The following is a 56009-nucleotide window of genomic DNA, read 5'->3' as shown; positions in this document are numbered from 1 at the left end:
CGTCGAGGCGCACCTCGAGCAGGTGCTTGTAGGCCCGCCCCACCAGGGGTCCCGGCGGGATGCCGAGGATCTCCATGATCCGCTCGCCGTCCAGTTCGGGCCGCACCGCGGCGAGTTCCTCGGCCTCGGCGAGCTCGGCGATGCGCCGCTCGATGTCGTCGTAGGCGTGCTCGAGCCGCTCCGCCTTGCGACGGTTGCGCGTCGTCACGTCGGCGCGGGTCAGGATGTGCAGCTGTTCGAGCTCGCCGCCCGCGTCGCGCACGTATCGGCGCACGGCCGAGTCGGTCCACTGCTGGTCGCTGTACCCGAAGAAGCGCAGGTGCAATTCGATGAGGCGGGCCGCCCGCTTCACCGTGTCGTTGTCGAAGCGGAGTTCGCGCAGCCGCTTCTTCGCGAGCTTCGCGCCGACGACATCGTGGTGGTGGAAGGTGACGCCGCCGCGCTCGAAGCGGCGCGTGGCCGGCTTGCCGATGTCGTGCAGCAGCGCGGCGATCCTGAGCACGATGTCGGGTGAGGGATCGTGGCCTCGCGCCGCTTCCAGCTCGATCGCCTGGCGCAGCACGGTGAGGCTGTGCTCGTAGACGTCCTTGTGCCTGCCGTGATCGTCCTGCGTGGCGACGAGGGCGGTGAGCTCGGGCAGGAAGCGGTCGGCGAGCCCGGTATCGACGAGCAGGCGGATGCCAGGCACCGGGTCGTCGGTCGTGAGCAGCTTGACGAACTCGTCGCGGATGCGCTCGGCCGAGATGATGTCGAGCCGCTCGGCGAACTCCGCCATGGCCGACCGGGTCTCGGGCGCCACCTCGAAGCCGAGCTGCGCGGCGAAGCGCGCGGCTCGCAGCATGCGGAGCGGGTCGTCGGTGAACGAAGCCTCGGGGGAGCCGGGGGTGCGGATGCGGCCCGCCAGCAGATCCTCGAGACCGCCGAAGCCGCTCTCCGAGGCGGTGCCCACGTCGACGAGGCGCAGCTCGGGCAGCATGAGGGCGAGCGCGTTGATCGTGAAGTCGCGGCGCACCAGATCGCCCTCGATCGTGTCGCCGAAGCTGACGTCCGGTTTGCGCGAGTCATCGCGGTAGATCTCGGCCCGGTAGGTCGTGATCTCGACCGTCTCGCCGTGCACCCGGGCGGCGATGGTGCCGAAGTCGCGGCCCACTTCCCACACGTTCTTCGTCAGGGAATCGAGGATCGCGCGCGTCTCGTCGGGCCGCGCCGAGGTCGTGAAGTCGAGATCGGTGACGGGCCTGCCGAGCAGCGCGTCGCGCACCGGTCCGCCGACGAGAGCGAACTCATGACCGCGTTCGGCGAACGCCGAGGCGAGCTCGGCCACGGGTGCGGAGTCGGCGATCGCGCGCAGGGCGTCCATGGATTCGGCGATGGGGCGCATCCCTCAAGAGTATCGCGGCCGGTGCGCTCCGCGGCCCGCTCCTCGCAGCGCGCTCAGGAGGCTACTGCCTAGACTGAATCCATGCCGTCCCCGCTCCGCTCCCGCCGTTCCGGGCGCGCCTGGATCTCCGCCGCGCTGACACTGGGGCTGTTCGGCGGGCTGCTCGCCGGTACCGGTGCGACCGGAGCAGCGGCCGAGACGGAGACGGAGGGAGATGCCTCCGCCCCGAGCCTGACCATCGCACCCACCGAACCGGTGCTCGACGAGACCGAAGACGGCTACGGCTTCGCCGCGCAGGTGGACAACCCCGGCGAGACCGCCTTCGCCGGGGGCCGGCTGCGCCTCGAGATCGCCCCGCAGCCCCTCGACGGCGAGGAGGCTCTCGACGAGCCCTTCCCGGAGCGAGGCGTGCTCGTCTCCGAGGCGGAGGTCGGCGAGACGGCCACCGCCTCCGCGCAGACCGTCTCCGTGACCGTGCGGCGGGACGAGCTGCCGCTCGCCGAGGCGAAGCCGGGCGTCTACAGGGTGCGGGCGACGCTGACTCCCGAGAGGTCCGACCGCAGGCAGACCATCACCCCGCTGAGCGCGGAGACGACCGTCGTCTGGAAGGGTGTCGGCGAGGCTCGCACCCGGCTCACGACGATCGTGCCGATCGTGCTGCCGACCGAGCTGCGCGCGATGCCGAGCCGCAAGCAGCTGGACGAGGCGGCGCCGCGCTTCGACGCGCTCCTCGACGCCGCGACGGCCGCTCGGGCGACACTCGCGATCGACCCCAGGATCATCGCCGCCATCCGCGGATACGGTGATGAGGCTCCTCTGCAGGCCCGCCGCTTCCTCGAGCGGCTCGAGTCGAGCCAGCTGCCCAGCTTCCTGCTCCAGTTCGCCGACGCCGACCCGGCCGCACAGGCCGCACTCGGCTACCCCAAGCTGCTGCAGCCGGTGAACCTCGACTACATCACCGCGCAGGGATCCTTCCCGTCCGAGAATATCGACGGCGTCGAGACCGAACCCGTGCCTCCCTCGCTGGAGGAGCTCCTCGCCTGGCCGCAGCAGGACGAATCCGTGGCGTGGCCCGCCGACGGACAGGTGGATCGAGCCACGCTCGACCTGCTGCAGAGCAACGGCATCTCGGAGACGGTGCTCGACTCCTCCAACGTGACGCATTCGGGAGGCCCGAGGGCGGCGCTCGGCGGCGGCCAGCGAGCCCTCGTCTCCGACGCCGCGCTCGGAGACGCCGTCCGCACGGCGCTCTCCGACGAGAGCGAGACCGTGCGTCAGGCCGGCTTCGCCGAGGCGACGGCGCGTCTCGCCCTCGCGGCTCCGAGCGGAACGCCAGGTCGTGTACTCGCACTCGACCGCGGCGCCGTGGCCGACTCCGACAACACCGCGGCGATCGTCGAACGGCTCATCTCATACGACTGGGTCGTCGCGACGCCCGCCGCCGACCAGCAGGAGGGCACCGCGTCCCTGCGAGCCGCCGCCCCCCTCGAGGAGCGTCGCGAGCAACTGCGCAGCGCCGCCGGACGCGAGGCCGACGTCGTCGAGGTCGGCGCCGTGCTCGAGCACCCCGAGCAGCTCGCCGGCTACCAGCGCGCCCGCCTGCTCGATCTCTTCGCCACCCACTACGCCGAGCCCGACTCGGGCTTCGAAGCGGCGGCCCGGCAGTTCTCGAAGCGCGACGAGGAGCTGCGCCTCGGCGTGCGCGCGCTGAGCACCGGGAGCACCCAGCTCGTCGGCGCATCGACCCAGGTGCCCGTGCAGCTGCACAACTCGCTGCCCTTCGACGCGCTGGTCGACGTGCGCGCGGATCCCTCCTCCGCGGCCCTCAGCGTCAGCAAGCGCGGCTTCCCCCGTGTCGTCGTGCCCGCCGAGGGCAACTCGCGCGTGCTCGTGCCCGTGCGCAGCCGCGTCTCGTCGGGAGAGTCCGGGCTCAACATCAAGGTCACGGACACCTCCGGCTCGCACGTCGCCTACGTCGGCACGCTCACCCTCACCATCCGCAGCGGGTTCGAGACCATCGCCCTGTCGGTACTCGGCGCCGCCGCGGCCCTGCTCCTCGTCTTCGGCACGCTGCGGAGCATCCGGGGCCGCCGCACCGCGGCCTCGGCGAACACCGGCACCCCGCCCGATGCCGACCCCGCCGCCGCGGAATAGTGCGCGCCTAGGATGGGTTGTACCGGTTGTCGCGGATCCCTCGACGACCCCGCACCCCACCATCCCGCCCGAGGAGCTTCATGCACCAGATCATCATCATCGGCTCCGGCCCCGCCGGTTTCACCGCGGCGATCTATGCCGCACGCGCGAACCTGAAGCCGGTCCTGTTCGCCAGCTCGGTGAACATCGGCGGCGAGCTCATGAACACCACCGAGGTCGAGAACTTCCCCGGCTTCCCCGAAGGGATCCAGGGACCCGAACTCATGCAGAAGATGCAGGAGCAGGCCGAGCGCTTCGGCACCGAGGTCGTGTACGACGACGTCACGGAGGTCGACTTCTCGGGCGACGTGAAGCGCGTCACAACGAGCGACGGTACCGTGCACGAGGCCCGGACGGTCATATACGCGACGGGCTCCGCCTACCGCAAGCTCGGGCTCGCCGACGAGGATCGTCTCTCGGGACACGGCGTCTCGTGGTGCGCCACCTGCGACGGCTTCTTCTTCCGCGAGAAGACGATCGCCGTCGTCGGCGGCGGCGACTCCGCCATGGAGGAGGCCACCTTCCTCACGCGCTTCGCCGACAAGGTCTACGTGATCCACCGCCGCGACGAGCTCAAGGCGTCGAAGATCATGCAGCAGCGCGCCTTCGACAACCCGAAGATCGAGTTCATCTGGAACTCGAGCATCGCCGCGATCCACGGCGAGACCGAGATCAGCGGCGTCACGCTGCGCGACACCGTGGACGCCTCGGAGCGCGAACTCGCACTCGACGGCCTCTTCATCGCGATCGGCAACGATCCGCGCACCCACCTCGTGCACGGCAAGCTCGATCTCACGGCCGAGGGCACCATCGCCGTCGAGGGCCGCTCCTCGCGCACCTCGGCACCCGGCGTCTTCGCCGCGGGAGACGTCATCGACCCCAACTACCGCCAGGCGGTCACCGCGGCCGCCTCCGGAACGGTCGCCGCCCTCGACGCCGAGCACTACATCGCCGCGCTCGAATCCGCCGAGGAGACGCCGCTGCCGGCCCACGCGTCGCAGCAGCTCGCCGCGTCCACCCGCTGAACCGCCCGTTCCCCGAGCCTGTCGAGGGGAACCCACCCGCTCATCTCGGCAGGCTCGATGCGCGGACTCGAAGGAGAAGAATCATGACCGAACCCATCATCGTCGACGAGCAGTCGTTCGACACCGCAGTGCTGCAGAGCGACGTGCCCGTGCTCGTCGACTTCTGGGCCGCCTGGTGCGGGCCCTGCCGCGCCGTCGCTCCGGTGCTCGACCAGATCGCCGCCGAGCAGGAGGGCAAGCTCGTCATCGCCAAGCTCAACGTCGACGAGAATCCGAACCTCGCCGCGCGCTACCGCATCACCTCCATCCCCGCGATGAAGGTCTTCAAGAACGGCGAAGAGGTGCGCGAGATCATCGGCGCCATGCCGAAGGCGATGCTCGAGAACGAGCTCACCGGCATCATCTGAACAGTTCGCTCCCACGGCGGGTGCGGAATCCGCACCCGCCGTTTTTCATGCTCTCGGATTGCCGAACGGGCGACTCTCAGTGGTGGGACGGTCGCAAAAGGGATCCCGGCGGAAACCGCGGCCCGCTTCGCCGTGTCAGCCCTGCCCCGTACCGACGTTTCGGCTCGGGGGCGGGGGAGAGGCCGCCTCCCGCGGATTGAGCGAGGCGCGTGGATCGCAGAGAAGAAATCGCGTCAGCGATTTCTCGCGGTCCACGCCGACGCCACCGCGTCTGCGTGGAAATCACCCGCTCCCCGGGCAGGGATCCCTCGGGTCATCGCTGTGCGCGTCGCTCAGAGCGCCTCCGCGATCACCGCGAGCCGCTCGATCGAACGGCTCAGCCCCTCCACGGTGAACGAGCGGGCCCGTTCGAAGCGCTCGGGATCGTGCAGGCCGGTCCAGTCGTAAGTGTGACGCACGAGCGTTCGCCCCTCACCCGCCGGCTCGAGCTCCCAGCGCCAGAGCTGCCCCATCGGAGGCTCGCCCTGGATCGCCGGGAGCCAGGCGATCAGCCGCCCCTCCTCGAACTCGACGACGCGATTCTCGATCACCTTGCCGCTCACGTTGTGCATCACGAATACATCGCCGACGGCCCGCACGCGCTGACCGATGTCGGCCTCCGCAAGATTGTCGTTGCCGTCCCACTCGGGCTGTCGCGCGGGGTCGGCGATCAGCTCGAAGATCGCGGCGGCGTCGGCGGCGACTTCTCGCGCGGCCGAGACGATGCGCGGTTCCTCACTCATACGCCCAGTCAATCACAGTCGCCTCACCCGCACACGACATCATGCTGACACCGCCGTGAGGGATCCCTCGCACGAGAGGCCTGCGGAACCCGCGCGGATGCGCGGATGAAACCGGCCGGCGGATCAGCTGAAGCCGGGGTCTCCGAGCTCCGAGAGGATGCGCTTGAGATCGGCGATCGTCGCGAAGTCGAGGATGATCTGCCCCTTCTTGGCGCCGAGCTTCACCGAGACCCGGGTGTCGAAGCGATCCCCGAGGCGCTCGGCGATCTCGCCGAGCTGCGCCTGCACGCCGCCCGCGCGCGGCTTCGGCAGACGTCGCTTCGGTGTCTCAGCCGCGACCGCCTCTGCGGCGCGCACCGAGAGTCCCTCGTTGACGATCTTGTCGGCGAGCTTCTGCATCGCCTCGCTGTCGCCGTCGAGCGCGAGCACGGCGCGGGCGTGACCCGCGGAGAGGACGCCCGCCGCTACCCGGGCCTGCACCGGCTCGGGTAGCTTCAGCAGTCGGATCGTGTTGGAGATCTGCGGCCGCGAGCGGCCGATGCGCTCGGCGAGCTGCTCCTGCGTGATCCCGAAGTCGGAGAGCAGCTGCTGATAGGCCGAGGCCTCTTCGAGCGGGTTGAGCTGCGCGCGGTGCAGGTTCTCGAGCAGCGCGTCGCGCAGCATGTGCTCGTCGGCGGTGGAGCGGACGATCGCGGGGATCGTGTCGAGGCCGGCGCGCTTCGAGGCGCGGAGACGGCGCTCGCCCATGATCAGCTCGTAGTGCGGGCCCTCGACAGGGGCGTTCTCGATCTCGCGCACCACGATGGGCTGGAAGACGCCGAACTCGCGCACGCTGTGAGTGAGCTCTTCGAGAGCCTCCTCGTCGAACTCGGTACGCGGCTGCGAGCGGTTCGGCACGATGTCGGCGACCTCGAGCCGGGTGAGACGAGCGCCGGGCACCTCCTGGAGCGACTGCTCGGCATCCGCCGGGGAGTCTACGGCAGCGCTGCCGTCCGCGTCCTTCGCCTCGACCGCCGCCGCGGCCGCACCGGCCGCCGGGAAGAACACGTCGACCGGCCGCTCGCCGGTGACGGGAGCCTGGGGGATCAGCGCGCCGATACCGCGGCCGAGCCCGCTTCGCTTCTTCGTCGCCATCGTTCCTATGCTCCTTCGTTCTTCTGAGTCTCGCTCGCGGCCCCGCGCTCCGCGATCTCCGCGGCGGCCTCGAGGTAGGCGATCGCACCGATCGAGCCCCCGTCGTAGGCGTGCACGGTCTGGCCGTAGCTGGGCGCCTCCGAGATCCGCACCGAACGGGGGATCACGGCGTTCAGCACCTCCGACGGGAAATGCGAGCGCACCTCGCCCGCCACCTCCTGCGCCAGGTTGGTACGCGCGTCGTACATGGTCAGCACGATGGTCGAGACCCGCAGCACGGGGTTCAGGTGCTTCTGGATGAGCTGGATGTTGCCGAGCAGCTGGCTCAGTCCCTCGAGTGCGTAGTACTCGCACTGGATGGGGATGAGCACCTCGCTCGCCGCGACGAAGGCGTTGACGGTGAGCAGCCCCAGCGACGGCGGGCAATCGATGAAGATGTAGTGGAAGCGCTCTTCCGATTCGCTCAGGAAGGCCTCGATGGCGGTGCGCAGGCGCTGCTCGCGCGCGACGAGCGAGACCAGTTCGATCTCGGCCCCCGCGAGGTTGATCGTCGAGGGAACGCAGCTGAGGTTCTCGTGATCGGTCGTCGGCTGCAGCGCGTCATGCAGGCTGCTGTCTCCGAGCAGCACGTCGTAGACACTGGTGACCTCCGGTCGGTGGGGCACGCCGAGGGCTGTCGAGGCGTTGCCCTGCGGGTCGAGGTCGATGACGAGCACGCGGGCTCCCCGTCGAGCGAGGGCTGAGGCGAGGTTCACCGTCGTGGTGGTCTTGCCGACGCCGCCCTTCTGATTCGAGACGGTGATGATGCGGGTCTCGGAGGGCAGCGGAGAGACCAGTTCGGCGAGCCGCCGTCGGCGCCGCACCTTGTCGACGAGGTGGTCGCCTACGAGGGAGCTTTCCACTTCAGCCATGGCTCCCTACCCTAGCCCGAAATACGCGCGTGGTCTCGGCCAGCAGTCCGGCTCCGAGCTCCTCGACCGCGACGTCGCGCACGCGATGCTTGCGCAGCGCCTTCTCGGCGGTGCGGATCTCCTCCTCGACCGAGGTGCCCTTGAGGAAGAGCATCTCCCCGCCGTCGCGCAGCAGGGGAGCGGTGAGCGGTACGAGCTTGCGCAGCGCGGTCACCGCGCGCGCCGTGACCTGGTCGACCTCGAACGCCCCGTGGAACTCCTCGGCTCTGCCGCGGCGCACCTCGACGTTCTCGAGGCCGAGTCGTTCGATCTGAGAATTCAGCCAGGCGCACCTGCGCTCCATCGGCTCGATGAGCAGGAATCGGGCATCGGGTCGCACGATGGCGAGCACCAGACCGGGCATGCCGCCTCCGGTGCCGATGTCGGCGACCCGAGCGCCGCTCTCGACCAGCGGGGCGAGCACCGCGGAGTTCAGCAGGTGCCGCGTCCAGAGCCGGGGCGGTTCGAGGGGCCCGATGAGACCGAGTTCCTCGCCGCGCTCGCCGAGATCCCTCGCGAAATCGCGCAGCACCCCGATGCGATCGCCGGCCAGCTCGGCCGCGGCGACAGGCTCGGCCTCGATCAGCGCTTGCTGCTCCACAGGGATCCTCCTCACGGCCGCCGAACGGCGACGCGTTGCGCGGGGGTCGTTTCACGTGAAACGACCACGACGGCATCAGCCTCGGCTGATGATGAGACGACGGCTGCGGCCCTCGCCCCTCGACTCCGAGAAGTAGCCGCGCTCGGCGACCTCGTCGTGCACCAGCTTGCGCTCGTACGACGACATCGGCTCGAGCTCGACCTCCTCGCGGCCGGCCGCGATCTGCGCGACGGCGGCGTCGACCATGCTGCTGAGCTCCGCCGCACGGGCATCGCGCGAGCCGCCGATGTCGATCACGAGGCGGGTGAAGCGGCCCGTCTTCGCCTGCACGGCGAGGCGGGTGAGGTCTTGCAGCGCCTGCACGGTGTCGGGGGTCGCGATGCGGTCGAGCTCCTCATCGCCGCCGGTCACCGAGACGTAGGCGCGGCCGCCCGCGACGTCGATGTCGATGTCGCCGTCGAGGTCGGCGATGTCGAGCAGTGCCTCGATGTAGTCGGCCGCGAGGTCGCCATCGGCCTCGAGATCCTGCAGGCTCAGCTCGGTCGGCTCGGCAGCGGCTGCGCGATCAGTGCTCACAGTGCTCTCACTTCTTCTTCTTGGCGCGCTTCGCGCTCATCGGCTGCTGGCGCTGCCCCTGCGGCGAGGTGGATCCCTTGCCCGCATCGTCGGCCTGCTTCTCGTCATCGCTCAGCTTACCCTTGGCCTTCAGCCGCGCCTGGCGTGCTCGCCAGGCGTCGCTGCCCGGGGTAGGCATGTTGCGGATCACGATGTACTGCTGGCCCATGGTCCACAGGTTCGAGGTGAACCAGTAGATGTTGAGAGCGAGGGGGAATGCGACGCCCGAGAAGAGGAAGGCGAAGGGGATGATGTACAGCATGATCTTCTGCTGGCGGTACATCGACGACTGCTTCGTCTCGTCGGAGACGTTCTTCGACATGATCTGCAGCTGGGTGAAGAACTGCGAGGCGATCATCAGGACCATGATCGTGCCGAGCAGCGTCACGACCATCCAGTTGCCCGACTCCCAGCCCTGGGTGAAGGTCATCTTCAGGGGAGCGCCGAAGATGGACGCGGCGTTGAAGCTCTCGGTGAGCCGAGCATCCATGAAGCCGATGCCGGTCGTCTTCTCCGCTGCGTGCCGCAGCACGTAGAACAGGGAGAAGAACACGGGCATCTGGATGAGGATCGGCAGGCACGAGGCGAACGGGTTGGTCCCGTGCTTCTTGTACAGGGCCATCGTCTCGCGGCTCATGGCCTCGCGCGAGAACTGGTCCTTCTTGCCCTTGTACTTGTCCTGGATCTTCTTCATCTCAGGGGCCAGATCCATCATGCGCCGCTGCGACTTGATCTGGCGCACCGTCACCGGGATGAGCGCCGAGCGCACGACGACGACGAGGCCGATGATGGAGAGCACCCACGTCACGCCGGATGCGGGATCCATCCCGATCGCGGTGAACAGCCAGTGCCAAGCCCACAGCACCAGCTCGACGAGCCAGCGCAGCGGCCAGAGTATGGTCTCGAAGAATTGCACCGGGTTAGGCCTTTCGGTCTTGGGGGCGGACGAAGCCGCGGGAGTTGATGGTGAAGATCGGACGCAGCCCTGGGGGCACGTCGTCGATGCCGCCCGGAGTGAAGGGGTTGCATCGCAGCAGACGCCAGACGGTCAGGGCGAGCCCGACGAGGAATCCGCGTTGCTGGTACGCCTCAAGAGAATACCTGGAACAGGATGGATGGTATCTGCAGACCTGGCCGTAGAGCGGCGAGATCAGACGGCGGTAGAGGTGCATGATGCCGATCGCCAGGTTCCTCGGCAGCAGCCAGATCTCGAGCAGAGTCCGGCTCATACCGGTCGTCGCTCCCGGTCGGGGTCCGCGCCGTCTGCGCGGCCGACCCGCTCGATCACGCGGGTGAGGGATCGGCCCACCTCGCGCTCCAACTCCGAGAACGGGGCGTCGGCGCTCGCCGGCAGTGCGCGGATGACGACGTCATAACCAGCGAAGCCCGCGGCGAGTCGGCGTTCGACGATCGTCTTCAGCCGCCTCCTGACCAGATTGCGCACGACGGCACCGCCCACGGCCTTCGAGACGATGAAGCCGAAGCGAGCCGGTTCGCCGGGGGAACGCAAAACCGCGTGGACGATGCAGTATGCACCACCCACGCGGCTGCCGGTTCGCACTGTGCGCCGGTAATCGTCTCCCCGGGTGACCCGGTGCTGCCACGCAGGCATGACCGCGGGGAATCGGGCTTACGCCGTGAGCTTCGAACGGCCCTTGCCGCGGCGAGCGGAGACGATCGCGCGGCCGGCGCGGGTGCGCATGCGGGCGCGGAAGCCGTGGACCTTGGCGCGGCGGCGGTTGTTGGGCTGGAAAGTACGCTTGCTCATGAAAGACTCCGTGACTTATGGAACAGATCCCCGAGGCTCGTGGCGACGAGGAAGTCGGATCTGCAGGACGCTCGGGGCTCAGGAATCGCGCTGTGCGCTCGTCCGCGGCTTGCACCGGCGCAGAGCACCAGGCATATGTCGCCCATACAAGGTATTTACTCTACGCGAGATTCTCACGGTCGTCAAAGTTGTCGTGCGGCGCCGAGCGGGGGACCGTCGGCCGGGTGCGTCGCTCCGGCGATGATGTCACGACGACTTGCCTGTGGACAAATCTGTGACTAACGTGATCCGAAGCCCCTCGCGCTCGAGCCGGATCCCTTGCGAACACGGGGTTCGCGCGCCTACGAGCTGTGGATAACCCTGCGGATAGTCTGATTCGGCTCCCGCTGAGACAAGAGTGAGCGGATGACTGAGGACGAGGTACAGGAAGTCTGGGTCAAGGTGACTCAGGCCGTGATGGAAGACCCCGCCGTGGGCCGCACGCTCGGCGCGCACCTCGGCCTTGCCGTACCGCGCGGCGTCGCCGCCGGCACCCTCTACCTCGCGGTGCCGCTCGAGTTCACCCTGAAGCTTCTGGAGACCCGGCTGCGCCCCGCCATCATGACGGCGCTCGCCGGTGTTCCCGAGGCGGCGGGCATCGAGAGCTTCATCGTTCTGGTGGATGAGGACGCGCATCCGGTACTCGATGCGGAGCCCGAAACCCCGCCCGCTGCGGATATTCCTCCCGCCGCATCTGCTGCTTCGCCGTCCAGCACTGGCGGCTCCGCGCCGACGCGGGGGGAGTATCTTCGCCCGCTCGACGAGCCCCGCTCGCGTCACGGGGCCGAAGAGCGCGTGGACAGCCGACTCAACGAGAAGTACCGCTTCGACAGTTTTGTCATCGGCCAGTCGAACCGCTTCGCCCACGCGGCCGCGGTGGCCGTGGCAGAGGCGCCGGCTCGCGCCTACAATCCGCTGTTCATCTACGGCGACTCGGGTCTGGGCAAGACCCACCTGCTCCACGCGATCGGCCACTACGCCCGCGAGCTCTTCCCCGACGTGCGGGTGCGCTATGTGAGCTCCGAGGATTTCACCAACGACTTCATCAACTCGATCGCGAACAACCAGGGTGCGGCATTCCACGCCCGCTATCGCAGCGTCGACATCCTCCTCGTCGACGACATCCAGTTCCTGCAGGACAAGGTCGAGACGCAGGAGGCGTTCTTCCACACCTTCAACACGCTGCACGACCACAACAAGCAGGTCGTGATCACGAGCGACGTGCAGCCCAAGCAGCTGCGCGGCTTCGAGGAGCGCATGCTCTCCCGCTTCGAGTGGGGGCTGCTGACCGATATCCAGGTCCCCGACCTCGAGACCCGCATCGCGATCCTGCGCAAGAAGGCGCAGCGCGAGGGCCTGGAGATCGACCACAGCATCCTCGAGTTCATCGCGAGCAAGTTCACGTCGAACATCCGCGAGCTCGAGGGAACGCTGATCCGGGTCACCGCCTATGCCAGCCTCAATCAGCAGCGCATCGACATGCAGCTCGTGCACACGGTGCTGAAGGATCTCATCACGCTCGACGCCGACAACGAGGTGCAGCCCTCGGACATCATCAGCCGCACCGCCGAGTACTTCGATCTGTCGGTCGATGAGCTCTACGGCCCCTCCCGCGCACAGCAGATCGCGACGGCCAGGCAGATCGCGATGTATCTCTGCCGCGAGCTGACCCCGCTCTCGCTTCCCAAGATCGGTCAGCTCTTCGGCGGGCGCGATCACACCACGGTGATGTACGCGCACAAGAAGATCACCCAGTTGATCGCCGAGCGGCGATCCATCTACAACCAGGTCACCGAGCTCACGACGCGCATCAAGCAGGGCTCGCGCTAGGGCGTGTCTCGTAAATCGTTGCCGTTGCGAGCAGCGCCTGGGCGGGGTGCCTCGCAAGGCGGAGGAGGACGGTTTGCTGGATGTAAATCTGACGACGACAACGCAGCGAGGCGCCCCGAACGGGCGCGCGCAGCAGGCGAGGATTTGCGAGACACGCCCTAGGGCGTCTGCTCCGGGTCGGCTCTCCCGACTCGCCGACAGCGGCTCCGGACGCGCATTCGAGCACCCGGCATAAGTGCACGCGCTCTCACAACTTTCCGACCGGCGAAGTCCGGCATGATTCCGCGTCTCCGAGCCGATATCCATCCACAATCCACCGGGGCCTGTGGATAACTCGGGATAACTCGCATAAATTTGTGGATTGATCGGAGGAGCCTGTGGAGGAGGCACCCGGCTCCGACTTCCCCGTATTCACGCGGATCGCGGCTCATCCACCGCTCGCCAACAACTCACATCTTTGTAGTTCCGTTATGGTGAAACGCCTGTCGGAGGTTATCCACATTCTCCACAGCCGTTAACACTGTTAACAGAATTTCTTCTCTCTTCGGTCACTCGATAACGCGCTCCGCATCGCACCGAACCCCGTCGGTCCTCATCGACATCACAACCCCGGATGCCCCATCTCCCCGAGTATGCAAAGATTGTGAGGCCGGTACGCGGTTCATGTCGTTGCGCGTACGTATGGGAGGAACTGATGCGATTCACCGTCAACCGCGACGTATTCAGCGACGCCGTGTCCTTCGCGGTGAAGCTGCTTCCTCAGCGCCCCACGCAGCCCCTGCTCAGCGGCGCCTTGATCGTGGCTGAAGGCGACCAGCTCACGGTATCGTCGTTCGACTACGAAGTCTCGGCACGCACCTCGGTGACCGCCTCGGTCGCGGAGGAGGGTCGAGCCCTCGTTTCCGGCCGCCTGCTCAGCGAGATCGCTCAGCGGCTGCCCCACTCCGATGTCGAGGTATCGCTTGCGGAGACGCGGGTCGAGGTCCGGTGCGGATCGGCCTCCTTCAGCCTGCCCGCGATGCCCGTGGAGGAGTTCCCCCAAATCCCTCGAGTCGACACGGTGTCGGGCTCGGTTCCCGCCGACGTGTTCGCAGAAGCTATCGGGCAGGTCTCCCTCGCAGCTTCGAAGGACGACGTCACCCCGGTCATCACCGGTGTGCAGTTCGAGGTCGATGAGAACTCGCTGACGCTGACCGCGACCGACCGCTATCGCGTGGCGACGCGCGGCATCGACTGGGAGAACCAGACGGATCAGCGCGCGCTGAGCGCTCTCGTGCCTTCGAAGATCGTCACGGAGGTGGGCAAGACTTTCTCGGGTGACGGCCAGGTGCAGATCTCGATCGTCAAGGACGAGGATCGTGAGCTCGTGGCGTTCACCGGTGGATCCAAGACGGTGACCTCTCTCCTGATCAAGGGCAATTATCCGCCCGTCGGGCGCCTCTTCCCGGAAAGCGTCGACAACTACGCCGTCGTGAACACGGCGGAGCTCGTGGAAGCCGTCGGACGAGTCGGGCTCGTGCTCGAGCGCGAGGCGGCCCTGCGCTTCTCCTTCTCCGAGGGAACGGTGACGCTCGAGGCCGCCGGCACCGAGTCTGCACAGGCGGTGGAAACGGTCGATGCACATCTTGTCGGTGAGGAGATGGTGGTCTCGTTGAAGCCGCAGTTCCTGCTCGACGGACTGCGTTCGACGCATTCGGAGTTCGCGCGCATCGCCTTCACCCGCACGGACAATCCGGGCAAGCCCGGACCGGTCCTGATCACGAGCCAGCGCAGCAAGGATGAGGCGGACGAAGCGAGCTTCCGCTACCTGCTGCAGCCCAACCTGCTGTTGCGCTAGGGGCGACGATGCGGGTCGCGCATCTTTCCCTCACCGATTTCAGGAACTATCCCACCGCGGAGCTCGCGCTGTGCGAGGGGCCGAACCTGATCATCGGTCGAAATGGACAGGGCAAGACCAACCTCGTCGAGGCGATCGGCTACTTCTCGACGCTGCGTTCCCATCGTGTCAGCGGCGACGCAGCGTTGATTCGTGCCGGCGCCGATCAGGCGAGTGCTCGGATGCGTGTGGAGGCCTCGGGCCGCAGCGTGCTGCTCGAGATCCAGATCAACAGGGATCGCCAGAATCGCGCGTCTGTGAACCGAAACCCCGTACGCCCGAGAGAACTGATGCGCTGGTTCGCGTCTGTGGCCTTCGTCCCGGAAGACCTGGGCATCGTCAGAGGAGATCCTGCGGGTCGCCGCCGGTTCCTCGACGACTCGCTCATCGTTCGTCACCCGATTGCGGCAGGCACGCTGAGCGATTACGAGCGCGTGGTGCGTCAACGCACGGCTCTCCTCAAGTCGGCCCGGAAGAGCGGCGTGCGGTCGCTCGGCGCAGCGCTCGAGGTCTGGGATGACCAGTTGGTGACGCATGGCTCGCAGATCATGCTGGCGAGACGCGAACTCGTGAGAGATCTCACTCCGGCACTTCGCACGGACTATGAAGCGCTCGTGGGTCAGGATCACCGCCCTGATCTGGGAATCTCCGAGTCGGTTTATTCCGAGACGGATGTTTCACGTGAAACGGATGGCGTGTCGGAGTTGGCCGAGGTTTCACGTGAAACACTGATGGAGCACTTCAGGCGGGCGCTCGAGGAGGTTCGTTCGCGAGAGATCGATCGCGGGGTGACGCTCATCGGGCCGCATCGTGATGATCTGCTGCTCGGCCTCAACGCGCTTCCTGTGAAGGGGTATGCGAGTCACGGCGAATCGTGGTCGTTCGCCCTGTCACTCAAGATGGCACTCGCGAACATCCTGCGCGAGGAGTCTCCAGCCGGCGATCCCGTGATCGTTCTCGACGACGTGTTCGCCGAACTCGATCGGGGAAGAAGAGAGCGCTTGATGTCGGCCGTCAGTGGATTCGAGCAGGTGATCGTCACCGCCGCTGTGGAGGAAGATGTCCCCGACTCGGTCGAGTGGAATCGGACACTCATCGAGGCCGGCAGGATCATGGATGAAAGTGATTCTCTCGGCACAGATGACACTTTCGATACGGATGACATCGTCGAAGGAGCGGGGGAGGAGTGATGTCGGGAGTCGATGTCGGCTTCGCCGCGGCAGCCTATCTCCGTGCGAAGTCGACCTGGCGAGGGCGGCCCGTCCGTGCCAGGCGCATACGCGGCGAAGACGGTGAGGTCACTGCTCCCTTCGGATCCGGGAGGGATCCGAAGGCCCTCTCCGATGTCATCACGACGATGACTCGGCAGTTCGGCTGGGACAGCGAACTCGACCAGGCGCGACTCATCGTAGAGTGGCCGGACTTCGCGGGCGAGGCCACCGCCGAGCATACCCGGGTGATCGGTGTGAGCAACGGGGTGCTTCAGGTGCAGTGCGATTCCACGACTTGGGCGACCGAGCTTCGACGTCTACGCGCCGAAATGCTCACCCGGGTGCTGAAGGAGTACCCGGATTCCGGAATTCGCGATCTGCGTTTTCTGGCGCCGGGGGCGCCGAGTTGGAGGCACGGGCCCCGTTCGGTGCCAGGCCGCGGTCCTCGGGACACCTACGGCTGACGGTCCCCGATCGTCCTCAGCGTGCAGAGCGATGAAAATCGTTCTCTCAAACGCATTCTGCGGTGAACTCGCCGGTCCGCGTCCGAGCAGAGTTGTGCCTCAGCCGGGAGAATCGCCATTTCGCGCCGTGCACCTGCGTTTTTAAGTTCTCATCTGGGAAAATTCTGATCGGCAAGTTCGGCTGAGGATGCAGAGGTCTCCTCCCGCCGACTGAGGTCTCTTTTCGCTGATTGAGCGAGCGAAGCGTGTCGAAATCGAGGGGCGGAATCGAGGGAGTCGAGCGAGGGTTCCTGGTTTCGACTCGCTTCGCTCGCTCAACCGGCGGATGTGGGGTCCGTTCGCCGGGCCGCCGGAAGTGAGAAGTGAAGTGCGCTCGCAGCGCCGGCGGAGAGAGGTGCGATCGAGGTCTCCCGGAACCTCGGAAGTGCTGTTCATCTCTCGCGGGGGACGATCCCTACGCCGAAATGCTCTCCAGAGGCCCGATATCAGGCCTTTCCGGGCCTGGAATTGATAAGCTGGTGTGCGGAGTTATCCGGGGCAGAGAAACGCTCTGAGAAGCCCAGAAGGGGACCAATCACAGCATGAGTGCGGAACAGGCCACGGCCGGAGAAGACTACGGCGCCGACGCGATCCAGGTGCTCGAAGGGCTCGAGGCGGTACGCAAACGGCCTGGCATGTACATCGGCTCCACCGGCCCCCGAGGGCTTCACCACCTCGTCTACGAGATCGTCGACAACTCCGTCGACGAGGCGCTGGCCGGGTACTGCGACACGATCGACGTGACCATTCTCGAGGACGGCGGTGTGCGAGTCGTCGACAACGGGCGAGGGATCCCTGTCGCTCCGCACTCGTCCGATCCTTCGAAGTCCACCGTCGAGGTCGTGCTCACCGTGCTGCATGCCGGCGGTAAGTTCGGCGGTGGCGGGTACGCCGTCTCGGGCGGCCTCCACGGCGTAGGTTCCTCCGTCGTGAACGCGCTCTCGACTCGTTTCGAGGTCGAGGTGAAGCGCGAAGGTTTCACGTGGAACATGTCCTTCACGAACAGCGTTCCCGACGCTCCGCTCGCGCAGGGGGAGCCCACCGATGAGACCGGCACCACCATCACCTTCTGGCCGAGCGCCGACATCTTCGAGACCGTCGAATTCGACTACCAGACGCTGCGCACCCGCTTCCAGCAGATGGCCTTCCTCAACAAGGGCCTCAGGATCGCGCTCACCGACCTGCGCCCGCAGGAGCCCGTGGAGAACGAAGAGGGCGAACTCGTCGCGCCCTCGGCTCCGCACGACGAGTTCCTGTACGAGAAGGGCATCGAGGACTACGTCCACTACCTCAACTCGGCGAAGCGCGCGGAGCTGGTGCACGATGAGATCATCTCATTCGAGCTCGAGGACACCGAGCGCAAGATCTCCGCGGAGATCGCGATGCAGTGGACCACGGCCTACACAGAGAGCGTGCACACCTACGCGAACACCATCAACACGCACGAGGGCGGCACGCACGAGGAAGGCTTCCGAGCGGCGCTCACCACGCTCGTCAACCGCTACGCCCGCGAGAAGAACATCCTCCGCGACAAGGACGACAACCTCTCCGGCGACGATGTGCGCGAGGGTCTGACCGCAGTCATCTCGGTCAAGCTCGGTGAGCCCCAGTTCGAGGGGCAGACGAAGACCAAGCTCGGCAACACCGAGGCGAAGGCCTTCGTGCAGAAGGTCGTCGGCGATCAGCTGGGGGACTGGTTCGAGCGCAATCCCGCCGCCGCCAAGGACATCATCCGCAAGGCGATCCAGGCCGCGACGGCCCGACTCGCGGCTCGCAAGGCGCGCGAGACCGCGCGCCGCAAGGGCCTGCTCGAGTCGGGCGGCATGCCCGGAAAGCTCAAGGACTGCTCGTCGAAGGATCCGTCGGTCTCCGAGATCTTCATCGTGGAGGGCGACTCCGCGGGCGGATCCGCGGTGCAGGGGCGCAACCCGGAGACGCAGGCGATTCTGCCGCTGCGCGGCAAGATCCTGAACGTGGAGAAGGCCCGCCTCGATCGTGCGCTCGGCAACGCCGAGGTGCAGGCCATGATCACCGCGTTCGGTGCGGGCATCGGTGAGGAGTTCGATCCCGAGAAGGCGCGGTATCACAAGATCGTGCTCATGGCCGACGCCGATGTCGACGGTCAGCACATCACCACGCTGCTGCTCACGCTGCTCTTCCGCTACATGAGGCCGCTGATCGATCTCGGCTACGTCTACCTCGCTCAGCCGCCGCTGTACCGCATCAAGTGGGTCAACGCCGAGCACGACTACGCCTACAGCGACGCCGAGCGCGACGCCCTGCTGGCGCTCGGCGCGGAGAAGGGCCGACGCCTCCAGAAGGAGAGCGGCGTGCAGCGCTACAAGGGTCTCGGCGAGATGAACTACGAGGAGCTGTGGGAGACCACGATGAGCCCCGAGACCCGAACCCTGCGGCAGATCACGATGGACGATGCCGCAGCCGCAGACGAGATCTTCGCCACCCTGATGGGCGAGGACGTCGAGGCCCGCCGAGGCTTCATCCAGCAGAACGCGAAGGACGTGCGTTTCCTTGACATCTGAGAACACCACCCCCGAAGAGCTCGAACAGGCCGCGGAGGGCGAGACCAACCACGGCAAGATCGACCAGGTCGACCTGCAGCTGGAGATGCAGCGCTCGTACCTCGACTACGCGATGAGCGTGATCGTGGGACGTGCGCTGCCGGACGTGCGCGACGGCCTGAAGCCGGTGCACCGTCGTGTGATCTACACGATGTACGACGGCGGCTACCGCCCAGACAAGTCATTCTCGAAGTGCACGCGCGTGATCGGCGACGTGATGGGCCAGTTCCATCCGCACGGCGACGGCGCGGTCTACGATTCGCTCGTGCGCCTCGTGCAGCCGTGGGCGATGCGCTACCCGCTCGCGCTCGGGCAGGGCAACTTCGGCTCGCCGGGCAACGACGGTGCGGCCGCGCACCGATACACCGAGACGAAGATGTCGCAGCTCGCCATGGAGATGGTGCGCGACATCGACGAGGAGACCGTCGACTTCCAGGACAACTACGACGGCCGCACGCAGGAGCCGACCGTGCTCACGGCGCGGTTCCCGAACCTGCTCGTCAACGGCTCCGTCGGTATCGCCGTCGGCATGGCCACGAACATCCCCCCGCACAACCTGCGCGAGGTGTCCGAGGCCGCCATCTGGCACCTCGAGCACCCGGATGCGAGCCGGGAGGAGCTGCTCGAAGCGCTCATGGAGCGGGTGAAGGGCCCCGACTTCCCGACGGGCGCGCAGATCCTCGGCACGAAGGGGATCCGAGAGGCCTACCGCACCGGGCGCGGCTCGATCACGATGCGAGCCGTGGTGAACATCGAGGACATCCAGGGGCGCACCTGCCTCGTGGTCACCGAGCTGCCCTACCAGGTGAACCCCGACAACCTCGCCGTCAAGATCGCGGATCTGGTCAAGGACAACAAGGTCCAGGGCATCGCGGATATCCGAGACGAGACGAGCGGCCGCACCGGCCAGCGCCTCGTGATCGTGCTGAAGCGTGATGCGATCGCGAAGGTCGTGCTCAACAACCTCTACAAGCACACGCAGCTGCAGGAGAACTTCGGCGCGAACATGCTGGCGATCGTGGACGGGGTTCCCCGCACGCTCGCACTCGACGGCTTCATCACGGCCTGGTCGAAGCACCAGATCGAGGTCATCGTGCGCCGGACCGAGTTCCGCCTGAAGAAGGCGGAGGCGGAGGCCCACATCCAGCGCGGCTACCTGAAGGCGCTCGACGCGCTCGATGAGGTCATCGCGCTCATCCGTCGCTCGCCGACGGTGGAGGAGGCCCGCGAGGGCCTCATGACCCTGCTCGATGTGGATCAGATCCAGGCCGACGCGATCCTGGGACTGCAGCTGCGCCGGCTCGCAGCGCTCGAGCGGCAGAAGATCCTCGATCTCGCCGCGAAGCTCGAGGCGCAGATCAAGGAGTACGAGGGGATCCTCGCGTCTCCGACCGAGCAGCGCGCGATCGTGATCGAGGAGCTCGGCGAGCTCGTGCACAAGTACGGCGACGAGCGCCGCACCACGATCCTGCACGGCTTCGACGGAGACATGTCGATGGAGGATCTCATCCCCGAAGAGGAGATGGTGGTCACGGTGACGCGCGGCGGCTACGTCAAGCGCACCCGCATCGACAACTACCGCTCGCAGCATCGCGGTGGCAAGGGCGTCAAGGGGGCCCAGCTGCGCGCCGACGACATCGTGGAGCACTTCTTCGTGACGACGACGCACCACTGGCTGCTGTTCTTCACGAACACGGGCCGCGTCTACCGTGCGAAGACCTACGAGATCCCCGAGGGCGGCCGCGACTCGAAGGGGCAGCACCTCGCGAACCTGCTGGCGCTCGCGCCCGACGAGACGGTCACCCAGATCCTCGACGTGCGCGACTTCGCCGAGGGCTGGTTCCTGGTGCTCGCCACCCGCGACGGACTCGTGAAGAAGACCGCGCTCGCCGAGTACGACACCAACCGAACCGGCGGCATCATCGCGATCAAGCTGCGCGAGGGCGACGAGCTCGTCTCGGCGCTCATCGCCGAGGCGAGCGACGACGTGCTGCTCGTGTCGCGGCACGGCATGTCGGTGCGCTTCACAGCCTCCGATCAGGCGCTCCGGCCCATGGGTCGCTCCACGAGCGGCGTGCGCGGCATGAACTTCCGCGAGGGCGACGCTCTGCTCTCCGCCTCCCGGATCAGCGAGGAGAGCGGCTTCGTGTTCGTCGTCACGGAGGGCGGCTACGCCAAGCGCACCGCGGTCGACGAGTACCGCGTGCAGCAGCGCGGCGGCTACGGCATCAAGGTCGCGAAGCTCGACGAGAACCGCGGTGATCTGGTCGGCGGTCTCATCGTCGACGAGAGCGACGAGGTGCTCGCAGTGCTGGCGAGCGGCAAGGTGGTCCGATCCCGCGTGGCCGAGGTGCCGGCCAAGGGACGCAACACCATGGGCGTCGTGTTTGCGCGATTCCCAGAGCGGGACCGTATCATTGGCATCGCGCGAAATTCGGAACGCGGGCTCGAAGACGAGGAGTCCGAGACCGGGGAGTCCGTTCCCGCAGAGAACAAGGAAGACGTGAATGAGTAACACTGTCGCCGACAAGTTGGCAAAGAAGACCCGCAAGAAGGCGCCCGCGAAGCAGGTCCGCCTGAAGCTGGTGTACATCGACTTCTGGTCGGCGGTGAAGTTCTCCTTCCTGGTCTCGATCTGCCTCGCGATCGTCAGTGTGGTCTCGACGCTCCTCATCTACACCGTGCTGCAGACGACGGGCGTCTTCGGCCAGGTCGATGCGCTGTTCATGGACATCGTGGGCGACGAGAACAGCCTGATGAACATCATCGGCTTCCCGCAGGTGCTCGGTTTCGCGGTCGTCGTGGGCATCCTCAACATCATCATCGGCACGGCGCTGGGCGCGGTGGGGTCCCTCGTCTACAACCTGCTGGTCCGCGTGCTCGGCGGATTCCAGCTCGGGTTCACCAGCAACTAGTCGATGAACTCGCCCGATGCGCGGTGCGGATTTCAGTTTTCACCGCGCATCGGGTAGAGTCATTTTCTGGTCAAGGGGCTATAGCTCAGGCGGTTAGAGCGCTTCACTGATAATGAAGAGGTCCCAGGTTCAAGTCCTGGTAGCCCCACCACCACGAAGGCAGACGATGCGGATCGTCTGCCTTCGCTTGTTTTCAGGGATGTCCGAGGTGCGGGCCATAATTGAGCCATGGCGCACTCAGAGTCGATGCAGCATCAGGCGGACACCCTCCCCGATTGGTGGCGCAGCGCGGTGATCTACCAGATCTACCCCCGCTCCTTCGCCGACGCGAACGGAGACGGCGTGGGCGACCTGCCCGGCATCACCTCGCGCTTGCCCTATCTGCGCGACCTCGGCGTCGACGCGGTCTGGATCTCGCCGTTCTACCCGTCGCCGCAGGCCGACGCGGGTTATGACGTGGCCGACTACTGCGGCGTCGACCCGCTCTTCGGCGATCTCGATGCCGCCGACGAGCTGATCGCCCGCGCCCACGAGCTCGGCATGCGGGTCATCGTCGACGTCGTGCCGAACCACACGAGCGACGAACACGCCTGGTTCCAGCGCGCTCTCGCCGCGCCTCCCGGTTCTCCAGAGCGAGGCTGGTACGTCTTCCGCGACATCGACCCGGATGACCCGGAACGCCTGCCGAACAACTGGCCCTCCGAGTTCGGCGGCGCGGCCTGGTCGCGCACGCCCGAGACGGCGCACTCGCCGGGCGAGCAGTGGTATCTGCACCTCTTCGACTCGAGGCAGCCCGATCTCGACTGGCGCAACACAGAGGTGCGCGAGGCGTTCCTCGACATCCTGCGCTTCTGGCTCGATCGCGGGGTCGATGGCTTCCGCGTCGATGTGGCGCACGGCCTGATGAAGGCCGATGGGCTGCCCGACTCTCCGCTCTCGCGCAGCGAACTGCAGGCGGAGGGGGTGCCGACCTGCACGGCGCCCTACTGGGATCAGAACGGTGTGCACGAGATCTACCGCTCGTGGCGCGAGCTGATCGAGAGCTATCCGGGCGACCGCGCGATGGTCGCGGAGGCGTGGGTGCAGCCGCTCGAGCGGCTGGCTCGCTACGTGCGGCCCGACGAGTTCCATCAGGCGTTCAACTTCGCCTTCCTCGGCTCGCGGTGGGACGCGGCTGAGCTGCGCGCGCGCATCGCGGAGTCGCTCGAGACGGCAGCTTCGGTGGGCGCCCCGACCACCTGGGTGCTCTCGAACCACGATGTCATCCGCCACGCGACCCGCTTGGGCCTGCCGCCCGATCAGATGGAGACGCAGCTCGGCTCGGGCGACATCACCCCCGACCCCGTCGCGGGGATCCGCAGGGCGCGGGCGGCGTCCGCGCTGATGCTGGCTCTGCCTGGCAGCGCCTACCTCTACCAGGGCGAGGAGCTCGGCCTGCCCGAGGTGATCGACCTGCCGGCCGATGCGCGCCAGGATCCCACCTTCCGCCGCACGGGCGGCGAGCGGCTCGGGCGCGACGGCTGCCGCGTGCCGCTGCCGTGGCGCGCGGCAGCGCCGGCCTACGGCTTCAACGACACCGGGGAGGCGTGGCTGCCCCAACCCGACGTCTTCGGCGAGCTCGCGGTCGACCGGCAGCTGGGGGAGCGCGGCTCCACTCTCGAGCTCTACCGCGCGCTGCTGGCGCTGCGGCGCGAGCGCGGTCTGGGCGAGGGATCCCTGTCGTTCCTCGACCTCGGAGACGAACTCGTGGCTCTCGACATCACGGCCGACGCCGGGGTCACGCGGGTCGTGCTCAACCTCGGCACGAGCGAGTGGACGATCCCCGAGGGATCGCAGGTGCTTCTCATGAGCGATGAGGGGACGGAGAGCCCCGCGGACGCAGCGGGCGATGCCGGAGCGGCGGTCGATGACCGAGCGGGCGACAACACCGCGGAGCGGCGCCTGCCCGTCGACTGCGCGGCGTGGCTCGTGCCGGCGCCCTGAGCCGCGACAAAAAGCTGAATCGTTCCTGCAGCCCCTAAGATGGGGGATCTGCGGGGCGCGACCCGTTATCAGAACACCACCGGGAGTCACATGTCCGAGAGCTTCGCCGTCACCGGCATTCGCAGCGATGATCTTTCGCTTCCCGAGCCCACGCCGGAGCACTTCAGGTGGTCGCTGCTCAACCACCTGCAGTACACGGTCGGCAAGAGCCCCGAGCATGCCTCGAAGTTCGACTGGCGCATGGCGCTGTCGCACGCGATCCGCGATCGCGCGGTGAATCCCTGGTTCAACTCGACGCGCCGCACCTGGGCCGAGGATCGCAAGCGCGTCTACTACCTGTCGATGGAGTTCCTGATCGGCCGTCTGCTCGAGGACATGACGATCAACCTCGGCCTGCGCGACGTGGTCGCGGAGGTGCTCGACGGCTTCGGCCTCAGCTTCGCCGACATCGCCGAGGGGGAGCCCGACGCCGCGCTTGGCAACGGCGGCCTCGGCCGCCTGGCCGCCTGCTACCTGGAGTCGATGGCCACCGTCGGCTGCCCGGGCTACGGCTACGGTCTGCGCTACGAGCACGGGCTCTTCAAGCAGAGCTTCGATCACGGGCGCCAGGTCGAGACGCCGGAGAACTGGCTGGCCGAGGGCACGCCGTGGGACTTCACGCGCACCGAGTCGGCGTATCACGTGGGCTTCGGCGGCGAACTCGTCGAGGAGGACGGCGTGCAGCGCTGGCGTCCGGGCTCCCAGGTGCTGGCCGCCGCCCACGACACCCCGGTGGTCGGCTACGGTGGGCGCTGGGCCAACACGCTGCGCCTGTGGTCGGCGATGCCCAACGCCGATCTCTTCGATCTCGGCCGCTTCAACGCCGGCGAGTTCGCGGCGGCTTCCGAGCCCGAGGCGCTCGCGCGCAGCCTCAGCCGGGTGCTCTACCCGAACGACACGACCGAGGGCGGCAAGCAGCTGCGTCTCTCGCAGGAGTACTTCCTGACCTCCGCCTCCGTCCAGGACATCCTGCGCCGGTACCTCGCCGCCCACGACGACCTGAGCCGACTGCCCGAGTACGTCGCGATCCAGATGAACGACACGCACCCGGCGATCGCGGGCCCCGAGCTGATCCGTCTGCTCGTCGACGAGCACGGCTTCGGCTTCGACGCCGCGGTCGACGTGGCGACGCGGGTGCTCGGGTACACGAACCACACGCTGCTGCCCGAGGCGCTCGAGCGGTGGACGGTGGGTCTCATGCGTCAGGTGCTGCCGCGCCACCTCCAGATCATCGAGCGGCTCGACACGCAGTTCGTCGAGCTGCAGGGATCGCGGCCCGATCCTGTGCGGCTCATCAGCGGCGACCAGGTCAACATGGGGGATCTCGCCTTCGCTACCAGCCACCGCGTCAACGGCGTCTCCGCGCTGCACTCGGAGCTCGTGCGCAAGGAACTCTTCCCCGTGCACGACGAGCTGCACCCCGATCGCATCGTCAATATCACCAACGGCGTCACGCCGCGCAGGTGGCTGAAGCTCGCCAACCCCGAACTCGCCCGTCTGATCACCGACACCGTCGGCGAGGGCTGGGAGACCGACCTCGAGCGCCTGCGCGGCCTCGAGGCCCACGCCGACGATCCATCGTTCCTCGACGCCTTCGGCCGCGCCAAGCACCGAGCGAAGGAGGCGTTCGCCGGCTGGGTCATGGGCGAGCACGGCCTCGGCGTGCCCACGGATGCGCTCTTCGACGTGCAGGTGAAGCGCTTGCACGAGTACAAGCGCCAGCTGCTGAACATCCTCTGGACCATCGCCCGCTACCAGCGGATCAAGAGGGATCCCGGCGCCGGCTGGGTGCCCAGGGTGAAGATCTTCGGCGGCAAGGCCGCGCCCAGCTACCACACGGCGAAAGACATCATCCGTCTCATCAACGACGTGAGCCAGATCGTCAACAACGATCCGGACACGCGCGACCTGCTGCGCGTCGTCTTCCCGCCGAACTACGGCGTATCGATGGCCGAGAAGCTGATCCCGGCCGCCGATCTCTCCGAGCAGATCTCCACGGCCGGCATGGAGGCCTCTGGTACGGGCAACATGAAGTTCGCACTGAACGGCGCGCTCACGATCGGTACGCTCGACGGCGCGAACGTAGAGATCCGCGAGCACGTCGGCGCGGACAACTTCTTCCTCTTCGGCATGACCACCGAAGAGGTGGCGGCGCGCCGGGCCGAGCCGGGCCACGCCCGGGCTGCGATCGAGCGCAGTCAGGCGCTGCGGGACGTGCTGCAGGCGATTGCCGAGGGCACGTTCAGCCCCGATGAGCCGCACCGCTACGGCGGCCTCGTCGACATGCTGTGGAACAGCGACTGGTTCCTCGTCGCTTCCGACTTCGATTCCTACGACGCCGCGCAGACCGAGGTGGACCGCGCCTACGGCGATTCCGGGCGCTGGCAGCGCATGGCGGTGCTCAACATCGCGCGCATGGGCTACTTCTCGTCGGACCGCTCCGTGCGCGAGTACATGCGCGAGATCTGGGACATCGAACCCGCGCTGTAGAGCTCCGCTCACCGCGTTCTGGGGCGCTGCCGACCCCTCGCGCACCCGAAGTGGATCTCGGAGGCACCGAAGCGTGGTTGGATAGGGATCAAGCTGTTGACGAAGGAGTCGAGATGGCAGGCGGACACGCGCGACCCCAGATACTCGACGCTGCGGACGCCCGACTGCTCGCCGAGGGCGTGCACCCCGATCCCTTCGCGGCGCTCGGGCCCACGGGCGATGGCCGGCATCTCGTCGTCCACGTGCCGGGGGCCGAGCGCGTGTGGGCCGTCAACGGCACCGACGAGGTCGAGCTCGACGCGCATCCGGCGTGCTCCGGGGTCTTCACGGGGCCGCTGCTGCCCTACTACCGGCTGCGCATCGACTGGCCGGGGGGCGGCGACGAGGTGCGGGAGGATCCCTATCGCTTCGGCCCAGTGCTCGGCGAGATCGATGAGTATCTCATCGGCGAGGGCACGCACCACCGCCTGTGGCAGGCGCTCGGAGCGCACCTGATCGAGCACGAGGGCGTGGCGGGCGTGCACTTCGCAGTGTGGGCGCCCCACGCCGAGCGCGTGTCGGTCGTCGGCGATTTCAACGCCTGGAACGAGACCGCGCACCCGATGCGCGCGCGGGGGGCCACAGGCGTGTGGGAGCTCTTCGTGCCCGGGCTCGAAGAGGGGACCGTCTACAAGTACAGCGTGCTCGGCCGTCACGGCGCCAGGTTGCCGCTGAAGGCGGATCCCGTGGGTTTCGGCAGCGAGCACCCGCCGGCCAACGGCTCGGTGGTTCGCAGACTGGGCACGCACGAGTGGCGCGACGCCGCGTGGATGGACGCCAGGCGCGCGGTGAACGCGGTCGACGCGCCGATGAGCGTCTACGAGGTGCACCTCGGCTCGTGGCGTCGGGTCGCCGCGGACACCGAGACGGGCAGCCGGCCCCTGTCGTACCTCGAGCTGGCCACGGAGCTCGTCGACTACGCCGCCGATCTCGGCTTCACCCACATCGAGGTGCTGCCGATCAGCGAGCACCCTTTCGACGGTTCGTGGGGCTACCAGCCGATCGGGCTCTTCGCGCCGACGATCCGCTACGGCACGCCGGGGGAGTTCGCGGCGTTCGTCGACGCCGCGCATGCCCGCGGGCTCGGCGTCATCGCCGACTGGGTGCCCGGCCACTTCCCGACCGACGCGCACGGCCTCGGCCGATTCGACGGCACGGCCCTCTACGAGCACCGCGACCGGCGAGAGGGCTTCCACCCCGACTGGAACACGCTGATCTTCAACTACGGTCGCCCCGAGGTGCGCGGATACCTCGTCGCGAACGCCCTCTACTGGCTCGACGAGTACCACCTCGACGGTCTGCGGGTCGACGCCGTCGCCTCGATGATCCACCGCGACTACTCGCGCCGCGAGGGGGAGTGGATCCCGAACAAGGACGGCGGCCGCGAGAACTACGAGGCGATCGCGTTCCTGCGCGAGACCAATGTGGCCGCCTACGGCGAGCACCCGGGCGTGGCGATGATCGCGGAGGAGTCGACGACCTTCCCGGGGGTCACGCGCAGCGTCGACGCGCACGGCCTCGGCTTCGGCTACAAGTGGAACCTCGGCTGGATGAACGACTCGCTGAGCTACTTCGGCAAGGACCCGATCTACCGGAAGCACCACCACAACCAGCTCACCTTCGGCATCACCTACGCCTTCTCCGAGAACTTCATGCTGCCGATCAGCCACGACGAGGTCGTGCACGGCAAGGGGTCGATGTACGGCCGCATGCCGGGCAGCCACGCAGACAAGCTCGGCAACCTCAAGGCCTTCTACGGCTACATGTGGGGATATCCGGGCAAGAAGCTGCTGTTCATGGGGCAGGAGTTCGGGCAGCCCGCGGAGTGGAACTACAGCGCCGAGCTCGATTGGGCGGTGCTGAGGGATCCTGGCCACGCCGGCGTGCAGAACCTCGTGCGCGATCTCAACGCGCTCTACCGGGAACAGCCGGCCCTGCACCGGAACGACGCGCACGGCCGCGGGTTCCAGTGGCTGCTCGTCGATGCGGTCGACGACCAGGTCTTCGCCTGGATCCGCCGCGGCGATCCCGACGATCCGCACGTCGTGGTCGTGCTCAACCTCACGCCGGTCGAGCGCACGGGCTACCGCGTGGGCTTCCCGGTCGCGGGCCGGTGGATCGAGGCGCTCAACACCGACTCCGCCGCCTACGCGGGCGGCGACCGGGGCAACACGGGCGCGATCGAGACCGAGGCGATCCCCGCGGGCTCCGAAGCGCAATCGGCCATGCTCACTCTCCCCCCTCTGTCAGCCATCTATTTCGTGGAGGAACGGTCATGAACACCCGTCCTATTTCAGACCACCCCACCGGCGCCCCGCTCCGGTTGACGAGCCAGGCCATGGCGTTCGTGCTGGCCGGCGGCCGCGGCAGCCGACTCGAGGAGCTCACCGACCGCCGAGCGAAACCCGCGGTGCACTTCGGGGGAAAGTCGAGGATCATCGATTTCCCGCTCTCGAACGCGCTCAACTCGGGCATCCGCAAGATGGCCGTCGCGACGCAGTACAAGGCGCACTCGTTGATCAGGCACATGCAGCGCGGCTGGAACTTCTTCCGCGCCGAGCGCAACGAGTACCTCGACATCCTGCCCGCCAGTCAGCGCGTGGCCGAGAACAAGTGGTACCTGGGCACCGCCGACGCCGTGACGCAGAACATCGACATCGTCGACGACTACGACGTGAAGTACGTGATCATCCTCGCGGGCGACCACGTCTACAAGATGGACTACGAGATCATGCTGCGGCAGCACGTCGAGACGGACGCCGATGTCACGGTGGGCTGCCTGACCGTGCCGCGCGAGGAGGCGTCGGGCTTCGGCGTGATGGACGTCAACGAGCACGGCCGCATCGTCGACTTCCTCGAGAAGCCCGCCGACCCGCCCGGTATGCCCGACGATCCCGATATGGCGCTGGCGTCGATGGGCATCTACGTCTTCGACTGGGCGTTCCTGCGCGAGCTGCTGCTCGCCGATGCCGAGGACACGAGTTCGAGCCACGACTTCGGTCACGACCTCATCCCCGCGATCGTGAAGAAGGGCAGCGCCTACGCGCACCGCTTCAGCGAGTCGTGCGTCATGAGCGGCCTCGAGACCGAGCCCTACTGGCGCGATGTGGGCACGATCGACTCGTTCTGGCAGGCCAACATCGACCTCACCGAGTTCGTGCCGACGCTCGACATGTACGACAACGCCTGGCCGATCTGGACCTACGCAGAGCTGGTGCCGCCTGCGAAGTTCATCCACGACGACGAGGGGCGGCGCGGTCAGGCCATCCAGTCGCTCGTCGCGGGCAACTGCATCGTCAGCGGTGCCGAGGTGCACAACTCGCTGCTGTTCACAGGCGGCCGGGTTCACTCCTATGCGTCTCTGGATCACGTCGTCGCACTGCCCTACGTCGACATCGCGCGCGGCGCCGATCTGAGTCGGTGCGTGCTCGACAACCGCGTGCGCATCCCCGAGGGGCTGGTCGTGGGCCAGGACCCCGAGGAGGACGAGAAGTGGTTCCGCCGCACGGCGAACGGTATCGTGCTGATCACGCAGCCGATGCTGGATCGGCGGGCGGCCGCGCTGGAGTGAGGCGGGCCGCAGTGAGCGGTGCGGGCCATCGGGACGGTGGCTCGTACCGCGCAGGCGATCCCTCATCGCAGTGAAGAACCCAGGAAGGAACCGATCATGGCACCCCGCCAGAACCGCGTGCTGTCCGTCGCATCGGAGTGCGCCCCGCTCGTGAAGACGGGCGGGCTCGCCGACGTCGTGGGCGCGCTGCCCGCCGCGCTCGAGCCGCTGGGGTGGGGGTCGCGCGTGCTGCTGCCAGCGTATCCGGGGCTGCTCGAGCGGGTCGGCGCGTCGCGTCGGGTCTGGAGCGACCCGGATCTCTTCGGCGGGCCCGCCTCGGTGCGCTCGGGTCGGCTCGGAGACCTCGATCTGCTGCTGCTCGACGCCCCGCACCTCTTCGACAGGCCGGGCGGGCCCTACAGCGTCGACGGGCACGATCACCACGACAACCACGTCCGCTTCGCCGCGCTGTCGTGGGTCGGCGCCCGCATCGCGATCGAGGGGACGAGCGACCGCTGGCGCCCCGACGTCGTGCACGCGCACGACTGGCAGGCGGGGCTCGTGCCGTCGTATCTGAAGTACGCGGGATCGTCGGTCCCGACGGTGCTCACGATCCACAACATCGCCTTCCAGGGCGTGTTCGGCCCCGACCAGCTCGACCGGCTGCGCTTGCCGGCCTGGGATTTCCATCCCGACGCGCTCGAATACCATGGGCTCGTCAGCGCGCTGAAGGCGGGCATGGTGCACTCGACGAGGCTGTCGACGGTGAGTCCGAGCTACGCGCAGGAGCTGGGGAGGCCGGAGTTCGGCTTCGGACTCGAGGGCGTCGTCGCAGCCCGCCGCGACCGCGGGGAGCTGCTGGGCATCATCAACGGCATCGATACCGGGGTGTGGGATCCCGAGAGGGATCCGCACATCGCGCCCTACTCGGCCGCCGACCCGTCGGGTAAGGCCCGCAACCGGCGCGCCCTGTTCGAGGAGTTCTCGCTCGCGGAGTCGTCGGGGCCGCTCGCCGTGGTCGTGACACGTCTCACGCACCAGAAGGGCGTCGACCTGCTGCTCGAGGCGCTGCCCCGCTTCGTCGAGGCGGGCGGCGCCGTCGCGGTGCTGGGCTCGGGCGACCCGGGTTACGAGTACGGCCTCGGTGAGCTCGCCGCACGGTACCCGGAGTCGGTCGGCGTGCGCATCGGGTACGACGAGCCGCTCAGCCACCGCATGTACGCGGGCGGCGATCTGGTGCTCGTGCCGTCGCGCTTCGAACCGTGCGGGCTGACGCAGCTGTACGGTCTGCGTTACGGGGCGGTGCCCGTCGTCGCGGCGACCGGGGGACTGCGCGACACCGTGACCGACGCGCGGCCCGAGAACCTCGCAGACGGCACGGCGACGGGCTTCACCTTCGGCGACGCGGCCCTCGGCGGCACCATCGACGCGGGCGGGCTCGGCTTCGCCCTCGGCCGCGCGCTCGATCTCTTCCGCGACGAGGCCGCCTGGAGGCGGCTGCGCGCGCAGGCCATGCGCGCCTCCGTCGACTGGGGCACCTCGGCCGCCCGCTATGCCGATCTGTTCGCCGAGCTCGCTCGATGAGCGGCGCTGCCGAGCGCCCCGTCACGCCGGGGCGCTCCTGGCCGCTCGGCGTGACCGTATGCGGCGGGGCTGCGGGTGATGCTGCGGACGGCGCTGCCGGCGGTGATCCCGCCGGCGACGGCGTCAACGTGGCCGTGTGGGCGCCGGAGGCGACGCTCGTGGAATTCTGCCTCTTCGACGACGAGGGATCGGAGGAGCGGATCCCCCTCCCGTATCGCGACGGCGAGGTGTGGCACGCGCGCGTGCCCGGCGTCTCCGTCGGTGCCCGGTACGGGCTGCGCGCCGACGGTCCGAACGATCCGGGAACGGGCCGCCGCTTCAACCGGAGCAAGCTGCTCGTCGACCCCTACGCCCCATCCCTCGACCGCCCGCTGCGCTGGGATCCGCTCATGGCGGGATACGCGGCCGGGCCGGACGACGATCTCGCGCTCGACCGCCGCGACAGCGCATCCGTCGTGCCGAAGGGCGTCGTCACGGGTGCGGCCGACGGGCCCGATCCCTCATCGAACAGGCCCGGGCACGAGCTGGCCGATCTCGTGATCTACGAGGCGCACCTGAAGGGGCTGACGGCGACGCACCCCGATGTGCCCGATGAGCTGCGCGGCACTTACGCCGGCATGGCGCACCCGGCGATCGTCGAGCACCTCGTGTCGCTCGGGGTCACTGCGGTCGAGCTGCTGCCGCTGCAGGCCTTCTTCGACGACCAGTACCTCGTGGAGAAGGGGCTCACGAACTACTGGGGCTACCAGCCCGTGGCCTGGTTCGCGCCCGAGCCGCGCTACGCGCGTGAGGACGCCGACGCCGAACTGCGGCACCTCGTGCACACGCTGCACGCGGCGGGCATCGAAGTGATCGTCGACGTCGTCTACAACCACACGGGCGAGGGCGACGAGCTCGGGCCCACGCTCTCGCTGCGGGGCCTCCACAACACCGGCTACTACCGTCTGCTCGACGACGGGCGGCACTACGTCAACGACACGGGCACGGGCAACACGGCGGCCGTCGAACGGCCGATGGTGCTGCGCCTCGTGCTCGACAGCCTGCGGCACTGGGCCGAGCGCTACGGGATCGACGGCTTCCGCTTCGACCTCGCCGCCGCTGTGGGGCGGACTGACCGCGGCTTCGATCCGTTCGGCGCCTTCTTCCAGGCGGTGCAGCAGGATCCGGTGCTCGGCGGGCTCAAGCTCATCGCGGAGCCGTGGGATCTCGGGCCCGGAGGGTACCAGCTGGGCCGCTTCCCGCACCCGTGGTCGGAGTGGAACGACCGCTTCCGCGACGGGGTGCGCCGCGCGTGGCGCGGTCATCCGCGCTGGCAGGGCGATCTCGGCGCGCGGTTGCTCGGCTCCGCGCATCTGTTCGAGCACGCGGGGCGCAGCGCTACGGCCTCCGTGAACTTCATCACGGCGCACGACGGGTTCACGCTCGCCGATCTCGTGTCGTACTCGGAGAAGCACAACGAGGCGAATCTCGAGGACAACCGCGACGGGCACGACGACAACCTCTCGGACAACCTCGGGGTCGAGGGTCCGAGCGACGACGAGGGCGTCGTCTCGGCGAGGGCGCGACGGGCGCGCGGCATGCTCGCGACCCTCATGGTGTCGCAGGGCGTGCCGATGCTGCTCGCCGGCGACGAGATCGGCAACGGCCAGGGCGGCAACAACAACGCCTACGCGCAGGACAACAAGGTCGGCTGGGTCGACTGGTCGGCGCGCGACGACGGGCTGCGCGATTTCGTGCGGAGGCTCGTGGATGTGCGGAGGCGACTGCCCGTGCTGCGGCAGCGCACCTTCCTGCACGGCCGGGAACGTGCGGACGGGCTGCGCGATGTCGTGTGGCGGCGCGCGGACGGCGAGGAGCCCACGGCCGAGGACTGGCAGGACCCGCACGGCTGCCTCATCGCCGTCGAGCTGCGGGGGGCCGCGGGCGACCCGCGGGGCGAGGCGATCGACGGGGCCGTGTTCGTGATCGTGAACGTCGGCGGCGACGTCGACGTGGCGATGCCGGGGGAGGCCGGTGAGGGATCCGGGCTGCGCGCGCCCGTCTGGCGCCTGGAGATCGACTCCGCGAGGCCGCAGGACGAGGGCCTGGTCGAGGGCGGCTACCGCGTGCTGGCGCAGTCGGTCGTGGTGCTGTCGGCGGTGCCGTCGACGAGCGGCGCCGGCGCGGTGCGGCGTGGCGCGGCCGCACCCGGATCCCTCTGAAGCGGGATTTGCGCTCGAGGGGGTCGATCCCTAAGCTTGATGCTGTTGCGCAGCACCCTCGGGTCGCGCTCCGGGTCCTTAGCTCAGTTGGTAGAGCGCCTGCTTTGCAAGCAGGATGTCGGGAGTTCGATTCTCCCAGGATCCACAACCTCAATACGATCCCCGCTCGGTCCCACCGGACGGGGATCTTCTGTTTTCCCGAACAGCCAGTCGAACGACACGCCGAATGCGTCGGCAGTGTAAGCGATTTCCTCTAGGCTCCAGCCCCGCTCGCCGCGCAGCTTCTTGGAGAGCCCGGGCTGCGTGAGGCCGAGCTTCTTAGCGAACGTCGTCTGCGATATCTTCCCGCGCCACAACAGGGTGTGCACGCGTTCCCCGACGACCTCATCGAGCGAGGTGGCGCTGTCCTCTGCGATCCAAGCTGTACTCATGATGCCAGGCTAGCGATATCCAAGACTAAACGCAACAAACAAAACACCCTGGTCGATTCCAAACGAAATGCCATGTAGTATCTCGAACCATGGCAAAACGGAATGAACCAAACACGACGGAAGCGGAGACGCTGACGCCGGGGGAGGCGTCGGCTATCAGCGGCCTTACCCCGACGTGGCTCGCCCGTCTTGCTGATCGCGGCGAGCTGACTGTGAGCAAGCCGGGCGGCACGCATCGCCGCTACGTGCGCGCCGAGGTCGAGCGCCTGGCCGCACCCGTCGAACCCTCGGAGGCCGACCAGTGACGCGCCGACCCATCGCACGCCCGCCACCCGACCGGATCGGGGATAACTGAACACGCCGACGCTACCCAGGCCACCCATGGGAGACACGCGGGAAGCTACCGCGCACCAAGTCGCTAGAACCGACCTCGCAGGCGCTCGTTCATGGCAGGACCGACCGAGCACGCACCCAGCAGCCGCCCCCTGCGAGGGGCCCGTCACTGACGCCCGCAATGGGCGTGCCGTGCGACCGACCAACCGACCCTCTCGGCTCCGTCGAGCAGCACGCGCCCTCCAGAGCCGCATTTTCGCGGCTAGGAGGGGGCCAAACTCTCGCCCCCTGCCCTCACCCCTCCCACCATCGAGCAGCACGAAAGGAGCCGCCCCCGATGAGCACCAACAGCCGCTACGGCAGCATCGCCCGAGCGCAGAAGCTCGCCCGCGAAGCAATCCGAACCGCAAGCCCCCGCCGCTCGATCAACGAACCCCGCCGCGACCGCACCCCCACCGAGGACGCCGAAGTTGCATGGCTCGAAGCCACGCACTGTGAGCGATCCCGCCGCGACGATCACGGCCACATGATCCCCGCTCGCGCCACAGTCTGCCTCTACTGCGGCATCGACGCCATGAACGTCTAGCCCCGGTATCCCGAGCCCCGCTGCTCCTCCGAGTGCTTCCGCAGAGCCGACAGCACCGCCCCACGAATCACCGCCCACAGAATCCAGAAACTCACGATCGAGCCGAACAGACCGAACGTGATCGACAGAACCAATACCGGGGGAATGTTCTCCATCCCCACAGAGTACCGACGAAAGGCACCCCGATGACTCTCAAGCTCCACGCCCACGTGCAGCGCATCCGCGTCGCCGGCAACCTCGCGCCAGGCTGGAGCGCCGGCGTCACCGCCTACGACGACGAGGACACCTCAGCCGGCATCGGCGCCGCCGGCATCGCACCCTCACACGCCGAGGCCGTGCAGCTCGCCCGCGTGCTCTGGGCCGACCTCGACGCCGAACTCATGGCCGAGGTGCACGCGAGCCGCAGCAGCCGACACAAGGCCAAGGCCGCGAAGCTCGCCGCCGAGGAGCGCGCCACGGGTCGCTGTGGCGGGTGCCGAGACCTCGGCCCGCACCGCTACACCCCCGACTGTGAGTTCCGAGACCAGGTCAGCCCAGAGGAGGCTTACGGCCTGCTCGACCACGAGCCCGACACCATCACCGATATCTACACCCTGGGAGAACCCGCATGACCAAGCGCACTCAGGCCCGCGCCGTTGACATCATCATCGCCGTGGATCAGACCGACGCCCGAGCCTACGCCGACAAGCACGGGCACTGGCCACACGTGGCCGTCACACCGCGCTCCATGCTCGGCGCACGCGGACGCGTCGCCCCAGTGTACGCCACGCGCAAGGCGCGCTTGCACCCGCGCTACGCCGACATGCTCGCCGAGGCCAAGCCCGCAGGCGCGACCATCCCGCGCCGCGCACGCGACAGGCGCGTCGGATGAGCGCCTACGCCGCCCACGCCGACCTCTGCGCGGTGATCCACGCCCACGAGGACCCCGAGATGCTGGTGGAGATGCACGCGATGCTGGGCCGACTGGGCGAGTACCCCGTGTCGGGTGACATGATCGCGCTCATCCGACACGGCACCCGCGCAGACGTGCAGCACCGTCGCCACGCAGACGTGCAGCACCGTCGCCGCGCTGCCGCACGCGAGCAGAGGGCGACCACATGCTGACCCTGCTGACCGACACCGGGCTCGGCTCGTGCATCGTGCTCGGTGCCGGCCTGCTCGCTGTGGTCCGCATCGTGTGGGGTAGGCGTGGCTGAGTGGGGAGGGCGCCGGGCTCAGGCCTACACGGCCGAGGTGCTGGAAACCTACGGCACGATCTGTCGACTATGCGGACTCGACGGAGCCGACACCGCCGACCACATCGTGCCCCGCTCGAAGGGCGGCGACCTCTACGACATCACGAACGGCCGACCCGCTCACCTCTCGTGCAACTCGTCACGAGGTAACCGCGATGTCGAAGTCAAGATCGAGTCCGGCCTCGCGTTTTTTAAGACGACCGACACCTAGGGAGCCCCGCGCCAGCCCGTCCATTTCTCCCCAACCACACACAAAAAAAGCCAGATCAGAACCCGGAACCGAGACAAGAAACCATGTCAGAAAATACGCCGATGCTCCCCGGTTTCGAGCCACCCGCCCGAGACAACTCCGAACCCGGATATGTCGAGACGGAAACCGCGAAACAGATCGATAAGTTGCGAGAGATGGGCTATATCCAAGACCACCACGCCGGCCAAGTCGCCCTCGCGATCGTCACCGCCCGCCAGATCGACCGCCTGGAGGGCAAGGGCGCCGCATCAGGGCAGGCGAACCTCTCCCGAGCACTCAAAGAAGTGTTCGAGATGCTGCCGATGCCCGAGGCCGCGACCGGCGACACGTTCGAGGCCGCCGTGCGCGCGATCCTCGCAGAAGCCGAGGAAGAGACCACGCGGTGAGCTTCGACTACGCGCCGGCACCCCGCTACGCCCCCGAGCGCGACCACAGCTACCACAGCGAGGGCGCCGAGATAGCGCGCACCGCGAAGCTGCTCGGCTTCGAGCTGATGCCCTGGCAGCAACTCGTTGTAGACCGCGCGACCGAGTACCGCATCATCGGCCCCGGCGAGTCCGAAGGCGACCGGCACCTCGGCCGGCGCGGCTACCGGTATCACAAGGTCATCGTCACCGTGCCGAGGCAGTCGGGCAAGACGACCCTCATGTCACCGGTTCGCGTTCACCGGATGATGACCCGCCCCAACGCCAAGCTATTCGCGACCGCGCAGACCGGGCAGGATGCCGGCAAGCGAATGCGCGACATGATCGGCCGCGTGGTCGAATCGCCGATCGCGCCCCTGTTCAAGCCGCGGTTCTCTGCCGGCTCCGAGGGCCTGGCGTGCATCGGCAACGGGTCGATCCTCACCCGGTTCTCGCCCCTCCCGTCAGCGCTCCACGGCGAGACACCGCTCATGGTTGACTACGACGAGTTCTGGAAGTACGACCGCGTGCTCGGCGAAGCGCTCATGGGCGCCGTGGTGCCGGCAATGGCGACGCTCCAGGGCCTCACACAAATCTGGCTCGTCTCCACCATGGGCACCAGCGACTCGGACTTCATGAACGCCGAGGTCGAAGCCGGCCGCGCCGGCGCTCCGGGCGTCGCGTACTTCGAGTGGTCGATGCCCGACGGCGCCGACCCCTTCGACCCCGCCACCTGGTGGGAGTTTCACCCCGCGCTCGGCAACACAATTGGCGAGCAAACCATCGCCGACGCCTCGACCTCGCTGTCCTACGGCGAGTACGTGCGCGGCTACATGAACCGCCTGACCGAAACCGTCAACGCAATCGTGGAAGCCGAAGCGCTCCGAACCCTCGTCACGACGTGGGACGATCCGCCCGCATGGAAAGACATTGCCGTCGGCTACGAGGTCGCCGCCGGCGGCACCGCCGCAACCGTCTACGGCGTCTGGCGCGACGCCGCCGGCAACCCACAGGCCCACATCATCCACTCCGCACCGGGCACCGTCTGGCTGGTGCCGCTGCTCAAGCAGATCGCCGAGCTGGAGCCCGCCGTGATCGCCGCCGACGACGGCGGCGAAACCCGCGCGATCACCGATCAACTCGTTCGAGACGGCATCGACGTATACACGACGGGCGCCCGCGACTTCGGCACCGCCTGTATCGCGCTCCTCACCGCCATGCGCGACGACCAGACGTTCCGCTACGACGGATCGGACGCCTTCACCCAGGCAGTCATGCACGCCGTTCTGCGACCGTCTGGCGACTCGTGGCGATTCTCCCGCGCGCACTCGACCGGGCCAATCGCCGCGCTCATCGCCGTCGCGGTCGCGCTCTGGGCATACGACCACCGCGACGACCCGCTCGGAACCCCTTACATCTACCTCGGAGAGGACTAGGCCCGTGGCCCGAATCACCATCGACCAGAGCGCAAGCTCGATCATTCTGTTCTGCCAGGACTGCGCCGTCTGGCACGCGTTCGCCGACGACCTCGCCGCCGCTCACGACAGCGCCGTCGCGCACGAGAACCGCACTCACCCCGGCACCCAAGAGGCCGCGCACGCCCGCCGGGAATGGCGCCGACGCGCCCGGAACGCCGCCGCGACGCGCCGCTGATTCGCCGACCGTGGGGGGCCTGCCCTGAGCCTTGCAGTCATGGGAATCATGCAGCGCATCGGGCAGGCCCTCGGCTTCTCGTCCGATATCCGATCGCCGTGGGCTGAGGACGGAATCCTCGAAGAGGTCACCGCGGCGGCACTCTACGGCGACGTGTCCATGATCCCTGTATCGGCCTCGCGCGCGCTCCGCCTCGCCGTCCTCGCGAAAGGCCGGCGCCAGCTCGTCGGACCGCTCGCCCGTCTCCCGCTCGTCGCGTTCGACAGCAGCGGCGCCCGACACAAGAACCAGCCCAACATCATCGTGCAGCCCGACCCCTCGGTGCCGAGGTCGAACACGATCGGATGGATCGCAACCGAGCTGTACCTCTACCCCTGCGCCTACACCCTCGTGACCGAGCGCAACAGCTACGGTTTCCCGCACCGACTCACGCCCGTACCGCACGGCGACGCCGAAACGGACGACAAGGGCCAGCTCATCGCCGTCAAGGGTAAGCCCGTCAACCCCGCCGACACGCTCCGCTTCGACGGCCTCGACGGCGGCCTGCTCGCCGAGGCGTCCGACACCATTCGCCGCGCTCTCGTCCTCAACCGCGTCGCCGCCCTCGCCGAGGAGAACCCGGTCCCGGCCGTCGAGCTTCACAACGAGGGAACCACGATCACCGACGAACAGATCGACAAGCTCATCGAGCGCTACCGCGCCGCCCGTCGCAAGCACGGCGTCGCGTACACCTCGAAAGAGGTGAAGCTCCAGGTGCACGGCACCCAGCCCGAGAACCTTCTCATCGACGGCCGTAAGCGCATCGACCTGGAACTCGCCCGACATGCGAACCTCCCCGCCTGGGCAGCCGACATCCCGCTCGAGGGCGCCAGCCTCACCTACCAGAACCGGCACTCCAAGAATCAGGAGCTGATCGACCAGTTCCTATCGTCCTACACGACCGTGATCGAGGAGCGCCTCTCGATGGACGACGTCACCCCACACGGGACGACCGTCAAGTTCCAGTTTGACGAGCTGACCAAGCCCGACATGAAGACCCGGTTCGACACGTATGCGCTCGGCAAGCAGCACGGCTTCGTCACGAACCAGCAAATCGCCGACTGGGAAGGCTGGGAAACCGCCGCCCCCGAGACACCCACCCAGCAGAAGGAGCAGCAGCAGTGAAGCTCACCGCCCACGGAACCGTCACCCTCGCCGCAGGCGACGACCGGACCCTCCGCGGCACGATCGTAGAGTTCGACCGGCCCACCGACGACCGCCGAGGCCTGATCATCGCCGCCGGCTCCCTCAACCCGCGCGAGCCGCTGAAGCGAACCAAGCTGCTCCGCGACCACGACGACCACGACCCCGTCGGCTTCCTCACCGCCGTGTCCGACGACCGCCGCGACGCTGAGTTCTATCTCCCCGCCGGCGAGAACAGCGACCGCGCCCTCGAAGAAGCCCGCAACGGCCTTCGCGACGGCCTCTCCATCGGCTTCACCGTCGAGGAGTACCACTTCGATGATGACGACAACATCGTCGTCACCCGGGCCACGTTCCACGAGGTCAGCCTCGTCGCCTGCCCCGCGTTCGCCGGCGCCGGCATCTCCGCTTCCCTCGCATTCGAAACCACCCCCACCCCGAAAGGTAACCCGATGAACCGTGAACAGCTCGCCGCCGCCCTCGCCGCCGGCACGATCACCCAGGCCGAGCACGACGCCCAGCTCGCCGCCCTCCCGAACCCGGCCCCCACCGCGCCGGCCACTCCCGCAGCGGCGCCGCCGGCCGAGCGGCCCGGCGAACTCGCCGGCACCCCGCAGCCGGTCCCCGCGGCCGCGCAGCTCGCGCACACCGCGCCCCGGCCCGTGTCCCTCCGTCAGCTCGCGCAGGACGTGTCGGCCGCGATCGCCCGCGACGACCGCGCCGCCGTGCGCCTGGCGCTCCAGGACACGATCCCCGCCGACGACGCCGGCGAAGGCTTCATCCGCGAAGACTGGCGCGGCGAGCTGTGGCAGGCCGACCGCACCGACCGCCGCATGATCGACGCACTCGGCACCCCGCAGCCCCTCCAGACCGGATCCAAGATCAAGGGCTGGGCGTGGGACGTCAAGCCCGACGTGCAGGACTACGAGGGCAACAAGACCGCCGTTCCCTCGAACAAGCCCAAGACCAAGCCCATCGAAGCGGCTGTGCACCGCAGCGCCGGCGGCTGGGACATCGACCGAATCTTCATCGACCTCGGCGAAGCCGGCTTCCTGGAGGCCTTCTGGCGTGCGGCCGTCGCCGACTACAAGCAGGACTCCGAGAGCTACGCGGCCGAGCAGCTTCTCGCCGGCGCGTTCGAGATGCCCTCGCAGCCGACGCTGCTCAAGGGCCTGTCGAAGCTCGGCGCCGGCTTCGCCGCGATCGGAGCGAGCCTCGACGCGATTTTCATCGCGCCCGACCTGTTCGAGGAGTACTCGGAGCTGACCCAGGCGGAGGTGCCGTTCTGGCTCGCGAACGCGACCGGCGTGTCGCTCCGCAACCAGTCCGCGACCGTCGCAGACCTCAATATCCGCACTCACCCCGACCTCGCCCCGGGCCAGATCAGCGCGTTCGACAAGCGCGCCGCGACGTGGTTCGAGAAGCAGCCCCCGATCCGAGTCAACGCGATCGACCTTCCCAAGGGCGGAATCGACCTCGGCCTGTTCGGCTACGACGCGCTGCTCATCAACGACGCGCGCGCTAACGTGAAGATGCAGATCGGCGCCGGCGGCAATGGCTGAGCTGATCAAGGACGCGGACCTCCGACGCTCGGTCGGAGGTGACACGCCGGGCGCCGCGATCGACGCCGAGGCCCTGGCGCTCGCCAAGGCTGCCGCGATCGCATACGTGGTCCGGCATCACGGGGCTCTGGAGGCGTGGCCGGCCGACTACCAGCTCGGCGCCCTTCGCCTCGCCGCCGGCCTCTACCGCGACAAGGCGAACCCCGGCACGACCGACCCGTTCGGCAACGCGAACGTGCACCGGCGGGCGACCGACATCCAGATCGAGCAACTGCTCGAAGTGGGTCGGTTCGCCCGCCCCCGGGTCGGGTGAGCGCCGTGGCTGCCGGGATCCCCGACGCGCTCGCCCACGTGGTCGACAAGCTCGCCGGTGCCGGCCTCGCCGCGTCTCACACGGTCGGCGGGCTCCAGGTGCCCGGCGCGTGGGTCCACGCGACCGGATACGAACCGCTCACCCTCGGCGGGGCCGCGCGCCTCGACGTGGCCGTCGACCTGATCGCCGAGGACCAGGCCGAGCACACCGCGATCTCGCAACTCGACGGGATGCTCGGCATCGCCCTCACCGTGATCACCCCGACAGGGAAGGTCGAGACTGACGCCGTGGTCGAGTTCCCGAGCGGCGCGCTACCCGCGTTCCGCATCCCCACCACCATCGAATACACCAAGGAGTAGACATGGCCGTCAACGTCATCGAGATTGGCCCCGGAACCCTCACCATCGGCGCCCCTTCCGCTCTCACCGACTTCTCGGACCAGTGCGTGAGTGCTGAGCTGATCCCGTCCGTCGACAAGGAGAAGCCGCGCCGCGTGCTCTCCGGTAAGAACGTGCCCGGCGCCCGAACCGAATCGGTCAAGCTCCAGTGCGAGTTCCTGAACGACTTCGGCGCCCAGGACTCCCGCAGCGAATGGCTCTGGGAACACCGCGGCCAGGAGGTGCCGTTCAACTACGTGCCGAACAGCTCCGCCGGCAAGGCGATCACCGGAACGCTCGTTGTCGAACCGATCGCAATCGGCGGCAAGGCCGGCGAGAAGCCCGAGAAGCAGGTCGAGTTCGACCTCGTAGACCCGCCTGTGTTCGAAGCGGTCTGATGGTCGAGTACGGCGCCGCCGGCCAGGCGTTCAAGGTGGAGGGCGCGCGGAAGCTCCGCGCGACCCTCCGCTCGGCCGGCGACGACCTCTCGGACCTTAAGGATGCGAATCGGCAGGCGGCGAACATCGTCGCCCCTGTCGCTCGCGGCCGCGTCCCGCAGCGCTCCGGCAAGCTCGCCGAGACGATCCGCCCCGGCGCCACCAAGACCGCCGCGATCGTCCGCGCCGGCAACAACCGTAAAGCCGGCGTCGCATACGCCAACCCCATTCACTGGGGGTGGTTCGCCCGCGGCATCAAGCCCGCACTCTTCCTGTCGCTCGCCGCTCAGGAATCAGAACCCCAATGGCGCGCGCCCTACGAGAAAGCTCTCCAGGACGCGCTCAACAAGATCGAAGGAACCACACCATGATCGCATCACCCGTCGTTACCGTCACCCTCCAGAACGGCGACGAACAGCAGCAGATCACCGTCAAGACCGACAACCGGAACCAGGTCAAGTACGACTTGCTTCGCTCTCAGAAGGACTGGCCCGGCCAGAAGGAAGCGCCGACGCTGTGGCTCACCATCATCGCGTGGCACGCTCTCGCGCTCGCAGGCCCCGCCCGAGATGAACCGTTCGAGCTGTTCAACGAACGATGCCTGGAGGTCTACCTCTCCGACGAGGACGGCCGGCGCCTGACCGCAGCCGAGGTCAAGCGACAGGCCGGCATCGAAGCGGACCCTACCCAGCCGGCTCCCGCAGCCGGTATCTAATCGCCCTCGCGATCGCTGCCGGTCAGCCGGCCCCCTGGCTGCTCGACGCCGACGACGCCACTGTCGCCACTGTCGCCGCCGTCCTGGAAGAGATGAACGAAGCAAGGAAGAGCCATGGCAAGTAAAACCGCGATCCTCTCGGTTCGGATCATCTCGGACGGGAAGGACGCCGCCGCCGGCTTTAAGAGCACGGAACAGGCGGCACGCGAGTTCGAGTCATCGCTCAACACTGCCTCGGTCGCGGCGGGCGTCACGCTCGCCGCGATCACCGCCGCCGGCGCCGGCGCCGTCTCCGCCGCGTCCGACCTCCAGCAGTCCGGCGGTGCCATGGCTGCCGTGTTCGGCCAGCACGCCGAGGAAATCGGACAGCTCGCAGACGGCGCCGCCCGCCGCGTCGGCCTCGCCCAGTCTGAGTACCAGCAGCTCGCCGCCGTCCTCGGCGCTCAGATGAAGAACCTGGGCATCGACGAGGCCGACCTCGTAGGCCAGACTGACGAGCTGATCACCATGGGCGCAGACCTCGCGGCCGTGTTCAACGGGTCGACCTCCGAGGCCGTGTCAGCCTTGTCGGCGCTGATGCGCGGCGAGCGGGACCCGATCGAACGCTACGGCGTCACGATCAAGCAGGCTGCCGTCGACGCGAAAGTCGCCGAGATGGGACTAGACGGTCTGGAGGGTCAGGCGAAGACCACGGCCGAGGCGCACGCCACGCTCGCACTGCTCGCCGAGCAGACCGGACACGCGCACGGTCAGTTCGCCTCTGAGATGGACACCGCGGCCGTGTCGTCTCAGGTCGCGGCGGCGCTCTGGAAGGACGCCGCCGCCGACCTCGGTACGGCGCTGCTCCCGCTCGTCGCCGAGGGCGCGAACCTGCTTGCCGGCCTCGCCGAGGGCTTCTCGCAGAACAGCGAGATCCTTGTCCCGCTCGTGCTCATCGTCGGCGGCTTCGTGGCCGTGCTCGCCGCCCTCGTGCTCGGCGTCAAGGCCTACCGCACCGCGGCCGAGGTCGCCGCAGCCGCACAGGTCATCTGGAACGCGGCGATGTCGGCGAACCCAATCGGACTGATCATCATCGCGATCGCCGCCCTCATCGGCTTCATCATCCTCATCGGCACCAACTGGGAGGAAGTCAAGGTCATCTGGGCCGATGCGCTCGCGAGCATGGTCGGCTGGATCGAGGATCTTATCAACTGGATCATTGACGCGATCAACTGGTTAGGCCAGTTCTTCGGTATGACCGACGGACTCTCCAACGTCGACTGGGGCCTCGATCGCGGCTCCGCATCGGCTTACGTGCTCGCCGGCGATACCGGCCCGCAGCTCGCGCAGACGTTCGCCCTGCGAGCATTCAACGCGCCGCCGGCGCTGCCCGCCGCGCTCACCGCGCCGGCCCTCGGCGCCGCCGGCTCGCCGCAGGTGATCAACCAGTACGACGTGACCGTGACCGGCGCCCTAGACGCCGAGGCGGTCGGCCGTCAGATCCGAAAGATCCTGTCCGACCTCGGCGCCGCGTCTGGCACCGTGCGAGCTGGAGGTGCCAGGTGGCAGCCCACGAACCAGTAATCACGATCAACGACCAGGCGGTTGACCCCGGATGGTCGATCGCCGCCGGCGAGACAATCCTCGACGGCGTAACGATCGTCTGGGGTCGCGACTCGCTCTATGAAGAGGTGCCGCCGGCGGTACTGAAGCTGGAGATGATCTACCGCACAGGCGGGACGATGCTCGCGAGCTACATGCAGGGAATGCCGGTCACTGTCGCCACCGACCTCGGCACCCTCTACCGCGGCCGCATCACCTCGACCCGATGGAAGGAACTCTACCTGTGGGACGAGGAGCGCCAGGAGAACGTGCGCTACTGGCTTGTTACAGTCACAGCGCACGACCCAACCGCCCCGATCCGTGCGTTCATTCCGACTCCCGCGCCCCTGCCTGTTTCGGCCGGCTCGACGGATCTGGATAAGCGAGTACTCAACGCCTGGAATTCGTGCCTCCGCTCGCGCTCGCAGTTCCCGTTCTTCGGATCGTACAAGCGCAACGGCACCACCTACTGGGGTGCGGCAGCAATGTACCACTCCGTCATTGACGAACTGATCGCCGCCGGCCGCATTTCTGGTGTGTGGAACCTGAATGTCGGCAGCGTACCGACCTACGGCTATCGAGTGCATACCGACCGTGCGAACGCCTGGCAGCTACTCCGAGAGGTTGCCGGCACAACCGTGCTAGCCGAGCCCTGCTACCGCCACGAAAACGACACGATATACCCGGCCACCCCAACGACAGCATCGCCTGGCGTGCGCCTGGTCTACTCAGCCGGTCTGCTCGCGCTCGCGCCCCTCGCCGGGTCATCAGCGATGCTCATACACGCCGACCACCTTGAACTCCCCTCGGACGACGGACTCGAGCTATCGACCGACGCCATCGCAGACATCGGCAAGGTTGAGTACGAAGTCACGCACATCGTAGATGAGATCTACTGGTGGGATAACGCCGGATACCAGACCGGCACCAAGATCCCCTCCATGAGTCTGGAATCTGTAGAGCGCGCCGTGCCGGCTGCCGCAGACGTGAAGGCCTATCGCCGCCGCATCTACATGCATAACGGCAGCGAGACGATATCGACCGGGCAGATATTCCGGTACGACTACAACACCAACCAGACCGTCGAGCAGCACCTCGATGCCACGGCCGCGATGATCGCGAAGCTGAACCGCCGGCCCTCGCTCCCCGAGGTCATTTTCGACTGGGAGCGATCCGGCGCCGCTGTCGGGCAGACGATCGCCGACGCACTGCTCTACGCCGGCCCCTACCGGCTCCAGGACCGGCCGGTGATCGTCACCGCCGCGCCGGCGCTCGCAGAGATCGGCATTGAGAACTACGGCCAGATCATCGGCGGCACACTCACCTACCGCCAGGGCTGGCGCCATCAGCTCAAGTTCGCGCCCACCGTGAACAGCGCGCCGAGCGACCTGACATACGCGCAGCTCGTCACGAACACGACGGCGACCTATGACTCGTGGTCGCCCGATATCACCTACAACGACTGGTCGCTGATTACTCAAGGAGCATCATGAAATCCACGCCCCGCTTCAACATCAAGTACCCGGAGGGAGCCGACAAGCCGAAAGACTTTCCAGCCCATACCGAGGCGCTGGCGCTGTCGGTCGAGTCGGCGCTCATCGCGGCGAGCATTCCCGGCACATCGAACCCCGACATTCGCGTCTGCCCCACGGCGGCAGCGCGAAACTCGTACTTCGGCACCCCGACGACGACGGCCGCGCAGCTCGCGCTACAGGCGCGCGGCCCGCTCGCGATCCGAACCGACACCGACAGCATCGAGAGGTACTGGGCAGCGAAGAGCGCCAGCAACCCACATGGCAAGGCCACGGCCGGATGGTATCCCGTCGCGGGCGCGAGTGTCGCCCTCCCGCCGGCGGATCTGATCACCTCCAATGCCGCGAGCGTGGGCGCCGGCTTCAAGCTGTTCCGCAACTACGAGGGATTCGTTACGGGCGAGGTCGACATCGGCCGCTCGACCAACACCGATTTCCCGAACGGCGGCGACCTTGTGCAGCTCCCTGTCGGCTGGCGGCCGGAGTCCACTGTCGAGCGCCCCGGCGCCGTCACCCAGGGCGGTAGTCCAGGCTTCCATACCGCCCAGATCCAAACCAACGGGTGGATACGCGTATGGAGCATCGGCAGTCTCGCCGCAAACCGCGTCCTGCGCTTCGCGACCAACTACCAAGCCGCCTAGGAGGCCCGCATGTCTATCGCTCTCGTTCACCCCTGCCCGACTGGCAAGCGCACCGATGCATTCGGATGGCGCGCTGCTATCCCGGGCGTCGTCGGCCCCCAGCTCCACACCGGGCAGGACTGGGCCGCACCAGCCGGCACACCGGTCTACGCCGCGCACGCCGGCCGCGTCAACAAAGTCTGGTGGGACACCATGCGCGACGGCTCTCCGGCCGGCGGGAACATGCTCCAGATCGGCGCCGCGAACCTATCCACCAGGTACGCACATCTCTCGAGCTACGCCGTGCGCCTCGGCGACGAGGTACGCGCCGGCCAGGTCATCGGGTACGTAGGCCGCACCGGCGCCGCAACTGGCGACCACCTTCATTTCGAATTGCTGCTACCCGGCGGGCAGTTCGTCAACCCCGTCCCCTATCTCACCGCGACACCACAGAAAGGACCGGCCATGCCGTACCGCCTGCTCAACCTGAAAGAAACCCTCGACGGCGGGAGGAGCACTACCGACAAGGTCTACTTCGACGCCGGCCCCGGCGCCGGGATCAAGCACGTACAGCACCCCGACCACGTGAAGCTCTTGCGGCGCTTCATCACGGATAAGCCCGGCGACTGCATGTACCCCGCAGAAATCGCGATCGTGAACGGCTACCTCCGATGAGCCGGCGCCCTCCCCACTTCACGTGGTGGGGCTGGATCCGGCACCGCGCCGGAGTCTGCCCGAAGGCTCAGGCCGGCTATCGCTGCCACGGCAGGCCGGGGGAGTGCCGCTGATGCCAGACGCCGCCCTGATCGCCCTCGTGGTCGGCATCGTCGGACCCCTCCTCGCGTACCTCACCGCAACGCAGGCCCGCCACGGCCGACAGCTCGCAGAAGCACGCGCCGAGCTCGACGCCGCTGAGGTGCGCGAGCGCGTGCTCTGGGGCTACGTGCGCGCCCTCATCGACCAGGTGTATCGCCTCGGCGGCACGCCCGTGGATCCCCCCGACTACCTCGACGACCTGTTCCCATCCCGCCCCCGAAAGGAAACCCCATGACCTGGAGCCAGGCCCGTATCTTCGTCTACCTGCTGACCGCCCTGATTGGCGCCGTACTGATCGTCTGGGGCATGATCCACGCGGATCCCGCCATGATCGCGACGGGCGCCGGCTATCTCGGCGTCGGCGGTCTCGCGGCCGGCAACACGCACCACCCGCACGAACCCGCCGAGCATCCTCGCGGCGATCACGCCGCAGAGTGATTTTGTAGGAACCCCTGCCGCCGGCTGCCGGCATCGCGCAGGGGTTCCTACAACGCTACGCGGCCCGCCGCCCCGACCGCAGCGGCACCGCGACCGGCTGGAGTTGCGCGATAGCGGCCTGCTTGCGACGCTCGGAGACGCGCGTATAGAGCTGTGTGGTTGATAGCTGCTCGTGCAGTAGCAGCTCTTGGATCACGCGAATATCGACCTCTGCGTCGGATAGCTCGCAGCCGTAGGCGTGCCGCAGCGAGTGCGGGGTCAGTGTCGGGTCTGTGATCCCGGCGCGCCGCTTCGCCTTGGTGATGAGGTCGGTGACGCTAGCCCCTTGAATCGGGTTGTCGCTGCCGTCGCGAGCGGGGAACCACCAGCCTATCGCGGGCATTTGGTGGGAGATCTCCGCGATGAGCGGGTGTAGGGGTACGTGCCGTACCTTGCCGCCCTTGGTGACCGTGCGCAGCATCATCGCTTCGCGGTCTACGTCGTCGCCGCGCACGCGCGCGATCTGCGAGACGCGGAGGCCCTGGAGGTGCCCCATCAGGATCATGACGCGCGTTCGGTAGTAGGCCCCGCTCGCGAGCATGGCCTCGATCTGCCAGCGCTTGAACGGTCGCGCGGTCGCGCGCGGCACGCGCACGGGTTTGAGTTTCACCGTGGGATCCTCGGTGATGTAGCCGTCTTCGAGCAACCAGCGATAGAACGCTTGGAGTGCGCCGCGCTCGGTGCGGCGCGTTCCGGGCTTCACGCCCTCCCGCGCGAGGTACGCGCGTAGCTCGGGCAGACCGGCCTGTATGAGGGGCTTTCCCGAGTGCTTGCGGAACCCGTGCAGCAGCCATGCACGGTTGCGGATCGTGGTCTCTGCGATGGACTGGGAGCGCTGATAGACGCCGAACTCGGCAATGAGGTTGGTTTCCATCTCGGCAGGCTGCCAACGCGCCTGAGCGCGCTCGAAAGCGGTTGGCGCGTCTCCCGCGTGCCCGTTCGCGGCGCGCCGGAATGCCTGATCAGGGGAGCACAACGCGCTCACTCGTCATCCTCGCCCGACCGCTCGGTGTAGTCCCAGACCCACGTCCCGTTCGCGAGCGTGATGGTTACCCGCTCCTTGCGATCACGGTGCATGGCGCGATGCCGTGCGATGCCGTGCGACCTGATGAAGCGGTCGCAGTTGTGGCAGATCGGCATTATGCCGACACCTCACCACGAAGTGGGGTGACAGGTGCCAACCACCCGGTTTGCAAGCAGGATGTCGGGAGTTCGATTCTCCCAGGATCCACCACCTAGAAGCCCTCAACTTCCGCGAAATATCAACGAAGTTGGGGGCTTCTTCATTTTTCATCGTCTGCTCCTGACAACGGATTGACAACATTGCTTCGAGCGCGATCCAGGGCGGCAGCCACGTCGTCGAGGTCGTCATCGAACAGATCAGCGTATGTGTCGAGTGTCATCGCGGCCGAGGCGTGTCCGAGCATCCGCTGCACGGCCTTCACGTTCGCACCAGCACTGATCGCGAGCGATGCAGCCGTATGTCGCAGATCGTGCGGGGTGACTCGCGGCACGATCGGCGGAGGAACCTCGCCGCGCTTCACAGCTTTGTCGGCTCGCTCCGTGTCGGCGGCAATGCAGCGCTCGACGGCACGGCTGAACCATCCCGATTTGGTGCGGGGAAGGGGCATGTAGTGCTCTCCATCACCGAAGAGTATGTTTCGCGCGCCCTTGCCCTTGATGAGTGCGGCAATTTCCTCGTCGAGGAATGCAGGGTAGGGAACCGTGCGAGCTTCATGTGTTTTCGGCGTGCCGACCTCGATCTTGCTGCCTACTGTCACGGCGTTTTGCCTGATGTTCACGCGCCGCTTCTTGGTGTCCACGTGTTCCACGTGCAACCCCGCCATTTCGCCCCAGCGCAGCCCTGTGTATGCGAGGAACCGCACGATCGTCGGTTTTGACGCAACCGCTGCTAACTGCTCGACCTGGGCATGTGTCAGGTACGGCTTACCCTTCGCCTTCTTCTTTGGAAGCGAGATGCCACGGGCTACGTTCTTGACGATGCGCTGATCCCGTACTGCTGCGTCGAGGATCGATGCGAGGATGCCGTGAGCACGTAGAACCACGGTCGCCGACTTCGCCGTAGTGAGCTCGGAGACCCACGCTTGAACCTCACTGTGCCGTATGCTGGCGACCTTCCGAGCGCCCCACTTCGGCTGAACGTGAACTTTCCAAGCCGTCGAGAAGGAGAGGAAACTCGACGGCTTCACCACCGCCTTCTTGGTGTTCAGCCAGTCACTACCGAGCATGTCAAGCGTGACATTGCCGTCTCTATGATTCACGAATTCGCCACGGATCTTCGAGATCTCGACCTCGGCAAGCCGTAGCTCGGCATCCCGCTTGCGTTTGAAGCCGCGTTCGTTGGTCTGCTTGTTGTCCGGTCGACGGTAGGCGATGCGGTAGCGCTTCTCGCCTTTCGCAGTGGTGTAGGAGTGGACGCTGCCCATGGCCGGGAATCCTTCTTGTCTAGCGTCTGTCTGCTGTGGAAGTTTGTTCTGATGCCTCGATCCATGCGACAACATCACGTTCGCGGTAGAGCACCGTGCGCGGAGTGGGCTTCAGAAACTTCGGCCCGTCACCCTGAAAACGAAGCTTGGCGAGTAGCCCCCGGCTCATACCGGGGATCAAGTCGGCAACATCATCGGGGGTCATGTAGCGAGGTCGTTCCGCAGCGCTATTCATACTGAGATCACCTTCCGAAAGTGTGCGTTTCCATCGGCGCGGTCGTGGTGGGTTTCGGGGTGCGTTCCGCATGGAAGCAGAGGAGAGGCCGAGGAGACTGCAGGGATCCTCAGCGGTAGGCTGGTGCAGCCTCTCGGCCTCTCGTCCTGGTTCGGCCGCTATTGGTTTTCAGTCTGGGAAGACCGTCGGGCCGTGATGTCGGCCTTGAGGGCTTCCAACTCTCTGGTGGTCATCAGGCCGAGCAGGATACGCACCAAAGCCTCATCGGTGGAGGGCATCAGCGAAGGTCGAGCTTCCCAGGGAATGGCCGAGGCTCAGCCCGATGCGCTGGAATGCGCGACTCGATCGCGTTGATCAGATCCAGCAGCCACGCGGAGCAGGTCGCGGCGCGTGCCCACCGACCGAATTGCGTGGGGGTGAGCGTCTGGCCTTCGAGCCAGTCGTGCCGGACTGCGTTCCGGTACTGTGAACACACCTGATCGAGTTCCCCGTGCAGTGAGCTGAACATCGAAGCCACACCCGCGAGTACCGTGGGGTCATTTCCGAGGGCCCCCTGTTCCATCGCTTGTGCCAGGGCCTGCAGGTCTGCGCGCCCTTCGTTCAACAGGGCCACGATGTCCTTGTTCAGGGTGTAGACCTGCTCTGCTTCGGCCTTCCAGCTCGCGGCAAGCTTCTGCCAATCGCTGTTCTGTGCCGCGCTCACTGATCCACTCCTTGGGTGTCGAGTTCTCCGCGGAACCAAAGACCCGCGCCCTTGATGACGCCGTTCTCCTTGATCGTGTACATGTCGACTTCGAGCGAGGCGAAGCCGGTGACCATCGGCTGAATCTCCGGCTCAAACTCCGAAGTGACAGTCACGTTCAGGAGCGTTGCCTTGCCCTCCTTGGGGCTGTGAAGTGCCTGAACCGTCCACTGTGCGATACCGGTCTCGCGGTCAACGGCCTGGACTTCGACACCGGTTTCACGGTCGGTCTTCATCTTCGGCGCGGCATTCAATGCGCCGACTCTTTCCCTGACGAGATCCACTGCCAACATGGCAATCCTTTCGGTTGGTTACACAACCCAAGTGGGCTGTTGGGTCGACTATATGGCCTGTTCGGGTGCGATGTCAAACCGAGTGGGTTGTTCGCGCATTTGTGTGGATGTAGTTCGGGTATTCTGGGCTCATGGAAGAGCGATGGAAGACGATCAAAGGCGGCGCATTTGGCGCCGTGCAGGCTGACTTGCCGAAAGCGCAACCCCCTATTTCTGCGGCGGTCGAGTTGCCGGAAGTTCTGTATCAAGAAGCACCAGGTGCCTACATCCGACGCGCGCTAGAACAAATTTCAGAATCACTCCATCAACTCGAAAAGCTGCAGCGCACACTTATCGATGAAGCATTACAGGAGCGTTCTGTAACGCATCAAGAGATCAAGAACGTCACCGGCGTGGGACTCACAACGCTTCAGCGATGGCGTGCCAAACCGCTGCAAGTAGAAGGGAAATGGCACATGTATGAAGAAGGGCCAGAGTTCGATGAAGGCGTCATCGACTAAGCAGAGTGTCTGAGGTCTCCGAGATAATGAGGGCATGACTAAACCCCTCTCGTTGAACGAACTTCGTTCCCGGTGCGCCGAGTTCGCGATCGAGTGGAGAGACAGCTCTGGTGACGAGAGGCAAGAGGCGCAGAGCTTCGTGCGTGACCTGCTCGCGGCATTTGGCATCACCGAGACCCGTGCAGCCCTGTACGAGAAGCGGGCGCAGCGTACATCGACCGGCGGGCAAGGCTACATCGACGCCCTGGTTCCCGGTCTGCTGCTGATCGAGATGAAGAGCGCAGGCAAGAACCTCGGACTCGCGGAGATCCAGGCTCTTGATTATGTTGATGACCTGCCCGATACCGAACAGCCGCGCTACGTGCTCACCAGCGATTTCAAGCGGTTCCGCTTGCTCGACCTGCTCGCGCCCAAGGGAGCCGACACGGTCGAGTTCTCGCTTGACGAACTCCCCAAGCACACCGAATCGCTGGCGTTTCTCGCCGGGTATGAGACACGTACGTTCGGATCAGGCGAACAAGAAGCGGCGTCAATCAAAGCGGCCAAGATCATGGCCGAACTCTACGAATCTCTTGAAGGTTCAGGGTACGACGATCATGAGGCTTCGATCTTCCTCGTGCGCGTGCTCTTCTCGCTCTACGCCGATGACTCCGGCATCTGGGAGCGCGACCTATTCACCGAGTTCATCGAGATGCGCACCACGAGTGACGGCACAGACCTCGGTGCACAACTCACAATGCTGTTTCAGGTGATGAACCAGCCGCGAGAGCGCCGCGCTTCAACTCTTGACGAACTGCTCGCGAGATTCCCCTACGTCAACGGCGGTATCTTCTCAGAGCCTCTGTCGATCCCGTCCTTCGACCGAGTGATGCGCGACAAGATGCTTGCCGCGTGCGCGTTCAACTGGTCGAGCATCAGCCCCGCAATCTTCGGCTCGCTCTTCCAAGCCGTGAAAAGCCCCCAGGCGCGGAGGGAACTGGGAGAGCACTACACCACCGAAACCAACATTCGAAAGACCATCGACCCACTATTCTTCGACGAACTGACCGAGCGATTCACCGCAGCGCAGCACGACACGAAGATGCTCAAGAAACTTCGTGCCGAGCTTGCAAATTTGCGGTTGCTCGACCCTGCGTGCGGTTGTGGCAACTTCCTCGTGGTCGCCTACCGCGACCTTCGCGCCCTCGAACTTCGCATCTTGCTGCGCTTGCAAGAACTCGGTGATACCTCGCAGATTCCGTTGTTCTTCGAACGCGATGACCTTGCCGTGAAGCTCGAGCACATGGCCGGGATCGAAGTCGAAGAATGGCCCGCTCGGATCGCCGCGACAGCGCTGCGACTCGTCGACCACCAGGCCAATATGCAGATGGAGCTCGCGCTCGGCAAGGCTCCCGATACGCTGCCGCTCGACACCATCTCAGTAATCCATGTCGGCAACGCGCTGCGGATGGACTGGAACGAGGTAGTGCCCGCTTCAGATTCCACCATCGTTATGGGCAACCCGCCGTTCATCGGCATGTCGTGGATGAACAAGGTACAGCAGGCCGACAACCGGCAAGTGTTCACCCCCATCAACGAGGCGAAAGGGCTGCGCACCGGCAGACTCGATTACGTGGCGTGCTGGTACGCAAAAGCCGCCGACCTAATTGCGAAGCGGCCACTGTCTCGTGTGGCGTTCGTGTCTACGAACTCGATCACGCAGGGCGAGCAAGCCCGTACGATGGTGCCGCTTCTCGAACGTCTCGGTTGCGAAGTAGACTTCGGGCACCGCACCTTCAAATGGACAAGCGAAGCGCCCGGCGCGGCAGCCGTGCACTGCGTGATCGTCGGGTTCTCAAGCGCGAAGCGCCCGAACAAGCGCAGACGATTGTTCAGCTACCCCAGCATCACCGGGCAGCCTATCGAGACGGTACCCGAACGACTGAACTTCTACCTCTTCGACGGTCCGAACAATGTGCCCGTGAAGCTCAGCAAGCCGCTTGTTGAGGGAATGCCGAATGCGCACAAGGGGTCGCAACCAACCGACGGCGGTCACCTGCTGCTCGATGAAGCACAGATGTGCGAAGCCGTGCAGATTCCCGAGGTTGCCCCCTACGTGAGGCAGTTCGTGCAGGCCCGCGACATGCTGCAGGGATCACCCCGGCGTTGGTGCCTGTGGCTCGGCGACGCACAGCCCCAGCACCTGCGTCACCCGTTCATCAAGAACCGTCTCGATCAAGTAGCCGAAGCGCGTCTGAAATCGCCTACCGCATCGGTGCAGGAATATGCGGCGAAGCCTGCACTCTTCACGCAGAACCGGCAGCCCAAAGGCCCGTATTTCGCGCTGCCCGAGGTCTCGTCAGAGAACCGGCGATGGATACCCGGCACCTTTTTCGACAGCGACGTGATCGCGGGCAACAAGCTCATTATTTTTCCCGACGCGAAACCCTGGCACGCCGCACTCTTGCAATCCTCCATGTTCATGGCTTGGGTCGAAACCTTCGCCGGACGCCTCGAATCTCGCTACTCTCTGGCGCCGGGGCTTGCCTACTTCCCGATCCCCTGGCCCGAGTTCGACGAGCGTGCCCGGCAGCAGCTCACCGACCGGATCGACCAGATATTCGAAGCCCGCGAATCCTACCGTGATGCGACGCTCGCAGACCTCTACGACCCCGCGGCCATGCCCGCGAACTTACTCGATGCACACACCGCGCTCGACCGCGCCGTTGACAAAGCATTCGGTGCCGCATCGCTACTTCGCTCCAATGATGAACGTCTCGCGCTGCTCTTCGAACACAACAATGCCCGGATGACAGAAAGCGGCACATGATCGACGAACCCGTGGGCGACGAGCAGCGCGACAGTGAACCAGAAGAGACAGGTGAGGAGACCCTCGACGGCGAGGCGCAGCACCGTAAGCTCACGGGTGACCCTGAGTTAGATGAACTGTGGTCCATGCGGCTGGGGGAACTGCGTAAGATCGCTAAAGACCCAGAACACCCGCTGTATGACAAGGCGAACCAAGTTGCTGCGGAGATGATGAAACCTCTTGAAGGGGTAGCGCGCGATATTCTTAAGCCGATCATCGATTCAATGCCGAAGCCTGACCTATCGAAGCTTATGCCGGGCTTCGACTTCAGTAAACACCTCCCCCCAATCGATACGAGCAGATTTGCACCCGGCGTCGATACTGCGAAAATCATGTCGCAGATCGATATCCCGCAGATTGACTTTCGTCCAGTGCTCGCGGCCTACGATACCTCTTCCTGGGTATCACAGTTCGCAAAGAACTTCCCCAAGATCAAACTCGACCCTCAGTTGCTCGACAGCTTCTTGAAGGTCAAAGCGATTGTGCCTACTGCACCGATGCCCAGCCCGTTGAGGCTCCCGGATCTGGATTACACCGCGCATGAACTGCCCGAGCTGACCGCTTCTGAGGTTGAAGAAGCAAGTGAGGAACACGCAGATGAAATTCGTGAGGAAGTCGCTAGGGCGTGTCTCCTATATACGTAGCCAGGTCAGGATCGCTGCGATCACGACCCCTGCACGGTACGTGACCGCGAGTTTGTCGTAGCGTGTCGCGAGTCCGCGCCACTGCTTCATGAGGCTGAATG

The 56009-nt window shown here is 66.8% G+C and carries 57 protein-coding genes, 2 tRNA genes and 1 pseudogene (1 of these 60 running past the window's edge); 43 read left to right on the top strand and 17 right to left on the bottom strand.

The window, feature by feature from the left end:
- A protein-coding gene (locus tag J4H91_RS11530) for a CCA tRNA nucleotidyltransferase (RefSeq protein ID WP_208046411.1) crosses the window boundary here: on the bottom strand, positions 1–1381 show its 5' portion. Its footprint begins 65 nt before the window's first position; the window shows 1381 of its 1446 coding nt (coding positions 1–1381); the start codon lies at positions 1379–1381; its stop codon lies off the left edge, out of view.
- 81 nt (positions 1382–1462) lie between these two features.
- Here J4H91_RS11530 and J4H91_RS11525 point away from each other — a divergent pair, with 81 nt between their 5' ends.
- From J4H91_RS11525 to trxA, 3 genes are all read left to right on the top strand, one after another.
- Positions 1463–3535 carry a DUF6049 family protein gene (locus J4H91_RS11525; RefSeq protein ID WP_208046410.1) on the top strand — a complete coding sequence of 691 codons (2073 nt, stop codon included), beginning with the start codon at positions 1463–1465 and terminating at the stop codon, positions 3533–3535.
- Positions 3536–3615: 80 nt separating this feature from the next.
- Positions 3616–4599: a thioredoxin-disulfide reductase gene (trxB, locus tag J4H91_RS11520; RefSeq protein WP_208046409.1), complete on the top strand. Its 984-nt coding sequence runs from the start codon at positions 3616–3618 to the stop codon at positions 4597–4599.
- Between the two features lie 83 nt (positions 4600–4682).
- Positions 4683–5006 carry a thioredoxin gene (gene trxA, locus J4H91_RS11515; RefSeq protein WP_208046408.1) on the top strand — a complete coding sequence of 108 codons (324 nt, stop codon included), beginning with the start codon at positions 4683–4685 and terminating at the stop codon, positions 5004–5006.
- Between the two features lie 332 nt (positions 5007–5338).
- Here trxA and J4H91_RS11510 read toward each other — a convergent pair whose 3' ends face one another.
- From J4H91_RS11510 to rpmH, 9 genes are all read right to left on the bottom strand, one after another.
- Complete coding sequence (locus J4H91_RS11510) at positions 5339–5788, bottom strand: SRPBCC family protein (protein WP_208046407.1); 450 nt, start codon at positions 5786–5788, stop codon at positions 5339–5341.
- A 123-nt stretch (positions 5789–5911) separates the two neighbouring features.
- Positions 5912–6922, bottom strand: coding sequence for a ParB/RepB/Spo0J family partition protein (locus J4H91_RS11505; protein ID WP_208046406.1), 1011 nt, complete (start codon positions 6920–6922; stop codon positions 5912–5914).
- A 5-nt stretch (positions 6923–6927) separates the two neighbouring features.
- A complete protein-coding gene (locus tag J4H91_RS11500; RefSeq protein WP_208046405.1) occupies positions 6928–7833 on the bottom strand; it encodes a ParA family protein in 906 nt (301 codons plus the stop codon).
- The gene (gene rsmG / locus J4H91_RS11495; protein WP_341783523.1) at positions 7826–8473 is read right to left on the bottom strand and encodes a 16S rRNA (guanine(527)-N(7))-methyltransferase RsmG; all 648 of its coding nucleotides are present in this window, start codon (positions 8471–8473) and stop codon (positions 7826–7828) included. The genes J4H91_RS11500 and rsmG overlap by 8 nt, the downstream gene beginning before the upstream one ends.
- A gap of 75 nt (positions 8474–8548) precedes the next feature.
- Positions 8549–9049 carry a R3H domain-containing nucleic acid-binding protein gene (locus J4H91_RS11490; RefSeq protein ID WP_208046404.1) on the bottom strand — a complete coding sequence of 167 codons (501 nt, stop codon included), beginning with the start codon at positions 9047–9049 and terminating at the stop codon, positions 8549–8551.
- Between the two features lie 7 nt (positions 9050–9056).
- A complete protein-coding gene (gene yidC / locus J4H91_RS11485) occupies positions 9057–10004 on the bottom strand; it encodes a membrane protein insertase YidC (RefSeq protein ID WP_208046403.1) in 948 nt (315 codons plus the stop codon).
- Between the two features lie 4 nt (positions 10005–10008).
- Positions 10009–10317: a membrane protein insertion efficiency factor YidD gene (gene yidD, locus J4H91_RS11480; RefSeq protein WP_208046402.1), complete on the bottom strand. Its 309-nt coding sequence runs from the start codon at positions 10315–10317 to the stop codon at positions 10009–10011.
- The gene (rnpA, locus tag J4H91_RS11475) at positions 10314–10700 is read right to left on the bottom strand and encodes a ribonuclease P protein component (protein WP_208046401.1); all 387 of its coding nucleotides are present in this window, start codon (positions 10698–10700) and stop codon (positions 10314–10316) included. Before rnpA ends, yidD begins: the two co-directional genes overlap by 4 nt.
- Before the next feature lie 18 nt (positions 10701–10718).
- Complete coding sequence (gene rpmH / locus J4H91_RS11470; RefSeq protein WP_208046400.1) at positions 10719–10856, bottom strand: 50S ribosomal protein L34; 138 nt, start codon at positions 10854–10856, stop codon at positions 10719–10721.
- Between the two features lie 405 nt (positions 10857–11261).
- Here rpmH and dnaA point away from each other — a divergent pair, with 405 nt between their 5' ends.
- The 15 genes from dnaA (at position 11262) to J4H91_RS11395 (ending at position 33840) form a co-directional block, all read left to right on the top strand.
- A complete protein-coding gene (gene dnaA / locus J4H91_RS11465) occupies positions 11262–12725 on the top strand; it encodes a chromosomal replication initiator protein DnaA (protein ID WP_208046399.1) in 1464 nt (487 codons plus the stop codon).
- Positions 12726–13419: 694 nt separating this feature from the next.
- The gene (gene dnaN, locus J4H91_RS11460) at positions 13420–14562 is read left to right on the top strand and encodes a DNA polymerase III subunit beta (RefSeq protein WP_208046398.1); all 1143 of its coding nucleotides are present in this window, start codon (positions 13420–13422) and stop codon (positions 14560–14562) included.
- Between the two features lie 8 nt (positions 14563–14570).
- Positions 14571–15791 (top strand): DNA replication/repair protein RecF, encoded by a 1221-nt coding sequence (recF, locus tag J4H91_RS11455; RefSeq protein WP_208046397.1) that lies wholly within the window; start codon positions 14571–14573, stop codon positions 15789–15791.
- Positions 15791–16276, top strand: coding sequence for a DciA family protein (locus J4H91_RS11450; RefSeq protein WP_208046396.1), 486 nt, complete (start codon positions 15791–15793; stop codon positions 16274–16276). The genes recF and J4H91_RS11450 overlap by 1 nt, the downstream gene beginning before the upstream one ends.
- A 581-nt stretch (positions 16277–16857) precedes the next feature.
- Positions 16858–18855: a DNA topoisomerase (ATP-hydrolyzing) subunit B gene (gyrB, locus tag J4H91_RS11445; protein WP_208046395.1), complete on the top strand. Its 1998-nt coding sequence runs from the start codon at positions 16858–16860 to the stop codon at positions 18853–18855.
- Positions 18845–21409, top strand: coding sequence for a DNA gyrase subunit A (gene gyrA / locus J4H91_RS11440; RefSeq protein WP_208046394.1), 2565 nt, complete (start codon positions 18845–18847; stop codon positions 21407–21409). The genes gyrB and gyrA overlap by 11 nt, the downstream gene beginning before the upstream one ends.
- Positions 21402–21809: a DUF3566 domain-containing protein gene (locus tag J4H91_RS11435; protein WP_208046393.1), complete on the top strand. Its 408-nt coding sequence runs from the start codon at positions 21402–21404 to the stop codon at positions 21807–21809. The genes gyrA and J4H91_RS11435 overlap by 8 nt, the downstream gene beginning before the upstream one ends.
- Before the next feature lie 74 nt (positions 21810–21883).
- Positions 21884–21960: transfer RNA gene (locus tag J4H91_RS11430), tRNA-Ile, on the top strand.
- A gap of 77 nt (positions 21961–22037) precedes the next feature.
- The gene (locus J4H91_RS11425; protein ID WP_208046392.1) at positions 22038–23792 is read left to right on the top strand and encodes a glycoside hydrolase family 13 protein; all 1755 of its coding nucleotides are present in this window, start codon (positions 22038–22040) and stop codon (positions 23790–23792) included.
- A 90-nt stretch (positions 23793–23882) separates the two neighbouring features.
- Complete coding sequence (locus tag J4H91_RS11420; RefSeq protein WP_208046391.1) at positions 23883–26321, top strand: glycogen/starch/alpha-glucan phosphorylase; 2439 nt, start codon at positions 23883–23885, stop codon at positions 26319–26321.
- A 113-nt stretch (positions 26322–26434) separates the two neighbouring features.
- A complete protein-coding gene (gene glgB, locus J4H91_RS11415; protein WP_208046390.1) occupies positions 26435–28639 on the top strand; it encodes a 1,4-alpha-glucan branching protein GlgB in 2205 nt (734 codons plus the stop codon).
- Positions 28636–29931, top strand: a complete 1296-nt coding sequence (gene glgC / locus J4H91_RS11410; protein WP_208046389.1) for a glucose-1-phosphate adenylyltransferase — start codon at positions 28636–28638, stop codon at positions 29929–29931. The genes glgB and glgC overlap by 4 nt, the downstream gene beginning before the upstream one ends.
- Before the next feature lie 96 nt (positions 29932–30027).
- Positions 30028–31494 (top strand): glycogen synthase GlgA, encoded by a 1467-nt coding sequence (gene glgA, locus J4H91_RS11405; protein WP_208046388.1) that lies wholly within the window; start codon positions 30028–30030, stop codon positions 31492–31494.
- On the top strand, positions 31491–33695 hold the full coding sequence (gene glgX / locus J4H91_RS11400; RefSeq protein WP_208046387.1) for a glycogen debranching protein GlgX: 2205 nt from the start codon (positions 31491–31493) through the stop codon (positions 33693–33695). Before glgA ends, glgX begins: the two co-directional genes overlap by 4 nt.
- Positions 33696–33767: 72 nt before the next feature.
- Positions 33768–33840: transfer RNA gene (locus tag J4H91_RS11395), tRNA-Ala, on the top strand.
- A gap of 52 nt (positions 33841–33892) precedes the next feature.
- Here the strand turns inward: J4H91_RS11395 and J4H91_RS15990 are convergent.
- Positions 33893–34126 (bottom strand): annotated as a pseudogene (locus tag J4H91_RS15990) (helix-turn-helix domain-containing protein); the annotation flags it as partial.
- Positions 34127–34215: 89 nt separating this feature from the next.
- Here J4H91_RS15990 and J4H91_RS11385 point away from each other — a divergent pair.
- Positions 34216–34431, top strand: a complete 216-nt coding sequence (locus J4H91_RS11385) for a helix-turn-helix domain-containing protein (protein WP_208046386.1) — start codon at positions 34216–34218, stop codon at positions 34429–34431.
- 365 nt (positions 34432–34796) lie between these two features.
- Positions 34797–35045: a hypothetical protein gene (locus J4H91_RS11380; RefSeq protein WP_208046385.1), complete on the top strand. Its 249-nt coding sequence runs from the start codon at positions 34797–34799 to the stop codon at positions 35043–35045.
- On the opposite strand, the gene J4H91_RS11375 is transcribed toward J4H91_RS11380, so the two are convergent.
- On the bottom strand, positions 35042–35200 hold the full coding sequence (locus J4H91_RS11375; protein ID WP_208046384.1) for a hypothetical protein: 159 nt from the start codon (positions 35198–35200) through the stop codon (positions 35042–35044). The two genes, J4H91_RS11380 and J4H91_RS11375, sit on opposite strands and share 4 nt — an antisense overlap.
- A 30-nt stretch (positions 35201–35230) precedes the next feature.
- On the opposite strand from J4H91_RS11375, the gene J4H91_RS11370 reads away from it, so the two are divergent.
- From J4H91_RS11370 to J4H91_RS11275, 20 genes are all read left to right on the top strand, one after another.
- Positions 35231–35656 (top strand): hypothetical protein, encoded by a 426-nt coding sequence (locus J4H91_RS11370; protein ID WP_208046383.1) that lies wholly within the window; start codon positions 35231–35233, stop codon positions 35654–35656.
- Complete coding sequence (locus J4H91_RS11365; RefSeq protein WP_208046382.1) at positions 35653–35916, top strand: hypothetical protein; 264 nt, start codon at positions 35653–35655, stop codon at positions 35914–35916. The genes J4H91_RS11370 and J4H91_RS11365 overlap by 4 nt, the downstream gene beginning before the upstream one ends.
- Positions 35913–36149 (top strand): hypothetical protein, encoded by a 237-nt coding sequence (locus J4H91_RS11360; RefSeq protein WP_208046381.1) that lies wholly within the window; start codon positions 35913–35915, stop codon positions 36147–36149. The genes J4H91_RS11365 and J4H91_RS11360 overlap by 4 nt, the downstream gene beginning before the upstream one ends.
- An 84-nt stretch (positions 36150–36233) precedes the next feature.
- Positions 36234–36491, top strand: coding sequence for an HNH endonuclease (locus J4H91_RS11355; RefSeq protein ID WP_208046380.1), 258 nt, complete (start codon positions 36234–36236; stop codon positions 36489–36491).
- Positions 36492–36574: 83 nt separating this feature from the next.
- On the top strand, positions 36575–36916 hold the full coding sequence (locus tag J4H91_RS11350; protein WP_208046379.1) for a hypothetical protein: 342 nt from the start codon (positions 36575–36577) through the stop codon (positions 36914–36916).
- The gene (locus J4H91_RS11345; protein WP_208046378.1) at positions 36913–38370 is read left to right on the top strand and encodes a terminase large subunit; all 1458 of its coding nucleotides are present in this window, start codon (positions 36913–36915) and stop codon (positions 38368–38370) included. The genes J4H91_RS11350 and J4H91_RS11345 overlap by 4 nt, the downstream gene beginning before the upstream one ends.
- 4 nt (positions 38371–38374) lie before the next feature.
- Complete coding sequence (locus J4H91_RS11340) at positions 38375–38587, top strand: hypothetical protein (protein ID WP_208046377.1); 213 nt, start codon at positions 38375–38377, stop codon at positions 38585–38587.
- Between the two features lie 39 nt (positions 38588–38626).
- Positions 38627–39751, top strand: coding sequence for a phage portal protein (locus J4H91_RS11335; RefSeq protein WP_208046376.1), 1125 nt, complete (start codon positions 38627–38629; stop codon positions 39749–39751).
- Positions 39748–41331 carry an HK97 family phage prohead protease gene (locus J4H91_RS15800; RefSeq protein WP_208046375.1) on the top strand — a complete coding sequence of 528 codons (1584 nt, stop codon included), beginning with the start codon at positions 39748–39750 and terminating at the stop codon, positions 41329–41331. The genes J4H91_RS11335 and J4H91_RS15800 overlap by 4 nt, the downstream gene beginning before the upstream one ends.
- Positions 41324–41644: a hypothetical protein gene (locus J4H91_RS11325; RefSeq protein ID WP_208046374.1), complete on the top strand. Its 321-nt coding sequence runs from the start codon at positions 41324–41326 to the stop codon at positions 41642–41644. The genes J4H91_RS15800 and J4H91_RS11325 overlap by 8 nt, the downstream gene beginning before the upstream one ends.
- A 5-nt stretch (positions 41645–41649) precedes the next feature.
- Positions 41650–42003 carry a hypothetical protein gene (locus J4H91_RS11320; RefSeq protein WP_208046373.1) on the top strand — a complete coding sequence of 118 codons (354 nt, stop codon included), beginning with the start codon at positions 41650–41652 and terminating at the stop codon, positions 42001–42003.
- Positions 42004–42005: 2 nt separating this feature from the next.
- Positions 42006–42419: a hypothetical protein gene (locus J4H91_RS11315; protein ID WP_208046372.1), complete on the top strand. Its 414-nt coding sequence runs from the start codon at positions 42006–42008 to the stop codon at positions 42417–42419.
- Positions 42419–42829 (top strand): hypothetical protein, encoded by a 411-nt coding sequence (locus J4H91_RS11310; RefSeq protein ID WP_208046371.1) that lies wholly within the window; start codon positions 42419–42421, stop codon positions 42827–42829. Before J4H91_RS11315 ends, J4H91_RS11310 begins: the two co-directional genes overlap by 1 nt.
- Complete coding sequence (locus tag J4H91_RS11305) at positions 42826–43173, top strand: hypothetical protein (protein WP_208046370.1); 348 nt, start codon at positions 42826–42828, stop codon at positions 43171–43173. Before J4H91_RS11310 ends, J4H91_RS11305 begins: the two co-directional genes overlap by 4 nt.
- 114 nt (positions 43174–43287) lie before the next feature.
- The gene (locus J4H91_RS11300) at positions 43288–44736 is read left to right on the top strand and encodes a phage tail tape measure protein (protein WP_208046369.1); all 1449 of its coding nucleotides are present in this window, start codon (positions 43288–43290) and stop codon (positions 44734–44736) included.
- Positions 44715–46247 (top strand): hypothetical protein, encoded by a 1533-nt coding sequence (locus J4H91_RS11295; protein WP_208046368.1) that lies wholly within the window; start codon positions 44715–44717, stop codon positions 46245–46247. Before J4H91_RS11300 ends, J4H91_RS11295 begins: the two co-directional genes overlap by 22 nt.
- Entirely contained in the window at positions 46244–46927 is a 684-nt protein-coding gene (locus J4H91_RS11290) for a hypothetical protein (protein ID WP_208046367.1), read from the top strand. Before J4H91_RS11295 ends, J4H91_RS11290 begins: the two co-directional genes overlap by 4 nt.
- Positions 46928–46936: 9 nt before the next feature.
- On the top strand, positions 46937–47581 hold the full coding sequence (locus J4H91_RS11285; protein ID WP_208046366.1) for a M23 family metallopeptidase: 645 nt from the start codon (positions 46937–46939) through the stop codon (positions 47579–47581).
- A gap of 112 nt (positions 47582–47693) precedes the next feature.
- Positions 47694–47957 (top strand): hypothetical protein, encoded by a 264-nt coding sequence (locus J4H91_RS11280; RefSeq protein WP_208046365.1) that lies wholly within the window; start codon positions 47694–47696, stop codon positions 47955–47957.
- A complete protein-coding gene (locus J4H91_RS11275) occupies positions 47954–48160 on the top strand; it encodes a hypothetical protein (protein ID WP_208046364.1) in 207 nt (68 codons plus the stop codon). The genes J4H91_RS11280 and J4H91_RS11275 overlap by 4 nt, the downstream gene beginning before the upstream one ends.
- A 55-nt stretch (positions 48161–48215) precedes the next feature.
- Here the strand turns inward: J4H91_RS11275 and J4H91_RS11270 are convergent, their stop codons facing one another.
- The 5 genes from J4H91_RS11270 to J4H91_RS11250 form a co-directional block, all read right to left on the bottom strand.
- Complete coding sequence (locus tag J4H91_RS11270) at positions 48216–49073, bottom strand: tyrosine-type recombinase/integrase (protein WP_208046363.1); 858 nt, start codon at positions 49071–49073, stop codon at positions 48216–48218.
- 107 nt (positions 49074–49180) lie between these two features.
- A complete protein-coding gene (locus J4H91_RS11265; protein WP_208046362.1) occupies positions 49181–49339 on the bottom strand; it encodes a hypothetical protein in 159 nt (52 codons plus the stop codon).
- Positions 49340–49482: 143 nt separating this feature from the next.
- Complete coding sequence (locus J4H91_RS11260; protein WP_208046361.1) at positions 49483–50646, bottom strand: tyrosine-type recombinase/integrase; 1164 nt, start codon at positions 50644–50646, stop codon at positions 49483–49485.
- A gap of 512 nt (positions 50647–51158) precedes the next feature.
- Complete coding sequence (locus tag J4H91_RS11255; protein ID WP_208046360.1) at positions 51159–51584, bottom strand: hypothetical protein; 426 nt, start codon at positions 51582–51584, stop codon at positions 51159–51161.
- Complete coding sequence (locus J4H91_RS11250; protein ID WP_208046359.1) at positions 51581–51916, bottom strand: hypothetical protein; 336 nt, start codon at positions 51914–51916, stop codon at positions 51581–51583. The genes J4H91_RS11255 and J4H91_RS11250 overlap by 4 nt, the downstream gene beginning before the upstream one ends.
- A 131-nt stretch (positions 51917–52047) precedes the next feature.
- Between J4H91_RS11250 and J4H91_RS11245 the strand changes: the two genes are divergently transcribed.
- From J4H91_RS11245 to J4H91_RS11235, 3 genes are read left to right on the top strand one after another with little or no spacing between them, the layout of a single operon-like run.
- Positions 52048–52416 carry a hypothetical protein gene (locus J4H91_RS11245; RefSeq protein WP_208046358.1) on the top strand — a complete coding sequence of 123 codons (369 nt, stop codon included), beginning with the start codon at positions 52048–52050 and terminating at the stop codon, positions 52414–52416.
- A 34-nt stretch (positions 52417–52450) separates the two neighbouring features.
- The gene (locus tag J4H91_RS11240; protein WP_208046357.1) at positions 52451–55225 is read left to right on the top strand and encodes a class I SAM-dependent DNA methyltransferase; all 2775 of its coding nucleotides are present in this window, start codon (positions 52451–52453) and stop codon (positions 55223–55225) included.
- Positions 55222–55908, top strand: coding sequence for a hypothetical protein (locus J4H91_RS11235; RefSeq protein ID WP_208046356.1), 687 nt, complete (start codon positions 55222–55224; stop codon positions 55906–55908). The genes J4H91_RS11240 and J4H91_RS11235 overlap by 4 nt, the downstream gene beginning before the upstream one ends.
- The last annotated feature ends 101 nt before the right edge of the window (positions 55909–56009 follow it).

This window comes from Leucobacter ruminantium (assembly GCF_017565705.1).
GTDB classification, from domain to species: Bacteria; Actinomycetota; Actinomycetes; order Actinomycetales; family Microbacteriaceae; genus Leucobacter; species Leucobacter ruminantium.
The sequence above is the reverse complement of the archived record's forward strand: the minus strand, read 5'-3'. Positions and strand labels throughout refer to the sequence as shown.

Bases quoted from the DNA above. Each gene is read 5' to 3' on its own strand.
- glgB (WP_208046390.1), top strand. From the start codon at position 26,435: ATGGCAGGCGGACACGCGCGACCCCAGATACTCGACGCTGCGGACGCC.
- J4H91_RS11365 (WP_208046382.1), top strand. From the start codon at position 35,653: ATGACCAAGCGCACTCAGGCCCGCGCCGTTGACATCATCATCGCCGTG.
- recF (WP_208046397.1), top strand. From the start codon at position 14,571: ATGCGGGTCGCGCATCTTTCCCTCACCGATTTCAGGAACTATCCCACC.
- J4H91_RS11260 (WP_208046361.1), bottom strand. From the start codon at position 50,646: ATGGGCAGCGTCCACTCCTACACCACTGCGAAAGGCGAGAAGCGCTAC.
- J4H91_RS11315 (WP_208046372.1), top strand. From the start codon at position 42,006: ATGGCCGTCAACGTCATCGAGATTGGCCCCGGAACCCTCACCATCGGC.
- dnaA (WP_208046399.1), top strand. From the start codon at position 11,262: ATGACTGAGGACGAGGTACAGGAAGTCTGGGTCAAGGTGACTCAGGCC.
- J4H91_RS11425 (WP_208046392.1), top strand. From the start codon at position 22,038: ATGGCGCACTCAGAGTCGATGCAGCATCAGGCGGACACCCTCCCCGAT.
- J4H91_RS11525 (WP_208046410.1), top strand. From the start codon at position 1,463: ATGCCGTCCCCGCTCCGCTCCCGCCGTTCCGGGCGCGCCTGGATCTCC.
- J4H91_RS11245 (WP_208046358.1), top strand. From the start codon at position 52,048: ATGGAAGAGCGATGGAAGACGATCAAAGGCGGCGCATTTGGCGCCGTG.
- trxA (WP_208046408.1), top strand. From the start codon at position 4,683: ATGACCGAACCCATCATCGTCGACGAGCAGTCGTTCGACACCGCAGTG.
- J4H91_RS11350 (WP_208046379.1), top strand. From the start codon at position 36,575: ATGTCAGAAAATACGCCGATGCTCCCCGGTTTCGAGCCACCCGCCCGA.
- J4H91_RS11335 (WP_208046376.1), top strand. From the start codon at position 38,627: ATGGGAATCATGCAGCGCATCGGGCAGGCCCTCGGCTTCTCGTCCGAT.
- J4H91_RS11420 (WP_208046391.1), top strand. From the start codon at position 23,883: ATGTCCGAGAGCTTCGCCGTCACCGGCATTCGCAGCGATGATCTTTCG.
- J4H91_RS11270 (WP_208046363.1), bottom strand. From the start codon at position 49,073: ATGGAAACCAACCTCATTGCCGAGTTCGGCGTCTATCAGCGCTCCCAG.
- gyrB (WP_208046395.1), top strand. From the start codon at position 16,858: ATGAGTGCGGAACAGGCCACGGCCGGAGAAGACTACGGCGCCGACGCG.
- J4H91_RS11250 (WP_208046359.1), bottom strand. From the start codon at position 51,916: ATGTTGGCAGTGGATCTCGTCAGGGAAAGAGTCGGCGCATTGAATGCC.
- J4H91_RS11375 (WP_208046384.1), bottom strand. From the start codon at position 35,200: ATGGAGAACATTCCCCCGGTATTGGTTCTGTCGATCACGTTCGGTCTG.
- J4H91_RS11325 (WP_208046374.1), top strand. From the start codon at position 41,324: ATGGCTGAGCTGATCAAGGACGCGGACCTCCGACGCTCGGTCGGAGGT.
- yidD (WP_208046402.1), bottom strand. From the start codon at position 10,317: ATGAGCCGGACTCTGCTCGAGATCTGGCTGCTGCCGAGGAACCTGGCG.
- rnpA (WP_208046401.1), bottom strand. From the start codon at position 10,700: ATGCCTGCGTGGCAGCACCGGGTCACCCGGGGAGACGATTACCGGCGC.
- glgA (WP_208046388.1), top strand. From the start codon at position 30,028: ATGGCACCCCGCCAGAACCGCGTGCTGTCCGTCGCATCGGAGTGCGCC.
- J4H91_RS11500 (WP_208046405.1), bottom strand. From the start codon at position 7,833: ATGGCTGAAGTGGAAAGCTCCCTCGTAGGCGACCACCTCGTCGACAAG.
- rpmH (WP_208046400.1), bottom strand. From the start codon at position 10,856: ATGAGCAAGCGTACTTTCCAGCCCAACAACCGCCGCCGCGCCAAGGTC.
- glgC (WP_208046389.1), top strand. From the start codon at position 28,636: ATGAACACCCGTCCTATTTCAGACCACCCCACCGGCGCCCCGCTCCGG.
- J4H91_RS11300 (WP_208046369.1), top strand. From the start codon at position 43,288: ATGGCAAGTAAAACCGCGATCCTCTCGGTTCGGATCATCTCGGACGGG.
- dnaN (WP_208046398.1), top strand. From the start codon at position 13,420: ATGCGATTCACCGTCAACCGCGACGTATTCAGCGACGCCGTGTCCTTC.
- glgX (WP_208046387.1), top strand. From the start codon at position 31,491: ATGAGCGGCGCTGCCGAGCGCCCCGTCACGCCGGGGCGCTCCTGGCCG.
- J4H91_RS11360 (WP_208046381.1), top strand. From the start codon at position 35,913: ATGAGCGCCTACGCCGCCCACGCCGACCTCTGCGCGGTGATCCACGCC.
- J4H91_RS11235 (WP_208046356.1), top strand. From the start codon at position 55,222: ATGATCGACGAACCCGTGGGCGACGAGCAGCGCGACAGTGAACCAGAA.
- J4H91_RS11435 (WP_208046393.1), top strand. From the start codon at position 21,402: ATGAGTAACACTGTCGCCGACAAGTTGGCAAAGAAGACCCGCAAGAAG.
- J4H91_RS11380 (WP_208046385.1), top strand. From the start codon at position 34,797: ATGAGCACCAACAGCCGCTACGGCAGCATCGCCCGAGCGCAGAAGCTC.
- J4H91_RS11370 (WP_208046383.1), top strand. From the start codon at position 35,231: ATGACTCTCAAGCTCCACGCCCACGTGCAGCGCATCCGCGTCGCCGGC.
- J4H91_RS11385 (WP_208046386.1), top strand. From the start codon at position 34,216: ATGGCAAAACGGAATGAACCAAACACGACGGAAGCGGAGACGCTGACG.
- J4H91_RS11505 (WP_208046406.1), bottom strand. From the start codon at position 6,922: ATGGCGACGAAGAAGCGAAGCGGGCTCGGCCGCGGTATCGGCGCGCTG.
- J4H91_RS11285 (WP_208046366.1), top strand. From the start codon at position 46,937: ATGTCTATCGCTCTCGTTCACCCCTGCCCGACTGGCAAGCGCACCGAT.
- J4H91_RS11310 (WP_208046371.1), top strand. From the start codon at position 42,419: ATGGTCGAGTACGGCGCCGCCGGCCAGGCGTTCAAGGTGGAGGGCGCG.
- J4H91_RS11290 (WP_208046367.1), top strand. From the start codon at position 46,244: ATGAAATCCACGCCCCGCTTCAACATCAAGTACCCGGAGGGAGCCGAC.
- J4H91_RS11450 (WP_208046396.1), top strand. From the start codon at position 15,791: ATGTCGGGAGTCGATGTCGGCTTCGCCGCGGCAGCCTATCTCCGTGCG.
- J4H91_RS11280 (WP_208046365.1), top strand. From the start codon at position 47,694: ATGCCAGACGCCGCCCTGATCGCCCTCGTGGTCGGCATCGTCGGACCC.
- J4H91_RS11265 (WP_208046362.1), bottom strand. From the start codon at position 49,339: ATGCCGATCTGCCACAACTGCGACCGCTTCATCAGGTCGCACGGCATC.
- J4H91_RS11240 (WP_208046357.1), top strand. From the start codon at position 52,451: ATGACTAAACCCCTCTCGTTGAACGAACTTCGTTCCCGGTGCGCCGAG.
- J4H91_RS11305 (WP_208046370.1), top strand. From the start codon at position 42,826: ATGATCGCATCACCCGTCGTTACCGTCACCCTCCAGAACGGCGACGAA.
- J4H91_RS11275 (WP_208046364.1), top strand. From the start codon at position 47,954: ATGACCTGGAGCCAGGCCCGTATCTTCGTCTACCTGCTGACCGCCCTG.
- J4H91_RS11510 (WP_208046407.1), bottom strand. From the start codon at position 5,788: ATGAGTGAGGAACCGCGCATCGTCTCGGCCGCGCGAGAAGTCGCCGCC.
- trxB (WP_208046409.1), top strand. From the start codon at position 3,616: ATGCACCAGATCATCATCATCGGCTCCGGCCCCGCCGGTTTCACCGCG.